The 55,946-nt window shown below is 61.0% G+C and carries 55 protein-coding genes and 1 pseudogene (1 of these 56 running past the window's edge); 31 read left to right on the top strand and 25 right to left on the bottom strand.

Annotated features, from left to right (window positions below; all coding sequences use genetic code 11):
• Positions 1-453, top strand: the 3' portion of a protein-coding gene (gene folD / locus CAF79_RS17445; protein WP_085698997.1) for a bifunctional methylenetetrahydrofolate dehydrogenase/methenyltetrahydrofolate cyclohydrolase FolD. The gene continues 402 nt to the left of window position 1, outside the view; only the last 453 of its 855 coding nucleotides appear in the window; the start codon falls outside the window, past its left edge; it ends in the stop codon at positions 451-453.
• Between the two features lie 229 nt (positions 454-682).
• The gene (gene pbpG / locus CAF79_RS17440; RefSeq protein WP_011335039.1) at positions 683-1,621 is read left to right on the top strand and encodes a D-alanyl-D-alanine endopeptidase; all 939 of its coding nucleotides are present in this window, start codon (positions 683-685) and stop codon (positions 1,619-1,621) included.
• A gap of 52 nt (positions 1,622-1,673) precedes the next feature.
• Here pbpG and CAF79_RS17435 read toward each other — a convergent pair whose 3' ends face one another.
• From CAF79_RS17435 to CAF79_RS17425, 3 genes are all read right to left on the bottom strand, one after another.
• Positions 1,674-1,880: a hypothetical protein gene (locus tag CAF79_RS17435; RefSeq protein WP_085698995.1), complete on the bottom strand. Its 207-nt coding sequence runs from the start codon at positions 1,878-1,880 to the stop codon at positions 1,674-1,676.
• 12 nt (positions 1,881-1,892) lie between these two features.
• Positions 1,893-2,099, bottom strand: coding sequence for a DUF6021 family protein (locus tag CAF79_RS17430; RefSeq protein ID WP_085698993.1), 207 nt, complete (start codon positions 2,097-2,099; stop codon positions 1,893-1,895).
• Positions 2,100-2,192: 93 nt separating this feature from the next.
• Positions 2,193-2,864: a peptidase C39 family protein gene (locus CAF79_RS17425; protein WP_085698991.1), complete on the bottom strand. Its 672-nt coding sequence runs from the start codon at positions 2,862-2,864 to the stop codon at positions 2,193-2,195.
• A 230-nt stretch (positions 2,865-3,094) separates the two neighbouring features.
• On the opposite strand from CAF79_RS17425, the gene CAF79_RS29180 reads away from it, so the two are divergent.
• The gene (locus CAF79_RS29180; RefSeq protein ID WP_169431021.1) at positions 3,095-3,262 is read left to right on the top strand and encodes a hypothetical protein; all 168 of its coding nucleotides are present in this window, start codon (positions 3,095-3,097) and stop codon (positions 3,260-3,262) included.
• A 74-nt stretch (positions 3,263-3,336) separates the two neighbouring features.
• On the opposite strand, the gene CAF79_RS17420 is transcribed toward CAF79_RS29180, so the two are convergent.
• Both CAF79_RS17420 and CAF79_RS17415 read right to left on the bottom strand, forming a co-directional pair.
• A complete protein-coding gene (locus CAF79_RS17420) occupies positions 3,337-4,086 on the bottom strand; it encodes a TerC family protein (RefSeq protein WP_085698989.1) in 750 nt (249 codons plus the stop codon).
• A 29-nt stretch (positions 4,087-4,115) separates the two neighbouring features.
• Positions 4,116-4,355 (bottom strand): hypothetical protein, encoded by a 240-nt coding sequence (locus CAF79_RS17415; RefSeq protein WP_085698988.1) that lies wholly within the window; start codon positions 4,353-4,355, stop codon positions 4,116-4,118.
• A gap of 146 nt (positions 4,356-4,501) precedes the next feature.
• On the opposite strand from CAF79_RS17415, the gene nhaR reads away from it, so the two are divergent.
• Positions 4,502-5,401, top strand: coding sequence for a transcriptional activator NhaR (gene nhaR / locus CAF79_RS17410; protein WP_007951569.1), 900 nt, complete (start codon positions 4,502-4,504; stop codon positions 5,399-5,401).
• Here the strand turns inward: nhaR and CAF79_RS17405 are convergent.
• Positions 5,398-6,558, bottom strand: a complete 1,161-nt coding sequence (locus tag CAF79_RS17405; protein WP_085686578.1) for an MFS transporter — start codon at positions 6,556-6,558, stop codon at positions 5,398-5,400. The two genes, nhaR and CAF79_RS17405, sit on opposite strands and share 4 nt — an antisense overlap.
• Positions 6,559-6,894: 336 nt before the next feature.
• Between CAF79_RS17405 and sstT the strand changes: the two genes are divergently transcribed.
• A complete protein-coding gene (gene sstT / locus CAF79_RS17400) occupies positions 6,895-8,127 on the top strand; it encodes a serine/threonine transporter SstT (protein WP_085699252.1) in 1,233 nt (410 codons plus the stop codon).
• Between the two features lie 65 nt (positions 8,128-8,192).
• Here the strand turns inward: sstT and CAF79_RS17395 are convergent, their stop codons facing one another.
• Positions 8,193-8,702 (bottom strand): DUF1993 family protein, encoded by a 510-nt coding sequence (locus tag CAF79_RS17395; protein ID WP_007951572.1) that lies wholly within the window; start codon positions 8,700-8,702, stop codon positions 8,193-8,195.
• Between the two features lie 125 nt (positions 8,703-8,827).
• Between CAF79_RS17395 and CAF79_RS17390 the strand changes: the two genes are divergently transcribed.
• Positions 8,828-9,478 carry a YceH family protein gene (locus CAF79_RS17390; RefSeq protein ID WP_085698986.1) on the top strand — a complete coding sequence of 217 codons (651 nt, stop codon included), beginning with the start codon at positions 8,828-8,830 and terminating at the stop codon, positions 9,476-9,478.
• 16 nt (positions 9,479-9,494) lie between these two features.
• Here the strand turns inward: CAF79_RS17390 and CAF79_RS17385 are convergent, their stop codons facing one another.
• Positions 9,495-10,013, bottom strand: a complete 519-nt coding sequence (locus tag CAF79_RS17385; protein WP_085698984.1) for a cupin domain-containing protein — start codon at positions 10,011-10,013, stop codon at positions 9,495-9,497.
• 98 nt (positions 10,014-10,111) lie between these two features.
• Complete coding sequence (locus tag CAF79_RS17380; protein WP_085698982.1) at positions 10,112-10,930, bottom strand: shikimate 5-dehydrogenase; 819 nt, start codon at positions 10,928-10,930, stop codon at positions 10,112-10,114.
• Positions 10,931-11,184: 254 nt separating this feature from the next.
• Here CAF79_RS17380 and CAF79_RS17375 point away from each other — a divergent pair, with 254 nt between their 5' ends.
• The 3 genes from CAF79_RS17375 (at position 11,185) to CAF79_RS17365 (ending at position 12,258) form a co-directional block, all read left to right on the top strand.
• Positions 11,185-11,535 carry a hypothetical protein gene (locus CAF79_RS17375; protein WP_007951578.1) on the top strand — a complete coding sequence of 117 codons (351 nt, stop codon included), beginning with the start codon at positions 11,185-11,187 and terminating at the stop codon, positions 11,533-11,535.
• Positions 11,536-11,778: 243 nt separating this feature from the next.
• Positions 11,779-11,973, top strand: coding sequence for a hypothetical protein (locus CAF79_RS17370; protein WP_085698980.1), 195 nt, complete (start codon positions 11,779-11,781; stop codon positions 11,971-11,973).
• Positions 11,974-12,075: 102 nt separating this feature from the next.
• Positions 12,076-12,258 (top strand): hypothetical protein, encoded by a 183-nt coding sequence (locus CAF79_RS17365; protein WP_085686588.1) that lies wholly within the window; start codon positions 12,076-12,078, stop codon positions 12,256-12,258.
• Here CAF79_RS17365 and CAF79_RS17360 read toward each other — a convergent pair.
• Positions 12,255-13,316, bottom strand: coding sequence for an AI-2E family transporter (locus CAF79_RS17360; protein ID WP_085698978.1), 1,062 nt, complete (start codon positions 13,314-13,316; stop codon positions 12,255-12,257). The two genes, CAF79_RS17365 and CAF79_RS17360, sit on opposite strands and share 4 nt — an antisense overlap.
• Before the next feature lie 156 nt (positions 13,317-13,472).
• Here CAF79_RS17360 and yegQ point away from each other — a divergent pair, with 156 nt between their 5' ends.
• Positions 13,473-14,801: a tRNA 5-hydroxyuridine modification protein YegQ gene (gene yegQ, locus CAF79_RS17355; RefSeq protein WP_085698976.1), complete on the top strand. Its 1,329-nt coding sequence runs from the start codon at positions 13,473-13,475 to the stop codon at positions 14,799-14,801.
• A 23-nt stretch (positions 14,802-14,824) separates the two neighbouring features.
• Here the strand turns inward: yegQ and CAF79_RS17350 are convergent, their stop codons facing one another.
• Positions 14,825-15,538, bottom strand: a complete 714-nt coding sequence (locus CAF79_RS17350; protein WP_085698974.1) for a FadR/GntR family transcriptional regulator — start codon at positions 15,536-15,538, stop codon at positions 14,825-14,827.
• 366 nt (positions 15,539-15,904) lie between these two features.
• Between CAF79_RS17350 and CAF79_RS17345 the strand changes: the two genes are divergently transcribed.
• Together CAF79_RS17345 and gudD are read left to right on the top strand one after the other, a co-directional pair.
• On the top strand, positions 15,905-17,251 hold the full coding sequence (locus CAF79_RS17345) for an MFS transporter (protein ID WP_085698972.1): 1,347 nt from the start codon (positions 15,905-15,907) through the stop codon (positions 17,249-17,251).
• Between the two features lie 14 nt (positions 17,252-17,265).
• Positions 17,266-18,609, top strand: coding sequence for a glucarate dehydratase (gene gudD / locus CAF79_RS17340; protein WP_085698970.1), 1,344 nt, complete (start codon positions 17,266-17,268; stop codon positions 18,607-18,609).
• A gap of 121 nt (positions 18,610-18,730) precedes the next feature.
• Here the strand turns inward: gudD and CAF79_RS17335 are convergent, their stop codons facing one another.
• Positions 18,731-19,603, bottom strand: a complete 873-nt coding sequence (locus CAF79_RS17335) for a LysR family transcriptional regulator (RefSeq protein WP_085698968.1) — start codon at positions 19,601-19,603, stop codon at positions 18,731-18,733.
• A gap of 158 nt (positions 19,604-19,761) precedes the next feature.
• Between CAF79_RS17335 and ampC the strand changes: the two genes are divergently transcribed.
• The gene (gene ampC / locus CAF79_RS17330) at positions 19,762-20,928 is read left to right on the top strand and encodes a class C beta-lactamase (protein ID WP_085698966.1); all 1,167 of its coding nucleotides are present in this window, start codon (positions 19,762-19,764) and stop codon (positions 20,926-20,928) included.
• Between the two features lie 72 nt (positions 20,929-21,000).
• On the opposite strand, the gene CAF79_RS17325 is transcribed toward ampC, so the two are convergent.
• The 4 genes from CAF79_RS17325 to CAF79_RS17310 all read right to left on the bottom strand — a co-directional run bounded on the left by CAF79_RS17325 (position 21,001) and on the right by CAF79_RS17310 (position 24,715).
• Positions 21,001-21,567, bottom strand: coding sequence for a DUF4174 domain-containing protein (locus tag CAF79_RS17325; RefSeq protein ID WP_085698964.1), 567 nt, complete (start codon positions 21,565-21,567; stop codon positions 21,001-21,003).
• Between the two features lie 212 nt (positions 21,568-21,779).
• The gene (locus tag CAF79_RS17320; RefSeq protein ID WP_011335062.1) at positions 21,780-22,565 is read right to left on the bottom strand and encodes a sulfite exporter TauE/SafE family protein; all 786 of its coding nucleotides are present in this window, start codon (positions 22,563-22,565) and stop codon (positions 21,780-21,782) included.
• A 104-nt stretch (positions 22,566-22,669) separates the two neighbouring features.
• A complete protein-coding gene (locus CAF79_RS17315; RefSeq protein ID WP_085698962.1) occupies positions 22,670-23,884 on the bottom strand; it encodes an MFS transporter in 1,215 nt (404 codons plus the stop codon).
• A gap of 81 nt (positions 23,885-23,965) precedes the next feature.
• Positions 23,966-24,715: a hypothetical protein gene (locus CAF79_RS17310; RefSeq protein ID WP_085686885.1), complete on the bottom strand. Its 750-nt coding sequence runs from the start codon at positions 24,713-24,715 to the stop codon at positions 23,966-23,968.
• A 246-nt stretch (positions 24,716-24,961) separates the two neighbouring features.
• Here CAF79_RS17310 and CAF79_RS17305 point away from each other — a divergent pair, with 246 nt between their 5' ends.
• The 3 genes from CAF79_RS17305 (at position 24,962) to CAF79_RS17295 (ending at position 27,523) form a co-directional block, all read left to right on the top strand.
• Positions 24,962-26,110 carry an aldose epimerase family protein gene (locus tag CAF79_RS17305; protein ID WP_085698960.1) on the top strand — a complete coding sequence of 383 codons (1,149 nt, stop codon included), beginning with the start codon at positions 24,962-24,964 and terminating at the stop codon, positions 26,108-26,110.
• Positions 26,111-26,201: 91 nt separating this feature from the next.
• Positions 26,202-27,023, top strand: coding sequence for an aldo/keto reductase (locus CAF79_RS17300; RefSeq protein WP_085698957.1), 822 nt, complete (start codon positions 26,202-26,204; stop codon positions 27,021-27,023).
• A gap of 29 nt (positions 27,024-27,052) precedes the next feature.
• Positions 27,053-27,523 (top strand): DUF1810 domain-containing protein, encoded by a 471-nt coding sequence (locus CAF79_RS17295; RefSeq protein ID WP_085698955.1) that lies wholly within the window; start codon positions 27,053-27,055, stop codon positions 27,521-27,523.
• On the opposite strand, the gene CAF79_RS17290 is transcribed toward CAF79_RS17295, so the two are convergent.
• Complete coding sequence (locus CAF79_RS17290) at positions 27,488-29,848, bottom strand: DNA polymerase II (RefSeq protein WP_170929745.1); 2,361 nt, start codon at positions 29,846-29,848, stop codon at positions 27,488-27,490. The two genes, CAF79_RS17295 and CAF79_RS17290, sit on opposite strands and share 36 nt — an antisense overlap.
• 189 nt (positions 29,849-30,037) lie before the next feature.
• On the opposite strand from CAF79_RS17290, the gene CAF79_RS17285 reads away from it, so the two are divergent.
• Positions 30,038-30,478 (top strand): CBS domain-containing protein, encoded by a 441-nt coding sequence (locus CAF79_RS17285; RefSeq protein ID WP_085698951.1) that lies wholly within the window; start codon positions 30,038-30,040, stop codon positions 30,476-30,478.
• Between the two features lie 158 nt (positions 30,479-30,636).
• On the opposite strand, the gene CAF79_RS17280 is transcribed toward CAF79_RS17285, so the two are convergent.
• A complete protein-coding gene (locus CAF79_RS17280; protein WP_085698949.1) occupies positions 30,637-31,260 on the bottom strand; it encodes a glutathione S-transferase in 624 nt (207 codons plus the stop codon).
• A gap of 1,079 nt (positions 31,261-32,339) precedes the next feature.
• On the opposite strand from CAF79_RS17280, the gene CAF79_RS17275 reads away from it, so the two are divergent.
• The 12 genes from CAF79_RS17275 (at position 32,340) to CAF79_RS17220 (ending at position 45,392) form a co-directional block, all read left to right on the top strand.
• Positions 32,340-33,158, top strand: a complete 819-nt coding sequence (locus CAF79_RS17275) for a TonB family protein (RefSeq protein WP_085698947.1) — start codon at positions 32,340-32,342, stop codon at positions 33,156-33,158.
• Positions 33,159-33,207: 49 nt separating this feature from the next.
• Positions 33,208-33,912: a MotA/TolQ/ExbB proton channel family protein gene (locus CAF79_RS17270; protein WP_007959058.1), complete on the top strand. Its 705-nt coding sequence runs from the start codon at positions 33,208-33,210 to the stop codon at positions 33,910-33,912.
• Positions 33,912-34,313 (top strand): biopolymer transporter ExbD, encoded by a 402-nt coding sequence (locus CAF79_RS17265; RefSeq protein ID WP_007959059.1) that lies wholly within the window; start codon positions 33,912-33,914, stop codon positions 34,311-34,313. The genes CAF79_RS17270 and CAF79_RS17265 overlap by 1 nt, the downstream gene beginning before the upstream one ends.
• 208 nt (positions 34,314-34,521) lie before the next feature.
• Complete coding sequence (locus CAF79_RS17260; RefSeq protein ID WP_085698945.1) at positions 34,522-37,227, top strand: TonB-dependent receptor; 2,706 nt, start codon at positions 34,522-34,524, stop codon at positions 37,225-37,227.
• Between the two features lie 88 nt (positions 37,228-37,315).
• Entirely contained in the window at positions 37,316-39,187 is a 1,872-nt protein-coding gene (locus tag CAF79_RS17255) for an extracellular solute-binding protein (protein ID WP_085698943.1), read from the top strand.
• 1 nt (position 39,188) lies between these two features.
• The gene (locus CAF79_RS17250) at positions 39,189-40,253 is read left to right on the top strand and encodes a microcin C ABC transporter permease YejB (protein WP_085698941.1); all 1,065 of its coding nucleotides are present in this window, start codon (positions 39,189-39,191) and stop codon (positions 40,251-40,253) included.
• Positions 40,253-41,275 carry an ABC transporter permease gene (locus CAF79_RS17245; RefSeq protein ID WP_085686625.1) on the top strand — a complete coding sequence of 341 codons (1,023 nt, stop codon included), beginning with the start codon at positions 40,253-40,255 and terminating at the stop codon, positions 41,273-41,275. The genes CAF79_RS17250 and CAF79_RS17245 overlap by 1 nt, the downstream gene beginning before the upstream one ends.
• Positions 41,276-41,289: 14 nt before the next feature.
• Positions 41,290-42,924, top strand: coding sequence for an ABC transporter ATP-binding protein (locus CAF79_RS17240; RefSeq protein ID WP_085698939.1), 1,635 nt, complete (start codon positions 41,290-41,292; stop codon positions 42,922-42,924).
• 163 nt (positions 42,925-43,087) lie between these two features.
• Positions 43,088-43,609, top strand: coding sequence for a DUF3455 domain-containing protein (locus CAF79_RS17235; protein WP_085698936.1), 522 nt, complete (start codon positions 43,088-43,090; stop codon positions 43,607-43,609).
• A gap of 42 nt (positions 43,610-43,651) precedes the next feature.
• Entirely contained in the window at positions 43,652-44,185 is a 534-nt protein-coding gene (locus CAF79_RS17230; RefSeq protein ID WP_170929744.1) for a sigma-70 family RNA polymerase sigma factor, read from the top strand.
• Positions 44,182-44,877, top strand: a complete 696-nt coding sequence (locus CAF79_RS17225; protein WP_085698931.1) for an anti-sigma factor domain-containing protein — start codon at positions 44,182-44,184, stop codon at positions 44,875-44,877. Before CAF79_RS17230 ends, CAF79_RS17225 begins: the two co-directional genes overlap by 4 nt.
• 113 nt (positions 44,878-44,990) lie before the next feature.
• Positions 44,991-45,392 carry a phage infection protein gene (locus CAF79_RS17220; protein WP_074689113.1) on the top strand — a complete coding sequence of 134 codons (402 nt, stop codon included), beginning with the start codon at positions 44,991-44,993 and terminating at the stop codon, positions 45,390-45,392.
• Positions 45,393-45,470: 78 nt separating this feature from the next.
• Here CAF79_RS17220 and CAF79_RS17215 read toward each other — a convergent pair whose 3' ends face one another.
• Positions 45,471-46,559: a DUF1615 domain-containing protein gene (locus CAF79_RS17215; RefSeq protein ID WP_085698929.1), complete on the bottom strand. Its 1,089-nt coding sequence runs from the start codon at positions 46,557-46,559 to the stop codon at positions 45,471-45,473.
• A gap of 194 nt (positions 46,560-46,753) precedes the next feature.
• Here CAF79_RS17215 and CAF79_RS17210 point away from each other — a divergent pair, with 194 nt between their 5' ends.
• The gene (locus CAF79_RS17210) at positions 46,754-48,283 is read left to right on the top strand and encodes an FAD-dependent oxidoreductase (RefSeq protein WP_085698927.1); all 1,530 of its coding nucleotides are present in this window, start codon (positions 46,754-46,756) and stop codon (positions 48,281-48,283) included.
• Between the two features lie 124 nt (positions 48,284-48,407).
• Here CAF79_RS17210 and hemB read toward each other — a convergent pair whose 3' ends face one another.
• Both hemB and CAF79_RS17200 read right to left on the bottom strand, forming a co-directional pair.
• Positions 48,408-49,382, bottom strand: a complete 975-nt coding sequence (gene hemB / locus CAF79_RS17205) for a porphobilinogen synthase (RefSeq protein WP_007958982.1) — start codon at positions 49,380-49,382, stop codon at positions 48,408-48,410.
• Between the two features lie 191 nt (positions 49,383-49,573).
• Positions 49,574-50,272, bottom strand: coding sequence for a glutathione S-transferase family protein (locus CAF79_RS17200; protein ID WP_085698925.1), 699 nt, complete (start codon positions 50,270-50,272; stop codon positions 49,574-49,576).
• A gap of 295 nt (positions 50,273-50,567) precedes the next feature.
• Here CAF79_RS17200 and CAF79_RS17195 point away from each other — a divergent pair, with 295 nt between their 5' ends.
• The gene (locus CAF79_RS17195) at positions 50,568-51,242 is read left to right on the top strand and encodes a histidine phosphatase family protein (protein ID WP_085698923.1); all 675 of its coding nucleotides are present in this window, start codon (positions 50,568-50,570) and stop codon (positions 51,240-51,242) included.
• Positions 51,243-51,268: 26 nt separating this feature from the next.
• Here the strand turns inward: CAF79_RS17195 and mnmH are convergent, their stop codons facing one another.
• The 4 genes and pseudogenes from mnmH to CAF79_RS29175 form a co-directional block, all read right to left on the bottom strand.
• Complete coding sequence (gene mnmH, locus CAF79_RS17190) at positions 51,269-52,372, bottom strand: tRNA 2-selenouridine(34) synthase MnmH (RefSeq protein ID WP_085698921.1); 1,104 nt, start codon at positions 52,370-52,372, stop codon at positions 51,269-51,271.
• Positions 52,372-53,406, bottom strand: coding sequence for a selenide, water dikinase SelD (selD, locus tag CAF79_RS17185; RefSeq protein WP_085698919.1), 1,035 nt, complete (start codon positions 53,404-53,406; stop codon positions 52,372-52,374). Before selD ends, mnmH begins: the two co-directional genes overlap by 1 nt.
• Before the next feature lie 87 nt (positions 53,407-53,493).
• Positions 53,494-54,597: a hypothetical protein gene (locus CAF79_RS17180; RefSeq protein ID WP_085698917.1), complete on the bottom strand. Its 1,104-nt coding sequence runs from the start codon at positions 54,595-54,597 to the stop codon at positions 53,494-53,496.
• Positions 54,587-55,946 (bottom strand): annotated as a pseudogene (locus tag CAF79_RS29175) (hypothetical protein); the annotation flags it as partial. The pseudogene CAF79_RS29175 and the gene CAF79_RS17180, both read right to left, overlap by 11 nt.

Genomic DNA, 55,946 nt, shown 5'->3' with positions numbered 1-55,946 from the left:
ATTCCGCTCCTGCGCCCGTGCACCCCGAAGGGCATCATGACCCTGCTGGAAAGCACCGGCGCCGATCTGTACGGGATGAACGCCGTTGTTGTTGGCGCGTCCAACATCGTCGGTCGCCCGATGGCGATGGAACTGTTGCTGGCCGGTTGCACCGTGACCGTCACCCACCGCTTCACCAAGGATCTGGCCGGCCACGTCGGCCGCGCCGATCTGGTGGTCGTGGCCGCCGGCAAGCCGGGTCTGGTCAAGGGCGAGTGGATCAAGGAAGGCGCGATCGTCATCGACGTCGGCATCAACCGTCAGGAAGACGGCAAACTGGTCGGTGATGTCGTGTACGAAACCGCCCTGCCGCGCGCAGGCTGGATCACCCCGGTACCGGGCGGCGTCGGTCCGATGACCCGCGCCTGCCTGCTGGAAAATACCCTCTACGCAGCAGAAACCCTGCACGCCTGAGTCGTGTTTTCAGCTTGCCTGTAACCCCGCCTCGTGCGGGGTTTTTCATGCCCTCGAAAAAACCTTTACCGTTCGCCGGAAACCCCTATTTTTACAGGGCTTTTCACGACTTTTTCATGCGCCTCAAACAACCATCGACAGTTCTTCAGCCATACTCCTAAAATGCGTCGTTTTTACGACACAGGCCGTTACAAATTACGGCATTTCCAACCTTCATGAGTTCGCCCGCGTGAATATTCGCCTGTCCATCCTGAGCCTGGTTTTTGCATTTTCAGGCACGCTCCTCACGCCAACGGTCAACGCCGCCGAAACCACCGCTGCCCCTCGAGACGCTTCACAGTTGAAGATTGCCTCCGGCAGCGCCCTGCTGATGGATCTGCAGACCAACAAAGTCATTTATTCCAGCAACCCGGACGTGGTGGTGCCCATCGCTTCCGTGAGCAAGTTGATGACTGGCCTGGTAGTGGTCGAAGCGCACCAGAACATGGACGAATGGATTGACGTTGACATCAGCCATACACCTGAAATGAAAGGTGTGTTTTCTCGCGTCAAACTGCGAAGCGAACTGCCCCGCCGAGAGATGTTACTGATTGCCCTGATGTCCTCGGAAAACCGCGCCGCCGCTAGCCTGGCTCACCACTATCCGGGCGGTTACGCGGCATTCATCGCAGCGATGAACGCCAAGGCCAAGGCGCTGGGCATGACCAGCACGCACTTTGTGGAACCCACCGGTCTGTCGGAGCGCAACGTCTCCACCGCCCGCGACCTGAGCAAGTTGCTGGTAGCCGCGCACAAACAGCCGCTTCTGATCGAGCTGACCACCACCAAGGAAAAGACCGTCTCGTTCCGCAAACCCAATTACACCCTGGGTTTCCGTAACACCGATCACTTGGTCAACAAGGCCGACTGGGATATCCGCATCACCAAGACCGGTTTCACCAACCCCGCCGGTCATTGCCTGGTGCTGGTGACCCGCATGGCCAACCGTCCCGTCGCGCTGGTGATTCTCGACGCGTTCGGCAAATACACTCACTTCGCCGATGCCAGCCGCATCCGCAGCTGGGTGGAAACCGGCAAGAGCGCCAACGTCCCGGCCGTGGCCCAGCAATACAAGGCTGACAAGAACCTCAAGAGTCGCCAGAGCGGCGTGATCGAAGCCTCAAAGTAATCCGCCCCCCATGAAAAAGCCCCGAATCGTCGGGGCTTTTTCATTCATGCACTCAGTCGTTGGGCAACGGCATCTTGTCGTCATCGGGAATGCCGTCACCGGCGCTCGGGTCGCGCGAATGCTCTGGCGTGACCACTGCCGGACGCGCCAACGGATCGCGTAGAGGGCTGTCCGGATCCAGCACCGGATCAACCTCCGGCTCAGGTGTGGCAGGCACACTGTCAGGTTTGTGGTCGTCGAAACTCGAATCGGTACTCATACGCACCTCGCTTCAAGGCTTGAGATCAGCCAAGGGATCGTAAGGCTTGGCCGGACGCTTGGGATCATCGCCCGGCTGCACATCCTTCGGCGCCTTTGCAGGGCCGACGGGATCGACTTGCGGATCGTCCAGATCCGGCGAGTCCGGATCGAAGCCCAGATCGTCGCCATTGCCATGCTCGGAAGAATGCGGACCGCTGGGTGAATTTGGAATTGCCATGCTCGCCTCCTGATACTGGCCCGCAAAACACGGGACGCTACAGTTCAGAAGCACATGCTCCGCCAGGGTGCCCGACAGGCGACGAACGGAGCCTCAATGCGCTGCCAGTGCCTTCCTTGCCTGCGCCGCTTCCCGTTCCTGCCCGGCCTGAGCCAGCGCGTCGGCGGCCTTGAGCCAGCGCTGCTGATCGACCGCCGCCGGAATCTGCGTCGGTTTCTGGATCAACACCGCCCAGCCACCGGACTTTTCGAGGGCCGACTCGAACGAACTGAAGCTCATCAATTCACGGCGATTCATCCCCGCGCGCAGCAGTACCTTCTGCTTCAGACGATCGTAACCGGACAGAATCGCGTAACGCGGCTCAGCCCAAAACACCGAACCCTCACTGAAACGCACCATTACCGGATACCCGGCCGCCACCTGAGTCAGCAGCGCCGGCAGATTGCTGTCCAGCGGATACACGACCATGCCGTACTCGCGCGCCAGACTCTGCAGATTCTGTTGCAACTTATCTTCGGCACCCGGTAAATGCAGCGGTTTTTCCAGCAGCCCCGGTGTGATCACGATGCCCTGCTGCGACAACAGGCTGGCCAGCACTTGCGGCCCGCTCTGATTGGCCTCACCGCGATAGAAGGTGCCGCTGAGTTCGACCCGCTCCGGCAGGCGCTTGACCTCCGGCGCCACACTGCCCGCACACCCCACCAAAGCTGTCACGCAACCGGCCACCAGCAGCGCCGCGCGAATCCGGGAAAATAGCTGCACCATCGTCACTCTCTTGATCAGTTACCGGTCATCGTGTTCCGGCTTGGTCGAGGATCATAGGACGGCGCCACGCTGCGGTATAGCCCAAAGCGACAGATCCATCGGCTGTATAGAGCGAACTGATTGGTCACCACCGACCTTTGGTCAATAGCTTGAAACACACCAGCGACTAGACTGTCATTCAGATAAGAGCCAAAGAGCGAGCGCCCGACGCAGGGCAAGAGGAGGCACAGATGAGCCTGACCATGACCATCGTAATGCTGATTGCCGGCTGGCTGGCCGTTGCGGCCGCCATGCTGTGGGGCGTGTTGCGGATTTCCCGGCGCCATCACCACCCGGTACAACCTGCACCGACCAGGAAGATCGAGAAACACAACGCCCGTCACGCCACCGCGCACTGATTCTCTGTAGCCGACACAAACAAAAAGGCCGCCTGGACTCTCGCGAGTTCAGGCGGCCTTTGGTTTTCCAGCGATTACGCTTCGGCAGTCAATTTCTTCTGCCGGGCGCGACGCGACATCATGTTCAGCACTTCAATCGCAGCCGAGAACGCCATGGCGGCATACACATAACCTTTCGGTACGTGGGCGCCGAAGCCTTCGGCGATCAGCGTCATACCGATCATGATCAGGAAGCCCAGAGCCAGCATCACCACCGTCGGGTTGTCGTTGATGAACTTGGCCAGCGGATCAGCTGCAAACAGCATCACCAGCACCGAAACCACCACCGCAATCACCATGATCGGCAAGTGTTCGGTCATGCCGACAGCGGTAATGATGCTGTCGATCGAGAACACCATGTCCAGCATCAGGATCTGCCCGATCGCGGCGGCGAAGCCCAGAGTCACCGTCGAGGTGGCGCTCTTCGGATCTTCCGGCGCAGGATCCATGCTGTGATGGATCTCGGTCGTCGCTTTCCACACCAGGAACAGACCACCGGCGATCAGGATCATGTCCTTCCAGGAGAACGCCTGGCCCAGGATCTCGATGACCGGCTCGGTCAACTGGACGATGAAGGCGATGGTGCTCAACAGCGCCAGTCGCATGATCAGCGCCATGCCGATGCCCAGGCGACGAGCCTTCTGCCGGTACTGCTCGGGCAGCTTGTTGGTCAGGATCGAGATAAAGATCAGGTTATCGATGCCGAGCACGATTTCCATCACCACCAGTGTGGCCAAGGCAATCCAGGCCGTCGGGCTGGAAGCGAGTTCTAACAGGTATTCCATGGGTCAGTCCTGACTCTGTGTAAGACGGTTTAGATTTCCTGGGAGGACGATTCGGATTTTTCTTCGTCGTCTTTCGGTTCTTTCTTGCTGATCAGATTGCCGGTGGCATCGCTGAGTGCCTCTTCGGCGGCTTTATGCGTGTCGTCGATGGCTTGTTTCGCCGCCTCGGCCGCCTGCCCCATCAGTTGCTGGGCGCTCTTTTCGGCCTGGTCGCAACCGGCCAGTACCAGTAAAGACGCGAACAGTAACGCTGTAGTTTTTAGTTTCATGATGCCTCCCTCGATAGAACAGACAGCGCCATACAGACCGGCCGTCGATGGCTGGGCATTCTAGGGAGACAAACACTTCAGGAAAATTCGTATTTTTAGCGGCTATACTTCGATTTATACGAACTGTATTTGACGGACCGAATCCCATGCTCAATTACCGACAACTGCATTACTTCTGGGTGGTGGCCAAGACCGGCAGCATCGTGCGCGCCTGCGAGCAACTGAACCTGACGCCGCAAACCATCAGCGGGCAGATTTCCCTGCTCGAACAGACCTACGGCATCGAGTTGTTTCAGCGGGTCGGCCGGCAGCTTGAGCTGACCGAAGCCGGGCGTCAGGCCCTGCCTTATGCCGAACAGATGTTCCAGCTCGGTGGCGAACTGGAACTGATGCTGCGCGCCCAGCCCAACGAACAGCAGATTCTGTTCCGGGTCGGCGTGGCGGACGTGGTGCCCAAATCCATCGTCTATCGCCTGATCGCGCCGACCATGGAATTGAGCGAACCGCTGCGCATCACCTGCCGCGAAGACAAACTCGAGCGCCTGCTGGCGGATCTGGCGATCCAGCGCCTGGACCTGGTGATCTCCGACAGCCCCATGCCCTCGCACCTGGACATCAAGGGCTACAGTCAGAAACTCGGGGAATGCGGGATCAGTTTTTTCGCCACCGCCGAACTGGCAGCGCAATACGGTCAGGATTTCCCGCGCAGTCTGCACGGCGCGCCGCTGTTGATCCCCGGCGCGGAAACAGTAGTGCGCAGCCGTTTGCAGCGCTGGTTCGCCGAGCAGCAGATTCAGCCAAGGATTGTCGGGGAATTCGATGACAGCGCCTTGATGCAGGCGTTTGGTCAGTCCGGCAGCGGGATTTTCATCGGCCCGAGCGTGATTGCCGATGAGGTGAAGCGCCAGTACGGCGTCGAGTTGATCGGCCAGACTGATGCGGTGAGCGAGTCGTTCTACGCGATCTCGGTGGAGCGCAAGGTCAAGCACCCCGGCATCAAAGCGATTACCGAAGGTGCCCGACGCGAACTGTTTACAGCGTTTTAAGCCGGCGCGCAGACCTCGCGCGGCTTGAGCACCATCAGCACCATGGCGAGGAAAATCGACAGCAGAATGAATCCGGCAGCGGCAAAGCCCACAAAACCCAGGCCAGCGCTGTCGATCACTCGACCGCCAATGATCGCGCCCAGACCGATCCCGAGGTTGGCCCCGGCAATGTTCAGCGACGCGGCGAAGGCCGGCGCTTCCGGTGCCGCTTTCATCAAACGCACGTGGCTGACCAGAAACAGGGCCGCCTGGGTCACGCCCCAGATGCCCATCGCCGCCGCCAGTCCCAGCGACGAATTGATGTTCGGCACCAGCGCCACCATCCCCGGGATCATGAACGCACAGAACATCACCGAAGCCATCAGCGGATGGCGATCCACCGCACGACCGCCCAGCGAGTTACCGATCAAGCCAACCGCACCAAAGCCCATCAGGCACCAGCCCACCACGGTGCCATTGAAGCCGGCCAGACGCTCAAGGATATCCGCCAGATAGGTGTAGGCGGTGAACATGCCGCTGAACACCAGAATCGACAACAGCACATGGCCCAGCATCAACGGGCTGCGCAGGATCTTGAACTGCGAAGCGAAGCTGACCTGATGCTGGTGCAGGCTGGTTTTCGGCAGATAGACAAACAGCAGCAACGCCTTGGCGAACGCGATCACCGCCAGAATGGCGAACGCACTGCGCCAGCCGAACGCATCGGAAATCAGCGTGCCGACCGGAATCCCGAACACGGTGGCGCAGACGATGCCGAAGCCGATCTTGGCGATCGCGCGACCGGCGAAGTCCGGGCCGACGATATCCACTGCCGTTTCACTGGCCAACGCCCAGAACACCGGCAGCCCCAGCGCCGGGATCAGCCGGGCAATGGCCATGACCCAGATGTTCGGCGCCAGCGCCGCAACGGTATTGGCCAGCCCAAACATGATCAGAATGGTGATGAACAGTTTGCGGCGCTCGAAGCGGGCGAAATATGCCGTCAAGAAAGGACCGAACATGGCCACGGTGAAAGCGAATAGAGTCACCAGCAACCCGGCCTGCGGGATGGTGACGGCCAGGTCGCGGGCAATCGCCGGCAGCAGGCCGACAATGACGAACTCCGTAGTCAGCACCGTGAATCCGGCGGCGGACAACAGAAGGATGGGCAACAGCATGAGGAACTCCAGCAAAACGACGACACCAGCGCTGACCCGAAGGCCCGCTGGCAGAATTTGAAAATAAGGATGCGCAATCTTAACAGAGTGTTTCCCGAGTGACTTGCACAAACCTGTCTAAGTTGCAGAGGGTTCCGGTGGCAGATCGTCACATGCCTGAAGGAATCGGACGACGCTGTGATAAAGTCCGCGCCCTGCAAAACGTACACCCTGTTCAACCACCCGTTTAACGGCGTGGCTGGCGCGTCAGTCCTTTTGGTTCGTGTCTGTGGCCTGCCCCGATTCAACGCCCGGATTGCGCAACCTTGCACCCTATAAAAAACAGAGATGCCGTTCATGACCGCTTCATCCCCTTCTCTATTGCAACGTCTTAAAAGCCTCAGCCTGGTGACACAGATCCTGATCGGCCTGATTGCCGGCATCGCGCTCGCGCTGTTCGCGCCGGAAGCGGCCAAAGCCACGGCCTTCATCGGCAAGGTGTTCGTCTCGGCGTTGAAGGCCGTGGCACCGATCCTGGTGTTCGTGCTGGTCATGGCCTCGATCGCCAACCACAAGCACGGCCAGGAAACCCACATCCGGCCGATTCTGTTCCTGTATCTACTGGGCACCTTCGCGGCCGCCGTGGTCGCGGTGATTGCCAGCATGATGTTCCCGTCGCATCTGGTGCTGTCCACCGACAACATCGCGGTGAGCGCGCCGGGCGGCATCAGTGAAGTGCTGCAAAGCCTTTTGCTGAGCGTGGTCGATAACCCGGTGAGCGCACTGATGAACGCCAACTTCATCGGCATTCTGGCCTGGGCCATCGGCATGGGCGTGGCGATTCGGCACGCCGGTGACACCACCCGCGAAGTGCTGGGGGATCTGTCCAACGGCGTGACGGTGATTGTTCGGGTGGTCATCCGTTTCGCACCGTTGGGTATTTTTGGTCTGGTGGCATCGACCCTGGCCACCTCCGGGTTTGGAGCATTGATCGGTTATGCGCATCTGCTGGCAGTGCTGCTCGGCTGCATGCTGTTCGTGGCGCTGGTGATGAATCCGCTGATCGTGTTCTGGAAGCTGCGTCGCAACCCTTACCCACTGACACTCCAGTGCCTGCGCGAAAGCGGCATCACCGCATTCTTCACCCGCAGCTCGGCGGCGAACATTCCGGTCAACCTGGAATTGAGCAAGCGCCTGGGCCTGCACGAAGACACCTACTCGGTATCGATCCCGCTCGGCGCCACCATCAACATGGCCGGCGCGGCGATCACCATCACCGTGCTGTCCCTCGCTGCCGTGCACACCCTGGGCATCGCCGTGGACATCCCGACCGCGATCCTGCTCAGCGTCGTCGCCGCAATCTGCGCCTGTGGCGCCTCGGGCGTGGCCGGGGGCTCGCTGCTGCTGATTCCGCTGGCGTGCAGCCTGTTTGGCATCCCGAGCGAAATCGCCATGCAGGTGGTGGCAGTCGGCTTCATCATCGGCGTGCTGCAGGATTCCGCCGAGACAGCACTGAACTCCTCCACCGACGTACTGTTCACCGCTGCCGCTTGCCTGGGCGAAGAACAGAAAGCCCAGCGCCCGGCGTAAAAACCCGGCGCAACAAAAAGCCCGCCAAGGCGTAAACCTTGGCGGGCTTTTTGTTGCAGAGCGTTTTAGAACGCGCCCATGTAATCGCGCTTGCCCACTTCCACACCGTTGTGACGCAGCAGCGCGTAGGTGGTGGTGACGTGGAAGAAGAACTGCGGCAGACCGTAGCTCAGCAGGTAAGCCTGGCCACTGAAGCGCTTCTCTTTCGGGGTGCCCGGACGGGTCACGATCTCGATGCCTTCCTTGCCATTGATCTGCTCTGGCTTGATCTCGCCGATGAAGGCCAGAACCTTGGCGATCAGCGCTTGCAGCTCGGCGAAGGTGGTTTCGGTGTCGTCATATTTCGGGATTTCGATTTCGGCCAGACGCGAGGACACGCCTTTGGCGAAGTCCACGGCGATCTGCACCTGACGTACCAGCGGAAACATGTCCGGGTACAGACGCGCTTGCAGGAAGGCGTTCGGATCGATGTTTTTCTCGGTGGCGTGGGCTTCAGCCTTTTTCAGCACATCGCTCACGGCGTTGAGCATTTGTTGGAAAACCGGAACGGATGCGGCGTACAGGGAAATGGTCATGGCAGTCTCACGTGGTGGCTGGGTGAATCGTGGGGCGATTATAGCCATGCTCGCATGGCGGCGCGGCTTGTCTTTTATCCAGCAAGGATTAGGCTAGGCGCCTTCGACTGCAGAGGGAACGCGCGATGACCACAGAATTTGAAACCCGCTCCGACGAACCACGGCTCAACGCCACGGAAATCCGCATTCTGGGCTCGTTGATCGAGAAACAGGCCACCAGCCCGGAAACCTACCCGTTGACCCTCAACGCGCTGGTACTGGCCTGCAACCAGAAAACCAGCCGGGAACCGGTGATGAACCTGACCCAGGGCCAGGTCGGCCAAAGCCTGCGCGCCCTCGAAAGCCGCGGTTTCGCCAAACTGGTGATGGGCAGCCGCGCCGATCGCTGGGAGCACAAGGTCGACAAGGCGCTGGAACTGGTGCCGGCGCAATTGATCCTGACCGGCTTGATGTTCCTGCGCGGCCCGCAGACGGTCAACGAACTGCTGACCCGCAGCGGTCGCATGCATGAATTCGAAGACGCCGAACAAGTTGTGCATCAGCTGGAACGCCTGATCGCCCGGGAGCTGGCGGTGCTGATTCCGCGCCAGGCCGGCCAACGAGAGGATCGCTACACCCACGCACTGGGCGATCCGGCGGACATCGAGGCGATTATCGCGGCCCGGCAGAATCCGAGCGAACGTGGGGCTGCCAGCGGTGTGTCGGTGGAGCGAATCGAAGAACTGGAAGCGCGGATTGCGGCGCTGGAAGAACGTCTGGCCCGCCTCGAAGAATAAACGCACCGGGGCGGCGTTATTCGCCGTCCCAGTAATCCACCCCGTCCGCTTGCCGCGCCACCGCCACGAAGCCCGAGGCATTGCCTTCGGCATCGACGTTGAAGTTATCCATTACCGCGTATTTGTTCGAATCCGGGTACTCGCAGATTTCCGGTTGCTGCTGGGTACTGACCGCCAGATAGCGCAGCTCCGCAGCACTGGTGTTAATGATCTGATGCGCGGCTTCCGGGCCGCCCGGCGGGCAGGCGATCACGTCCCCGGCGCGAATCGGGAAACGTTCGGCGCCCAGGCGCACTTCCCCCTCCCCGGCCACCACGTAAAACATTTCCTCATTCACACGATGACTGTGAAACGGGCTGCCGCGCATGCCCGGCGGCAGCGCATACAGTCGATAACCGAGTTTCTGCGCGCCCAATTGCTGACCGATCCGGGCCAGACGCTGCTGATAACGCCCGGCGGTTTCGCCTTCGGGAGACAGGGCTTCGGGCAGCGGTTCGAGTTCGACATCATTCAGGTTGAGAATCGGCGGATGCATGCAAACCTCGGCTTTTTGTGATGGGCAAGTCTGCGCCTGCTGATCCGGCAGTATAGGCAACGGCAAATCCGGGCGGATTTACCGTTGAACAGGCTCCATCAACTGCGCGCGAACGCCACCGCTGCATCGAACTGCTCGACCGTCGGCCGCACGCCGGTGTACAGCACGAACTGCTCCAGCGCCTGGATCGCGATCACTTCCAGCCCGGTGATCACCTTTTTACCTTCGGCACGGCCACGCACGATCAGCGGGGTTTCCGAGGGAATCGCCACTACATCGAACACAGTATCTGCAGACTTGATCACATCCACGTCAAAAGAAAGCTGACCCGCCTCCGGGCCGCCGTCCATGCCCACCGGGGTGACGTTGACCAGCATCTGCGGACGCTCGTCGCCCAGTTCTGCCTGCCAGCGATAGCCCAGGGAATCCGCCAGCGCCCGACCGGCGCGCTCGTTGCGGGCCACGATCAAACCGTTTTTGTAACCGCCATCGCGCAAGGCACTGGCCACAGCCTTGGCCATGCCGCCGCTACCGCGAAGGGCGAACGTCGTGTCCATCGGCACCGCGTGGGTTTCCAGCAATTGAGCAATGGCGATGTAATCGGTGTTGTAGGCCTTCAGATGGCCGTTGGTGTTGACGATGGTATTGATCGACTGGATCGCTGCCGCCGAGGCATCCAGTTCATCGACCAACGCAATGCTCGCTTCCTTGAACGGCATCGACACGCCGCAACCGCGAATCCCCAGCGCTCGAATTCCGCCGACCGCACCGGGCAGGTCCTGACTGCTGAACGCCTTGTAGTAGAAATTCAGCCCCAGTTGTTCATACAAATGGTTATGAAACCGCAGACCGAAATTCCCGGGACGCCCAGACAGGGACATGCACAGTTGGGTGTCTTTGTTGGGGTTCATCTGCATGGGAGGCTCCTTCGAATGCACTTTCGGATGGACGGGATTAGCCAGACCATCGGGTTCTGAACGATCATAAGGCGGTCTGTTCCGGGCATCACAGCCGATGCCGGAAATCCGGTAAACAAACCGGTACAGACCTTACACAAAATTTACCTAGCGGCCGTGCTGTTTTTCAAAATGTTGCTGTCTTAGAAGTATCCCCGCGCCATCCCGAGCCTGTTGCAGGCTCGGACGCCGGGTCGAAGAACCGAGGAATTATCATGATTCGTAAACTCCCCATCGTGGCCTTGTTGATTGGTGCATTCGCGATCACGGGTCAGGCAGAAGCCCACGGCGGTGGCTGGCAGGGCCCGGCGGTATTTGGTGCGATCGTCGGCTCGGCCATCATCGGCTCGGCGCTCATCAACCAGGATCGGCCGGTGTACGTCCAACAGCCTGTTTACGCTCAACCGGCACCGGTCTACGTGCAGCAACCGCCGCCACCGGTCTACTATCAGCCGGCCCCGGTTTATGTGCAGCAACCGGTCTACGTCCAACCGGCCCCGGTGTATTACGGTCCGCCGCGTGGTTACTACGGTCGGCCACACTACTACGGTGGTCCGCGTTGGTAACCGGTACACAAGGCCCCGCTTGATAGCGGGGCTTTTTATTGCCTCCGGAAAAGCTGACCGTCCGTCGGCCAAGGTCTGAAAAAATTTCGCCAAGGTCGTTGTGGGGACAGTTTGAACCGCTAAAGTCGGCATGATGGACTCGACCGTAAGGGGCAAAACACAACGGTCATCTATTTGTCATGACGGAACTGCACTCTGAATCCGTCCGCATACAACAGGTTGATAACAACAAGGACGACTTGAATGCCTACACAGAATCCTCACCGTATCGTCGGCTTATGCACTTCGAGCAAGGTCTACAACACCCTGACCGAACTCAAGCACCTGGAAGGCCACCGCACGGCGAAATTTCTCTCGCTGCTGGCGGAAAACCTGGTCCGCAAGGGCTTTCTCAATGAACACGAGATCATTCACATGCTCGATCAAGTGGTGGATTGAGCCAGCCCTCACTGGCATCAATGACCACTATCGAAAGCGTTGATTGTCCCTGAAACGGCCAATTCCCTAAGGTAGCTCCACAGATTGATGGAGGTACTTTTCATGGCTCAGGTTCAAATCATGTCCGTTATCGGTAGCGCCGTTCCCGCATCGCTCAGAGAGTTGGGCCTGCTCGCCTGCTGGTATCTGGTGCGCGACGGCGAGCCCGTCAGCGGCCCGCTCACGTCCTTGCCAGCGGCGCAGGCGCTGTCGCAACAACTGCTCAACGACCCGTTCAAGGCTTAAGGCAACTGCACTTTTGGTCTGGTTTCGATGAACAGCGCCCAACTCGACATGAACAATGCAGCGATCAGCGGCCCGATCACGAAACCATTGAGGCCAAACACCGCCATTCCGCCCAACGTCGAAATCAGGATCATGTAGTCCGGCATCCGGGTATCCTTGCCCACCAGGATCGGGCGCAGCAGGTTATCCACCAGACCGATCACGAACACCCCGAACAATCCCAGCACCACGCCCTGCCAGATCATCCCGCTGAGCAGGAAGTAAACGGCCACCGGCGCCCAGACGATCCCCGCACCCACTGCCGGCAACAGCGACAGAAATGCCATCAGCACCGCCCAGAGCAACGCACTGGGAATGTCGAGAAACCAGAATATCGCCCCGCCCAAAGCCCCTTGAGTAATCGCGACCACGAGGTTGCCCTTTACCGTCGCGCGCACCACGCGGTTGAACTTCAGCTGCAAACGACGCTTGTGATGTTCTTCCAGCGGTATCGCCGTGCGCACCTTGCGCGCCAGATCGGCACCATCGCGCAGAAAGAAAAACAACAGGTACAGCATGATGAAGAAACTCACCACGAACTCGAAAGTGCCCTGGCCGAAACTGAATGCCTGAGTTGCCAGTACCTGGCTGCCCTGCATCGAAGCCTTGACGATCTTCTCGCGCAAGGCATTGAGTTCGCCCAATCCGAAGCGGTCGAGAAGGTGCTGAAAGTACGGCGGCAGACTGTGCTTGAACTGCGCCAGATACGCGCCGATATCGAGCTTGCCGCTTTCGATGTTGTCGTAGAGCGTCGCGCCTTCCTGCACCAGCAGTACGCCGATGACGATCACCGGCAGGATCGCGATCACCAGGCAGATGCTCAAAGTACACAGCGACGTCAGGTTGCGTTGCCAGCCGAATTTCAATTGCAACCGGCGTTGCATCGGCGCAAACAGGATGCCAAGTATCACCGCCCAGAACACCGCGCCGTAGAACGGCAACAGGATCCAGATAAAGGCGACCGTCACCAGCAATAGCAGCACGGTGAGGGATTTGAATTGCAGACTCTTTTGGTTCATGTCCGGTCCAGGTCAGTCAGGCGCCACCCGCGCCCGTCCCGTTTAGTCAGCCAGCGTCGGCGCGAGTGCCCTGTTTCTTCATGGAGCATAGATCCAGATCAATAAACCCTCGGTGCAACTGCTCTACCCTGCCGCGCTTTTGCGACCGACGCCGCCATGACGACCTCTTTCACTCCCGAACTGCTCGCCCCCGCCGGCACCCTGAAAACCATGCGTTACGCCTTTGCCTATGGGGCTGATGCGGTGTATGCCGGCCAGCCGCGCTACAGCCTGCGGGTGCGCAACAACGAGTTCGATCACGCCAATCTGGCGCTCGGCATTCGCGAAGCCCAGACCCAGGGCAAACGCTTCTACGTGGTGGTCAATATCGCGCCGCACAACGCCAAACTGAAGACCTTCCTCAAGGATCTGGCGCCAGTGATCGAGATGGCGCCGGACGCGCTGATCATGTCCGACCCCGGCCTGATCATGCTGGTGCGCCGACACTTTCCGCAGATGCCGATCCACCTGTCGGTGCAGGCCAACACGGTGAACTGGGCGAGCGTCGAGTTCTGGCAGCAACAGGGGCTGAGCCGGATCATCCTGTCCCGTGAACTGTCGCTGGAAGAGATCGGCGAAATCCGCGAACAGGTGCCGGGCATGGAGCTGGAAGTGTTCGTGCACGGCGCACTGTGCATGGCCTATTCCGGCCGCTGCCTGCTCTCGGGCTACATGAACAAGCGTGACGCCAATCAGGGCACCTGCACCAACGCCTGCCGCTGGAAATATTCGGCGCAGGAAGCCACGGAAAACCAGCTCGGCGAAATCGTGCAGACCTTCGAACCGCAACCGACCCTCGGCCTCGGCGCCCCCACCGATCAGGTGTTCCTGTTGCAGGAAGCCAACCGCCCCGGCGAGCTGATGCCGGCATTCGAAGACGAGCACGGCACCTACATCATGAACGCCAAGGACCTGCGCGCGGTGCAGCACGTCGAGCGCCTGACCCGCATGGGCGTGCACTCACTGAAGATCGAAGGCCGGACCAAATCGCACTTCTATTGCGCACGCACCACCCAGGTCTATCGCCGGGCAATCGACGACGCGGTGGCCGGCCGCGAGTTCGACCGCAGCCTGATGACCGATCTTGAATCCCTCGCCAAGCGCGGCTACACCGAAGGTTTCCTGCGCCGCCATGTGCATGACGAATACCAGAACTACCAGAACGGCAGCTCAGTGTCGGAGCGTCAGCAGTTTGTCGGCGAACTGACCGGCGAGCGCCGGGATCGTCTGGCCGAGGTCAAAGTGAAGAACCGCTTTGCACTGGGTGATCACCTGGAACTGATGACACCCAAGGGCAATTTCCATTTTGATCTGCATGAGTTGCAGAACCTCAAAGGCGAAACCATCGACGTAGCCCCGGGGGATGGGCACACCGTTTATCTGCCGATTCCGGATGCGGTGGATCTGCGCTTCGGCTTGTTGATGCGCGATCTCGGCGCTGTTTAGACGCAGCTATCGAACCGGCGGCTTCAATTCGTGGCTGAAAACCGATCACGACTGTTGGTCAGGTGCAGCCACATCGCCGCGCGCGCCGCGTCGGGGTCCTGACGCTTGATCGCGTTGAGGATCGCTTCATGTTCGAGATTCGCCAGTTGCCCGAGCTTGCTCAAATCCACCGCCCCTCGCTCGGCCGCATTGACCCGAGTGCGCGGGATCATCGCGCTGCCCAGATGCTGCATGATTTCGGTGAAGCAGACATTGCCGGTGGCTTCGGCAATCAACAAGTGGAAGCGCCGATCGGCCTCGACGCAACTGTCGTTGTTGGCCAATAGACGCTGGTAGTCGTCCAGCGCCTGACGCATCTGCAACAGTTGCTGCTCGGAACGACGCTGCGCGGCCAGTGCTGCTGCTTGCGTCTCCAGCCCCATGCGCAATTCAAGAATACTGCGCCCCCCCAGCGCGGTGTCGACGTTCAGCCGCAACCCCTGCTCCGGCACGCGTTCGATCACGAAGGTGCCGATGCCGTGCCGCGTCTCCACCAACCCCGACGCCTGCAATTTGGAAATCGCCTCACGCACCACGGTGCGGCTGACGCCGTACTCCTGAACGATCGAGTTTTCCGACGGCAACTTGTCACCGGGCAGCATCTGGCCGAGCAGGATGCTCTGGGTCAGTTTCTCCACCAGGTCATGGGCCAGGTTGTGGGCGCGCTTGCGGGCGGGGGCGTCGAGGTCTTCTTGCATGGTCGGATCCGGTGAACGGGGCATTCCGATCGTAGCACTGCAGACGATGACTTGTATGAGCTCCTATGATTTCAAGCGCTCAACTTGTATGACAACAACCATTTTTCGTTTAAGAACTTTCAATACCTTCACGCCATCACTCCACATTTACTGGGCTGGCACTCCACAGTTCAACCCCGCAACCACCCTTTAAAGCCCAATAAATACGGCACTTCGAATCCAGAAAAGCATAAAAAACCTTCGCCGTAGATAAATTTGATTGAGCGCCCCCACTTGTAGGACAAAAAAACGCAGTTGTATGATGTCTATCAACAACGCAACATCCAGCCAAACCCCGCATAAAAATAACGAGTGGGAGAAAACCAAGTGAAATCATCCATTGCCGGGATGAACGAGGGCGCCAATTCCGCGCTGTCCTCCGCCATTGCCAAAGTCAAACGCCACGTCCTGCCGCTGTTCGTCATCATGTTCATCGTCAATTACATTGACCGGGTGAACATCGGCTTCGTCCGCACCCACATGGAACACGACCTCGGCATCGGTGCCGCGGCCTATGGTTTCGGTGCCGGTCTGTTCTTCATCGGTTACGCGCTGTTCGAAGTCCCTTCCAACATGCTGCTGCAAAAGGTCGGCGCACGAATCTGGCTGACCCGCATCATGCTCACCTGGGGCCTGGTGGCCGCCGGCATGGCGTTCATCCAGAACGAAACCCACTTCTACATCCTGCGATTTCTGCTCGGCGTGGCCGAGGCCGGATTCTTTCCCGGAGTGATCTACTACTTCACTCGTTGGTTGCCGGGAGCCGAGCGCGGCAAGGCAATTGCGATTTTCTTGAGCGGTTCGGCGGTGGCCTCGCTGATTTCCGGCCCGTTGTCCGGCTTGCTGTTACAGATCGAAGGTCTGGGCATGCACGGCTGGCAGTGGATGTACTTCATTGAAGGGATGTTCTCGGTCTGCCTGTGCGTATTCGTGTGGTTCTGGCTCGACGCCAAACCCCACGACGCCAAGTGGCTGACCCGCGCCGAACAGGACGCCCTGGTCAAGGCCATCGACGATGAACAGAAGGCCCGCGAAGCCGCGACGCCAATCCGGCCGTCGCTGGGCAAACTGCTCAAGGATCGCCAGATCATCCTGTTCTGCCTGATCTACTTCTTCATTCAATTGACCATCTACGCGGCGACCTTCTGGCTGCCGAGCATCATCAAGAAAATGGGCGAGATGAGTGACTTCCAGGTCGGCCTGTTCAACTCGATTCCGTGGTTGCTGTCGATCATCGGCATGTACGCGTTCGCCTCATTCTCGGCGAAGTGGAAACACCAGCAGGCGTGGGTCGCCACGGCGTTGCTGATCGCCGCTGCGGGGATGTTCATGTCCACCACCGGCGGGCCGATTTTTGCCTTCGTCGCGATCTGCTTTGCCGCGCTGGGTTTCAAATCCGCATCGTCGCTGTTCTGGCCGATTCCGCAGGCCTATCTCGATGCGCGGATTGCCGCGGCCGTGATCGCGCTGATCAACTCGGTGGGCAACCTCGGCGGCTTCGTCGCCCCCACCACTTTCGGCTTGCTGGAGCAACACACCGGCTCGATCCAGGGCGGCCTCTATGGCCTGGCAGCGACCTCGATCATCGCCGCCATCATCGTGTTCGCCGCCCGCATGACACCCAAATCCGCACCTGACGTCACCGTGGCCGATACCGCGCCGAAACACGCTTGAAAGGACAACCCGACATGACCGCACACGACATCGCCAAAGCTCCGATCATCACCGAGATGCAAGTCATTCCGGTGGCTGGCCACGACGGCATGCTGCTCAATCTGAGCGGTGCCCACGGGCCGTTTTTCACCCGCAATATCGTCATCCTCAAGGACAACGCCGGCCACACCGGCGTCGGTGAAGTGCCCGGCGGCGAACGCATTCGCCAGACTCTCGAAGACGCCCGCAGCCTGGTGGTCGGCAACCCGATCGGCACGTATCAGAAGATCCTCAACCAGGTGCGCCAGACCTTCGCCGACCGCGATGCCGGCGGCCGTGGCCTGCAAACCTTCGACCTGCGCATCACCATTCACGCGGTCACCGGGCTCGAAGCCGCCCTGCTCGACCTGCTCGGCCAGCACCTCGATGTGCCGGTCGCCGCACTGCTTGGCGAAGGCCAGCAGCGTGATGAAGTGAAGATGCTCGGCTATCTGTTCTACGTGGGCGATCGCCGGGCAACCGACCTCGCTTACCGCAGCGAACCGGATGCCGACAACGACTGGTTCCGCGTGCGTCACGAGCAAGCCATGACCGCTGACGCCGTGGTGCGCCTGGCCGAAGCTGCTCATGCGCGCTATGGCTTCAAGGACTTCAAGCTCAAGGGCGGTGTGCTCAGCGGCGATGCCGAAATTGAAGCGGTGACAGCACTGGCCGAGCGCTTCCCCGATGCGCGAATTACGCTTGATCCAAACGGCGCGTGGTCACTGAAAGAAGCGATTCGTCTGTGTCGCGACCAGCATCATGTGCTGGCGTATGCCGAAGATCCGTGTGGTGCGGAAAACGGCTATTCGGGCCGTGAAGTGATGGCCGAATTTCGCCGCGCCACCGGCCTGAAAACCGCCACCAACATGATCGCCACCGACTGGCGCGAGATGGGCCATGCGATTCAGTTGCAGTCGGTGGACATCCCGCTGGCCGACCCACACTTCTGGACCATGCAGGGTTCGGTGCGCGTGGCGCAGATGTGCCACGAGTGGGGCCTGACCTGGGGCTCGCACTCCAACAACCACTTCGACATTTCCCTGGCGATGTTCACCCACGTCGCGGCCGCCGCACCGGGTGACATCACCGCCATCGACACCCACTGGATCTGGCAGGACGGCCAGCGCCTGACCAAGGCGCCGCTGCAAATCGTTGACGGCTGCGTACAGGTGCCGAAGAAACCGGGGCTGGGCGTGGAACTGGACATGGATCAGGTGGCCAAGGCCCACGAGCTCTATAAAGGCATGGGGCTGGGTGCGCGGGATGACAGCGTGGCGATGCAGTTTCTGATTCCGGGCTGGACGTTCGATAACAAGAAGCCGTGTCTGGTGCGCTAAGCCGGATTCACCGCAATACCCTGTGGGGGCGAGCTTGCTCGCGATGGCGGAGCGTCAGTCGATAAATTTTTCGAATTTGAGGCCGTCTTCGCGAGCAAGCTCGCTCCCACAAGGACGTTCACTAGTCTGAAATTTCCAGCAACCAATGCTTGAACGCTGCCATCGCCGAAGTCTCCGGCCGTGACTGCAAGCGCGTCAGCCAATAGCTGCCGGTGGTGATTTCGATGGCAAAGGGTTGGCGGATCAAATCCGCCGCCAGTTGCCGGGCAAACATCAACGGCGGCGCCAACGCTACCCCGCCGCCCTGCAGCGCCGCTTCCATCATCGCCAGCGACGAGTCGAACACAATGCTCTGGGGCGGCGCGGCATGCGTCGCCAGACCCGCCGCGTGAAACCATTCCGGCCACTCATCGGTGCGATAAGAACGCAACAAACGTTGCTGCAAAAGGTCCCCCGGCGTGTGCAACTGTCGGGCAATTTCCGGCACGCAGAGCACCGACAATGGCGCCTCAAGCAAACGGGTCGCCTCGATGCCGTGCCACGCCCCGGCGCCGAACCGGATCGCGTAATCCAGGCCTTCGGCGGCGACGTCCACCCGATTGTTGTTGGTCGACAGCCGCAAATCTATGAGCGGATGTTTCGCCTGAAAGTCCGCCAGCCTCGGCAACAACCAGCCCACCGCGAAGGTGCCCACCGCACCGACCGTAAGCATTTCCCGATATTGCCCGCCCGCCAGACGCTCGAGCATTTGCGCAATATGATCGAACGATGTGGTCAGCACCGGCAGCAGGGTTTCGCCCTCACCGGTCAGCATCAGCCCACGGGGCAGGCGTTTGAACAGGATCACGCCGAGTTGCGCCTCCAGGCTTTTGACCTGATGGCTGACGGCCGCCTGAGTCACACACAACTCCACGGCGGCACGGGTGAAACTGAGGTGGCGCGCGGAAGCTTCAAAAGCGCGTAATGCATTTAATGGCAATTGAGGTCGAATCATGCCAAATCCCAAATTTTTCTAATGGCTCGTCCGAGATTTCATCGTTTGTCGAAAGACGCGGGACTGCCTAGATTTGCGGCGCTGATCAGCAACCCGATGAAAAACGCTCGCAGTGTAGCGGGATAACACCATCAACACTCATGGAGAGTGGTTCAAGCATGTCTTCGATCAACCTGAACAAACTCAAGTCCTTCAGCGCTTTTGGACTCCTCTTCGGCGCAGCCACTTGCCTGGCCGCCCCGCAAACCGACGACCAGTTGCAAGCGCTGGTCAAGGCCACTGTGACGCCAGTCATGCAGCAACAGGACATCGCGGGGCTGGCCGTGGCCGTGACCGTCGATGGCAAGGCGCATTACTTTAACTACGGGGTCGCCGACAAGAGCACCGGGCAAGCGGTGAATGAAAACACCCTGTTCGAAATCGGCTCGGTGAGCAAAACCTTCACCGCAACCCTCGCCGCCTACGCCCAGGCCAGCGGCAAACTGCAATTCTCCGACAAGGCCAGCCAGCACTGGCCCGAGCTGAAAGGCAGCGCCTTCGACCACATCAGCCTGCTGCAACTGGGCACCTACAGCGCCGGTGGCCTGCCACTGCAATTTCCGGATGCCGCGGATTCTGCCGACAAGATGCTCGGCTATTACCAACACTGGAAACCGACGTTTCCGGCCGGTAGCCAGCGTCTGTATTCCAACCCGAGCATTGGCTTGTTCGGTTACCTGGCGGCGAAAAGCCTGGGCCAGCCATTCAATCAAGTCATGACTGAAACCCTGCTGCCGAAACTCGGAATCAAGCACACCTACCTGTCGGTGCCCGCGTCTGAACAAAAGCTCTATGCCCAGGGCTATGACAAGACCAACCAACCGGTTCGCGTCAGCCCCGGCGCACTGGATTCCGAAGCCTACGGCGTAAAAACCAGTGCCGCCGACCTGCTGCAATACGTCGAGGCCAACCTCGACACCACCAGACTCGAAACACCGCTGCAAAAAGCCATCGCCCTCACCCACTCCGGCTACTACACCGTTGGTGACATGACCCAGGGCCTGGGCTGGGAACGCTACGCCTACCCGATCAGCCTCGAACGCCTGCTGGACGGCAACTCGACGCCAATGGCCATGGAACCGCACAAGGTCAAATGGCTGAATCCGCCACAGCCTGAACCGGCGAACGTGCTGCTGAACAAGACGGGTTCCACCGCTGGCTACGGCGCGTATGTCGCGTTCGTGCCATCGAAAAAAGTCGGGATCGTGATTCTGGCGAACCGCAATTATCCGAATGGAGAGCGGGTGAAGATTGCGCACAGGATTCTGGGTGAATTGACCCGGTAATCACGCCATAAAAAATGGGCGACCTGAGAAGGTCGCCCATTTTTCCTTTCTGTTCCCGCCTGAATCAAGCCTTCAATCATCCGGCATTTCCGGTGGCTTGGCCGGTTTGGTCGGCTTCGTCGGTTTTGTCCCTTTCGCGCCTTTGGCCGGGGCCGGTTCTGCAGCAGCCGGCGCCGTCACTACGGTGGAAGTGGTTTCTTTCTCGGCGGCAGGCAGCGCATCGATGGTGTCGAAAATTTTCTTCAGGTCGACCGTCGCGGCTTCCTCCCCCGAAGCCGACAGTTTGGTCTCACCATCCTTGCCCACCAGAAACACTTTCGGATACGCCCCGGCGCCCAGCTTCAGCGAGCGCAGCAACGCCATGGTCTGCTGCTGCTCCATGCTTTTGCCATCGACCTGACCGCTCATGCTCAGGATGGTGTAGACCTTGATCTTGCGGTCGGCGATGCCTTGTTTGTTGGCCGGGTCGTCCAGCGCTTTTTTCAGGCTGACCCAATAAGAATCGACCGTACTGGAAGCGATCACGATCACCGGGCGGTTAATGCCCTTGTCGACGTCCAGAGGGGAATCGCCGTCGGCGGCGAACAGGGGGCCGGCAATCGCCAGCAAGAGTGTCAGGGTCAGTGACCTGATGAGCATGCGCATCTCCTTTTGATATCCACGCTCTAATGATTGCGCATCGCGGCGATTGTTCCGGGTGGTGCCCGGCAAAAGTGTTTCGCCTTGCCCAAAGCTTAGGTCAGCACCGGTTTTGCGCAACCGGACGGGCGCGATCCTGTCGCCCGTTTGTTTACCTTTTATGACCGCGTCAGCCGGATGCTTGAGCCTTCGGGGTCATAGATGCTCGCCGATCAGAACGCCAGCTTGTAACCGATCAACACCAGCATCGTCGCCAGGCACGGGCGCAGCAGCTCATCGGAGACGCGGCCGGTCAGGTGGCTGCCGAGCCAGATGCCCGGCAACGAGCCCACCAGCAGGAAACCCAGCACGCCCCAGTCCATGTTGCCCATGCTCGCGTGGCCGAGGCCGGCGACCAGGGTCAGCGGTACGGCGTGGGCGATTTCGGTGCCGACCAGGCGGCGGGTCGGCAGCAGCGGATAAAGGATGAACAGCGCGACGGTGCCGAGGGCGCCGGCGCCGATGGAGGTCAGGGCGACCATGGTGCCCAGGATCAGACCGGTGATCACAGTCATGACATTCAAGCGCGCGCCGCTGGGGTTGTAGTTGCCGCCGGCACGTTTGTGGGCGAATTCCAGCAGGCGCTTCTTGAACAGAATCGCCAGCGCGGTGGCGAACAGCACGAAGCCGAGTGCCTGCTTGATGATGGCGTTCATCGCGTCCGGCGCGGTGTGCAGGGTGCTGAGGAACCACAAGGTCATCGCCACCGCCGGGACACTGCCCAGGGTCAGCCAGCCGGTAATGGCCCAGTCGATATTCTTGTTTTTCCTGTGCACCAGCACGCCGCTGGATTTGGTGATGGCCGCGTACAGCAGATCCGTGCCCACCGCCGTGGCCGGATTGATGCCGAACCAGAGCAGGATCGGCGTCATCAACGAACCGCCGCCAACACCGGTCATGCCAACGATGAACCCCACCACCAGCCCGGCAATCACCAGGCCGAAATTTGCCAATTCCATGAAGACATCCAGAAGACAACAGGAAAAATCTGGCCCGCAGCATAGCGATTTTTCTTATAACCACCTATATCGATCCGATCTATCGTTATGCCATTTCTTGAGTGTCAGTGCTGCCGCCGGCCCGGTTTGAAACTGTGGGTGCTGTTGAGCCAGACGGTAGCCAGTGCGATCAGCGACAGGATCAGCAACGCCCACGGAAACGACATCGCCCCTGCCCGGTCCAGCAGCAAGCCGCCAAACAAGCCGCCGCCGGCGATCGCCACGTTCCACGAGGTGGTGAGCATTGCCTGCACCACATCCACATGTTCCCCGGCAGAGTCCGCTGCGGCCGTCAGCAGCAACGTCGCCGAGCCGCCGAACGACAGGCCCCATACCGCCATGCACGCATACATCAGCCAGGGCGATGGGGCGACCAGTGCCAGCACCAGCGCGGTCACGGCAAACACCGCGAGACTGATCAGCGCCAGTCCGCGCAACCAGCGATCCACCAGCAGGCCGATGATCCAGATCCCCAGCAACGAACACAGGCCGAAGACCAGCAGTACCAGGTCAACCCGCTCGCCAAGACCGGCCTGCGTCAGAAACGGCGCGATGTAGGTGTAGAGAATGTTGTGGCCGAGCATCCAGGTCAGCACCACGAACAACACCGGGCGTACACCGGGCAAACGCAGCGACTGCATCAACGGCAACCGTTCGGCACGGGCCTGGCCGGGACGATCCGGCACGGCAATGACGATCCAGGCCGCCAGTACCAGCGCCAGTGCCGACATGATCCCGAACGAGGCGCGCCAGCCGATTGCATTGCCCAGCCAGGTGCCGGCCGGCGTACCCAGCGACAGGGCCACCGGGGTGCCGAGCATGGCAATCGCCAGCGCCCGGCCCTGCTGATGCACCGGCACGATCCCGCGCGCGTAACCGGCCATGATCCCCCACGACAGCCCCGCCGCCATCCCGGCCAGAAACCGCGAGGCCAGGGTCAAACCGTAATGGCTGGAAACGGTGGTGATGGTGTTGAACAGCAGAAACCCGCCGACTGTCATCAGCAGCACCCGCTTGCGCCCCCAGCCGCGGGTGGCGACCGTCAGCGGAATCGCCGCGACAATCGAGCCCAGCGCATACAGCGTCACCAGTTGCCCGGCCAGCACTTCGCTGACGCCCAGGCCGGCGCCGATCTGCGGCAACAGGCCGGCGGGCAGGGTTTCAGTGAGGATGGCAATGAAGCCGGTCATGGCAAACGCCAGCAGCGCGGCGTAAGGCAGTTTGTCCGTGCGGGCGGCACGTTCCAGGCTCGAGTATTCGGCGCTTGCGGGGTCGGTCATGACGGTTGCAGCTCCCTTTGAGTCAAATCGGACAGAAAATTGTATACAAACACAATCGTCCGCCACTCTACCCGACCAGGCTCACTGCACGGGCAAGAAATTCAAAAACAGCAGGCTCTGGGCGTAATTCAGGCCGATGCGCCGGTAGCGCTCGTCGAGCATCTGGGTCAGCAAATCAAGGCGCGCCACGATTTTTCCGAACTCCGTGGCGAAGCTCAGATTGCTGCCTTCCTCGGAAATCTCGTTGGAGAACAGCAGCGGCTGGCCTTCCTTGTTCTGCCGCTGGGCGAGGATCCACGTGGCTTTCTCGATGTTGCGCGCGGCGTTGTTGACGAAGGTCGGGTTGATCGCATCGGTCATGTAGAACTCGGTGCGGTTGCCGTGGGCGGTGACCAGCATGCTGCCGATCGCATAGATGAACGCGCCGACCCGGTCGCCGAGAAATTCAGGGCTCATGGCATAGCTCAGCGCGGCCAGGTCTTTTTTGCCGCCGAGGGTCGGCAACGGTTGTTGCTGTTCGACGGCCAGCCGCACCTGTTTGACCGCGGTACGAATGTCGAGAAAACCGGATTTGCGCAACTCGTCCGGGTTGCGCAGGTACAACTTGCCCATCAAGCGATAGAGGCTGTCGAGGTTGTCGCGCATCGCCAGCGTGGCCATGCGATCGACGCTGGTCTGAAGAAACTCCTGCGGCCTGCCCTCGCGCATCTGGGTGATGAAGTTGTTGCCGTCCTGATGGCTGCAACCGCCGAGCAACAGCGTCGACAGGCAGGCCAGCAGCAGGCACGGGCGATGAATGAATGCAGCGATGGGGTGCAAAACTCTCGGCATGAATTCTTTGACGGACACGTTCCTGTGCGGCGGAAGTCACCGCACCCTGGCCATGGATAGAGCCGGGGATTTCGCAAAAGTGCAGTGCCGGCGTGGATTCCCGATCTTCGGTTCACAATGCCCAAGGAATTTAGTCCGACTTTATTTTTGCATTAACCGTTTAATCCGCTATAAATCTTCACCTGAACATCAATTAGCATGACTATTTAGAGATTTTTAAAACAACAACAAAAAGGAAGGTCAACCATGCTTCAATCCCGACACTCACTTTGCGGCCTCGGACTGTCCCTGATGATCGCCACTCTCTCCGCCCAGGCCGCCGGCCTGTCCAGCGAACACAAAGCCTTCGGCAAGACCAATGACGGCACGCCCGTCGAGCAATACATTCTGCGCAACAGCCACGGCATGCAGGCCACGGTCATCACCTACGGCGCCACCTTGCAGGCGCTGCAAGTGCCGGACAAACACGGCAAGCTCGACGACATCGTCCTCGGCTTCGACGATGTGCAGGGTTACCAGAAAGGCACCGCGTACTTCGGCGCCACCATCGGCCGCTTCGGCAATCGTCTTGCCGATGGTGCCTTCGAACTCGACGGCAAACGCTATCAAGTGCCACAGAACGACAAGACCAACGCCTTGCACGGCGGCACTCAGGGTTTCGACAAAAAGGTCTGGAAGGCAACGCAAACCAAAGACAAGGATTCGGTGGGCGTGACCCTGACCTACCTGTCGGCGGATGGTGAAATGGGGTTCCCCGGCAATCTCACCACCGAAGTGACCTACCGCCTCACCGACTCCAACGAGCTGCGCATCGACTACAAGGCCAGCACCGACAAACCCACGGTGCTCAACCTGACCAACCACAGCTACTTCAACCTCGCCGGCGCCGGCAATGGCGACATCCTCAAGCAAGTCGCCACCCTGCACGCCAGCCATTACACCCCGGTCACCGCCAAACTGATCCCGACCGGCGAACTGGCCCCCGTGGCCGGCACGCCGATGGACTTCACCAAACCCACCGCCATCGGCCAGCACATCAAGGCCGATCATCCGCAACTGAAATTCGCCGAAGAGAAACAGGGTGGCTTCGATTTCAACTGGGCGCTGGACACCAAGGGTGACGTCAGCAAACTCGCCGCCGAAGTCAGCGACCCGCAATCGGGCCGCCACTTGCAACTGTTCACCACCGAACCTGGCGTGCAGTTCTACACCAGCAACTTCCTCGACGGCACGGTCAAGGGCAAGGGTGGCAAGGTCTATCCGCACTGGGGTGCGTTCACCCTGGAAACCCAGCACTACCCGGATTCGCCGAACCAGCCGAACTTCCCGAGTACCCGCCTCGATCCCGGCCAGACCTATACCCAAAGCGTGGTGTTGAAGTTCTCCACCAGGTAACCACTCCCGCCTCCTTTCTGGAACCGGACGGAACCCGTGGGCTATCCTGCTGCCCACTCAAGGTATCGACCGTTTCAGAAAGGAGGTTTGAATGCGTACCCTCGAATTGGCTGGCGTGCAGGTTCCGGTGATTGGCCAGGGCACCTGGCGCATGGGCGAAGACCGCTCGGCGCACAAGCGTGAAGTGGCCGCCCTGCGCAGCGGTATCGAACTGGGCATGACCCTGATCGACACCGCCGAAATGTACGCCGAGGGCGGTGCCGAAAGCGTGGTCGGCGAGGCCATTGCCGGCCTGCGCGATCAAGTGTTCCTGGTGAGCAAGGTCTACCCGCACAACGCCAGCCGCAAAGGCATTCCCCAGGCCTGCGAGCGCAGTCTGCGCCGGCTCGACACCGATTACATCGATCTCTATCTGCTGCATTGGCGCGGCCAGTATCCGCTGGACGAAACCGTCGAGGCCTTCGAGCGTTTGCGCGAAGACGGCAAGATCGGCCGTTGGGGCGTCTCGAACTTCGATGTCGACGATCTTGAGGAGCTGTCGAGTTCGGTCTGTGCCACCAATCAGGTGCTGTACAACCTGGAGGAACGCGGCATCGAATTCGACCTGCTGCCGTGGTGCCAGCAAGCGCGCATGCCGTTGATGGCGTACTGCCCGATCGGCCAGGGCGGTGCGATGCTGGCCGAGCCGGTGCTGAAACAGATTGCCACTCGTCACGGCGTGACCCCGGCACAGGTTTCGCTGGCGTGGATTCTGCGTCAGGATGGCGTGATTGCGATTCCCAAGGCCGTGCGCCCGGAACACGTGCAGCTCAATGCACAGGCGGCGCAGCTGCAACTTGATGCCGGGGATCTGGCGGCGCTGGACCAGGCGTTTCACGCGCCACAACGCAAGCAGCGGCTGGCCATGGTCTGAGCCACCGCCGACTGACAGAGGGCTTCGCCATGAGAAGCACTGATCAGGACGATCCATTCAACCTGCAACGCTTCGTGCTCGCCCAGGACCCGGTGTTCGAACGGGTCCAGCGCGAGCTCGACGAGGGCCGCAAACGCAGCCACTGGATGTGGTTCGTGTTCCCGCAGTTCGCCGGGCTCGGGGGCAGCGAGATGTCGCGGCGGTTCGCCATCAGCTCCGCCGGGGAAGCTCGAGCCTATCTGGCCCATGAACTGCTCGGCGCCCGGCTGCGGACCTGCACGCAGCTTGTACTGAATGTGCAGCAACGCTCGATTGCCGACATCTTCGGCCACCCGGACGATCTGAAATTCCACTCATCGATGACGTTGTTCGCCCAGTTCGCGGACGACGACAGTCTCTGGCATCAGGCGCTCGAGCGTTATTTCCACGGCATCCAGGACGAATGGACCCTGCAACTGCTGGACTCAAAACAGGCCCAGTTGCCCCCCGATCAGGGTTGAGAAATCGTCGTCGACAAACGGCAGGATCGCATCCGCCACCGGTTGCAGCTGGCGGGTGATGTAGTGGTCGTAGTCGATGGCCGCGCGGCGCACTTCCAGCGGCTCGGGGCCGGCCAGGGTGATGACGTAGCTGATCCAGCCACCGTTCTGGTATTGCCGTGGGCGACCGTGTTGCGCGTTGTAATCGTCGGCCAGCCGCGCGGCACGAACATGCGGCGGTACGTTGCGTTCGTAGTCGTCGAGGGTGCGGCGCAGGCGCTTGCGGTAAACCAGTCGCTCGTCGAACTCACCGGCCAGGGTCTTGCGCACGTACTCGCGCACGTAATCCTGATACGGCCTGCGCTGGAAAATCCGCTCGTAAAGCTCCTGCTGAAACTGCCGGGCCAGCAGCGACCAGTCGGTGCGCACGGTCTCCAGGCCTTTGTAGACCATTTCCTCACTGCCGTCGGCGCGGGTCACCAGGCCGGCATAACGCTTTTTGCTGCCCTCTTCCGCGCCACGAATGGTCGGCATCAGGAACCGTTTGTAATGGGTTTCGAACTGCAATTCGAGGGCGCTTTCCAGCCCGTACTGCTCACGCACATGCTCGCGCCACCAGTCGTTGACGTGCTGCACCAGCGCCCGGCCAATGTTCGCCGCCTCTTCCTGACCGTGGGGGCGACGCAGCCAGACGAAGGTCGAATCGGTATCGCCATAAATCACCGCGTGGCCCTGAGCCTCGATCAACTGCCGGGTACGCAGCATGATTTCGTGGCCGCGCAGGGTGATCGAGGACGCCAGTCGCGTATCGAAAAACCGGCAACCGCTGGAGCCGAGCACGCCGTAGAAGGCGTTCATGATGATCTTCAGCGCCTGGGACAACGGCGCGTTGTGCTCGCGTTTGGCGGTCTCGCGGCCCTCGGCGACCCGGGCGACGATGGACGGCAGGCAATGCCGGGTGCGAGAGAACCGCGCACCGCGAAAACCCGGCACCGAATCGGCGTCATCCGGATGCTGCAAGCCTTCGATCAAGCCCACCGGGTCAATCAGAAAGGTGCGGATGATCGACGGATAAAGGCTCTTGTAGTCGAGCACCAGCACCGATTCGTACAGCCCCGGTTGCGAGTCCATGACAAATCCGCCGGGGCTGGCCTGCGGCGGATTGGTACCAAGGTTCGGCGCCACAAAACCCTGACGGTGCATCAACGGCATATACAAGTGCGTGAACGCTGCCACCGAGCCGCCGCTGCGATCCGCCGGCAAACCGGTGACGCTCGCGCGCTCGAGCAAAAACTTCAGCAGCTCGGTCCTGGCAAATATCCGCGTGACCAGTTCACAGTCCTTGAGGTTGTACTTGGCCAGCGCCGGTTTGTCCTCGGCGAACATGCGGTTGATCTCGTCCATGCGCTGGTACGGGTTGTCGATCGACTTGCCCTCGCCGAGCAGAGTCTGGGCGACGTTTTCCAGGCTGAACGAGGGGAAACTCCAGGTCGCCGAACGCAGGGATTCGATACCATCGATGATCAACCGCCCCGCCGCCGCTGCGAAGTAATGATTGCGGCTGCCGTGTTCGCGCCACTGCATTTCCTCACCGTCGCGCCCGAGCTTGAGCGGCACACCGAGGCGTCGGGCGTGTTCATGGAGAATGCGCAAGTCGAACTGCACGAGGTTCCAGCCGATGATCGCGTCGGGGTCGTGACGGGCGAACCAGTCGTTGAGTTTCTTGAGGATCAGGGTGCGCGATTCGCAATACTCAAGGTCGAAATCGACGATGCTGTCATCGCCGTTCGGTGCGCCGAGCATGTACACCTGGCGTTCACCGCAGCCCTCCAGCGCGATGGAATACAACTCGCCCTGCTCGGTGGTTTCGATGTCCAGCGAGACCAGGCGCAATTGCGGACGATAGTCGGGCGCAGGCTTGAGGTGGGCGTCGAGCAACATACCGTCGGCATCGGGCGTGCCGCCGAACCACACCGGCGCGGTGATGAAGCGCTCCATCAGGTAACGCTCGGGCGGTCGCACATCGGCTTCGTAGACGTCGATACCGTGGCGGTTAAGCGTGGTCTCCAGGCGCATCAACTGACCGTGCTGCTGGCAATACAGCCCAAGCACCGGGCGATGCTCGAAATCCTGCAAAGCGAGGGGGCGCAGTTCGACGTTCTTTTCGTCCGCCAGCACCCGCTCGGCCTGCTCACGCTGCGCCGCCGGGATGAACGCCACCGACGACTGATGCGCAAGACGCACACGGCGCGGGCCGGCGTCAGTCGCCAGCCAGAACTCGACTTCAGTGCCGGCCGGGGTGTCGCGCCAATGCCGGGTCAGGACAAAACCCTGCTGTAAATCCACCACTGCGACCTCAAGAATTGATTCAGACGGGCATTCTACGCGGCATTGCCGTAACCGGTGACAAAGGCCTCGCCATGAAAAACCCGGTCAAATGACGTTTTTTGCGTGTTATCTGCCGTTTTGCGACCTTGCTCTGTGCGCCACGGTCTACGATGCTTGAAGAACAACGACAACACCTGAGTAACCGCCATGAAAACCGTCGCCCAACTGCTCAAGCTCAAAGATCAGAAAAATCAGGAAGTGCACCAGATCAAGCCCGATCACATGGTGCTCGAAGCGCTGATGAAAATGGCCGAGAAGAACGTCGGCGCCTTGCTCGTGGTGGAAGACGAAAAAGTGGTGGGTATCATCAGCGAGCGCGACTACGCGCGCAAACTGGTGCTGCACGGGCGCTCGTCGGTGGGCACGCCGGTGCGCGACATCATGGTGGCGAACGTGATCACGGTGGACACTCACCAGACCGTCGACACCTGCCTGGGCATCATGTCCGACAAACGCCTGCGTCACTTGCCCGTGGTGGAGGACGGCAAACTGATCGGCCTGCTGTCGATCGGCGACCTGGTCAAGGAAGCGATCGCCGAACAGGCCGAGCTGATCAAACAGCTGGAGCAGTACATTCGCGGCGAGTGATGCCGCCACCCTGATCGTTCCCACGCTCCTGATGTTCGTTCCCACGCTCCGCGTGGGAATGCCTCTTGTGACGCTCTGCGTCACGCTTTGGGACGCGGAGCGTCCCGGGCTGCATTCCCACGCAGAGCGTGGGAACGATCACCATCTGATTCGATTTCTTAACCGGGCCAATGCCGCGCAAAGACCGGCGCCAGTACCGGGTGCCGGTCGATGCGCTGCAGCCACGCATGGAAACCGGGTCGAGCCTGGCGCAGGTGTTCGCGGGCACCGGCCCAGCGCGTGACCACCGCTGCCAGCACATCCAGCGCCCCTGGCGTTTCATCGTCCAGGTACAGCTCGGCGGAGAACTGGTCGGCAAACACCTCCCAGGTCCAGTGCAGTCGCTCCCGCGCACCCGCCATCAGATTCTGCCGCGAGGCCTCGTCCGGCATCACCAGCCAGCGCTCGGGGTAATCAATGACGCCGATGGCCGCGTAACAATTGCTGACGATGTACACCAAACCGCGAATCGCCTGATCCCGATCAGCGCCTGTGGCGGGCAGCAGACCGGATTGCGGGAAGCTCAACCCCAGATGAATCAGGATTGCCGCACTTTCGGTGATGACACTGCCGTCCGGCAGTTGCAGGGTCGGGATCTGTTTGAGCGGGTTGAGCCGCGCCAGCTCCTGCGCCGCTTCCGCGCTGGCCTCGATATCGATGAAGCGGTAAGCCACCTGGCACAGCTCGAGCGCAGCCTCGATGGCCGCCGCCCCTGAATTGCGATGTCCGTAGAGCTGATACATAACCCCTCCTCCACTGCGAAAGGCATCCTGCCTGGGCCTATTTATAGCTGTTGTATCGAATTTGGCACGGATTGCGCATTGATCGGCAGCTTGCGAATCCCTGATCTCGCAAAACAGCGCTGGCGGTGCCCATCCCGCACCAAGAGCAATCAGCGAACGCTATCCGCGTTCTTGTAAGGTGCGATACCGAACCAAAAGTTCGCGTATCCGAGCTGGCAACAAGGAGTTCACCGCGTGAATCTTCATCTGCTGCGCCACACTCTTCTCTGCGTCCCCGTGTACCTGCGCCGTGTTCGTCCTGCGAACAGTCCGTGCATTCCTTTTATTACCTGAACGCCTGCACTATTTATTTTTTAAATAGTACGCAAGAAGTCATTGCGTGCGCGCTGCATTAATGAATGCAACAACACATTGTTCGACAATAACTTCCAGACAGCACATCGATACAACTTTCATCGTTCGGCTTTAATGTTCAAAGCGCACCAAAACTGCACTTTCAATCATTACCCCGAGCCTTACTTTATTTAGACAAGAACAAGGAATACCGCCTGTGACCCGCTAAAACACTGACCCGCACCAAATCAGTCCGCCACGCACCATCAAGCGTCCTGGCCGACACGAGAACAGCCGCTCTATCTCGCTGAACAGCGCGATACCGCGCCAAGCCTGTCTCGCCCCGAAAAAAGCCCTGCAAACCGGGCCGTCGGGAGGTTATGCGCCCATGAAAACCGGTGTACTCAATGAAACTTATATAAATGCGACACAGGTATCATCCGTAAAATAACCGCTACACAATTGGTCACTCTTTGGCACAGCGGTTGCTATTGCATCAACCATGAGGGCAAGAATGATGTTCGCCACTCAATTGCACACTCACTTATAAAAGAACAGCCACGGACCGGATCAATGAACCATCGAAGTCGGCATTACTGAAGCAACAAGCTGCACAAGCCCTGTTCAATAGATAGTTCAACTATCGGCTTCTGCACACCTGTATGAAAGTTGCGACCACTCACTCGAACAACCCTGTGTTGTTCGAACGGCACCTTATTGCCCTTCATCCACCCGAGGGAGCTTTAATGAACGATGCGGTAAAGCACAGAACGCCGCCGGGGCCATTACCGAACGCAGCGCTTGCGTCGGTGGCGGATCGGCCCGTCTATCAGGCCAACACTTCACAGCCCGGCGGCCTGAACAAACAGCAGATGCTGTTGCTGGTGGCGGTGTCGGCGTTGATACACGGCGGCGCCTGGTGGTTTTTCCAGCAGGCCCGGGCCGAGCCGCTGCCCACGCCACCGGAAATTCCGGAAATGACCGTCGAGCTGACCAGCCCGACACCTCCGGCCCCGCCGACACCGGAGCCGCCGCCCCCACCACCGCCCCCGCCCGAGCCGGAACAACCGGTGGAAGACGAGGACGCGGTCAAGCCGCCGCCCAAACCGGTGGAGAAACCCAAGCCGATCGAAAAACCGAAACCGGTCGAGAAACCCAAACCGGTGAAAAAGGTCGAGCCGCCGAAAGCGCCGCCCGCCCCTGCGCAACCGGCTGCGCCTGCCGCCCCGGCCACTCCGAGCGCGCCACCGGCACCTGCGGCGGCACCGGGCCCGGTGAAAGAGACGGCGGCGATATCCGGCCTCGCCAGCCTCGGCAACCCGCCGCCGGAATACCCGTCGCTGGCCCTGCGGCGCAACTGGGAAGGCAGCGTGGTGCTGCGGATTCAGGTGCTGGCCAACGGTCGCGCAGGCTCGGTGACGGTGACCAAGTCCAGCGGCAAGCCGCAACTGGATGACGCGGCGGTCGCGGCGGTGAAGGCCTGGAAGTTCATTCCGGCCAAACGCGGTGACACACCGATCGACGGCTTCGCCACCCAGACCATCGATTTCAAATTGCCGCAATGACGGCGCGACAACCGAACTCACAACCGATTAACGCAAGCGAGGTGTAGCCATGAACGATTCTTTGTCTTCGATGATTGTCCCCGGCGTGCTCTGGGGGCTGGTGCTGTTTTCCGTGGTCAGCTGGGCGATCCTGCTGGTCAAGTCGGCGCAATACCTGCGCCAGAAAACCCAGAACCGGCAGTTCAGCAAAGCCTTCTGGGGCGCGCCGGATTTGCTCACCGCCGCCGAACACGCCAGCCAATATCCGGGCTCGCTTGCGCGGATCGCCAGCAGCGGTTTCGAAGCCCTGCTGGTGGAAGAATCCCCGCGCACCACCCAGCAACTGGCGCACACCATCAACCGTTCCGACCGACTGGAACGCAATCTGCGCCAACAGATCCAGAAGGAACGCCGATCGCTGGAAAACGGCCAGGCGATCCTCGCCAGTATCGGCAGCACCGCGCCGTTCATTGGCCTGTTCGGCACCGTGTGGGGAATCATGGAAGCCCTGCAAAGCATCGGCGCCAGTGGTTCGGCCAGCCTGGAAACCGTGGCCGGGCCCATCGGCCACGCGCTGATCGCCACCGGTGTGGGGATTGCCGTCGCGGTGCCGGCGGTGCTGATTTACAACTTTTTCCTGCGACGCCTGAAGCTGGCCTCGGCAGACATGGATGACTTCGCCCACGACTTCGACGCCCTCGCCTCGCGCAGCGCGTTTTCCATCAGCCGCCAGGCTATCGCCAAATCCACGGCCGCCGTGCGGGAGGCCAGCTGATGTCCTTTTCCACTCAAGACAGCGATGAAGTGCTCAGCGAAATGAACGTCACGCCGCTGGTGGACGTGATGCTCGTGCTGCTGGTGGTGTTCATCGTCACCGCGCCGCTGATGACTAACGCGATCAAGGTCAACCTGCCGAAAACCGACGCCGTCGCCCCCGCCGAAAAGAAAGATCCGGTGGTGGTCAGCGTGGATCAGGACGGCAAGTTCTTCCTGGCCAAGACCGAGCTGGCGCCAGAATCACTGGAGGCCAGCCTCAAGGAGGTCAAGGCCAAGGACGCCGAAGTACGCGTGCAGCTGCAGGCCGACTCCGCCGTGAATTACGGCCAGGTGGCCAAAGCCATGGCGTCCATCGAGCGCTCGGGCATCACCAAGATATCGGTGATGACCACCCGCTGACGGCGGTGCCGGGCGCGCAGTGAGGGACGCGCCCGGCACCGCTCGTTGAATCCCGTCGCAATCGGCCGACCGAAAAAACGCAGCGCGTCTTCGGAGGGGATCGGCTTGCTTGAAGAAAGTGGTTTTCGCGGCGCGGCACCACCGTGCTCCGTGCAAAGAGGGCTCACAAGGCCATTTCGATAAACGTCTAACAAAGTCGGAAACAACCATGCTGATGAACACTCCACGCTTCACGCTCAAACCTCTGGTGGCGACGATTTCCCGCCACCGTTTCGTTCCGTTGTACCTGGTGGCCATGGGGATGGGCGCCGGGGTTCAGGCGGCCGAGGACGACAACAACGTCCCGGCCGCCGCTGCTGTGGTCGCACCGACCACGCAACTGCAACGGGTCGAAGTCACCGGTTCGGCGATCCGTCGGGTCGACGCGGAAACGGCGGTGCCGATCACCGTGCTCAAGGCCGATGAGCTGCGCAAACAGGGCGTGACCACCACCGCCGAACTGGTGCAGCGCATCACCGGCAGCCAGTCGATCAACAACAGCGCTGGCTCGGTCGGCTCGGCCACCGGCGGCGCCTCGTTCGCCGACATGCGCGGCATCGGCGCGAACAAGACACTGGTGCTGCTCAACGGTCGCCGGCTGGCCAACAACGCCCTGTCGGGCACCAACTCGGCCGGCGGCGCGGTGGATCTGAACATGATCCCGTTTGCCGCGATCGAGCGCGTAGAAGTGCTGCGCGACGGCGCCTCGGCCCTGTACGGCACCGACGCCATCGGTGGCGTGATCAACTTCATCACCAAAAAATCCATGACCGACGGCCAGCTCACCCTCGGCGGCGAAACCCCGACCCACAGCGGCGGCGGTGCGACCAAGGACATGAGCGCCAGCTGGGGCTACGGCGACCTGGAGCAGGACCGCTTCAACGTGCTCGGCGTGTTCAACTACAACAAGCAGCAGAACCTCGACGCCAACGACCGTTCGTTCGCCCGCGACTACGTGCCCGGCCGTGGCCTGGACCAGACCTCCGGCACCGCGTTCCCCGGCAACTACAGCCAGAACGGCAACGCCACCAACCCGCTGGCCAACAGCAATTGCAACGGCCCCAACCTGGTGGCCCGCGATGGCCTCTGCCGCTTCAGCACCCGCGAGTACATCGACCTGGTGCCACAGACCGAGAAGACTTCGTTCTTCGGCAAGACCACCGGCAAACTGGCCGACGACCACAACGTCAACCTCGAATACTTCTGGTCGCGCAACAACAACGCCACCGCCGTGGGACCTGCACCATTGACCGGCCTGAGCCTGGATTCGTCCTCGCCCTACTACCCTGGCAACGGCATCACCCCGGCACCCACCGGTTTCGCCCTCGACCCGACGCAACCGGTGGACGTGAACTGGCGCGAAACCGCCGCCGGCCCGCGCGAATCGAAAGACCAGAACACCAGCCAGCGCTTTTTGCTGAGCTTCGACGGCCTGGTCGGCGGCTGGGACTACAACGTCGGCGCCTCGTACAACCAGAACAAGATCGTCTCCAGCGTCACCAGCGGCTACGTCAGCGATCAGGCGATGATCGACGGTCTGGCCAGCGGCCTGCTCAACCCGTTCGGCCCGCAGACCAGCGCCGGTCAGCAATACATCGATCAGGCCGCTTACCACGGCGCCTATTCCACGGCGGTCGGCCGGGTCGCCGGTTTCGACGGGCGGATCAGCCGCGAGATCGGTGACTGGTTCGGTGCCGGCCCGTCGGGTCTGGCGCTGGGCGGCGAGTACCGCAAAGAGAAATTCCACCAGGACTTCGAAGCCTTTGCCGGCGACATCCAGAGCCTGGGCATCGATCCGGCCGGCAGTGTCGAGGGCGACCGCAGCGTAAAAGCCGCCTACGCGGAAATCAACGTGCCGGTGCTCGACAGCCTGGAATTGTCCGCCGCGGTGCGTCACGACAAATACAGCGACTTCGGCAGCACCACCAACCCGAAATATTCGTTCCGTTATCAGCCGCTCAAGGAACTGGTGGTGCGCGGCGCCTACAGCGAAGGCTTCCGCGCGCCGTCGCTGTATGAGTTGTATTCGCCGCGCAGCATCACCTACACCCAGGGCTACTACAACGACCCGGTGCTGTGTACCGGCGGCGTGGTGCAACCGGGCGGCAACGGCGGGCGCGATTGCGGTCAGCAGTTCCTCAACCAGATCGGCGGCAACGAAGACCTGGCACCGGAGAAAGCTCGCAACGTGACCTTGGGCTTCGTTTATCAGCCGGTCAACAATCTGTCCGTGGGCCTGGATTTCTGGTGGATTCACATCTCCAACCAGATCCAGCCGTTCCCGGAATCCACCGTGTTCGATCAGGCCGGCAGCTACCCTGACCGCTTCGTGCGCAACGCCGACGGCACGCTCAACTACATCGTCACCGGCAACGCCAACCTCGGCATCGTCGAAACCAATGGCGTCGATGTGTCGCTGGACTATCGCTTCCCGAACACGCCGTACGGTCAGTTCGGTCTGGGCCTGCAAGGCACTTACGTCGACGAGTACGACTTCCAGAGCACCATCAAGGGCCCGTTCACCGACAAGGTCGGCGACTTCAGGGGTGACGGGGTGATTGCCCGCTGGAAACACAACCTGACCGGCTCCTGGACCTTCGGCGCCGCCCGCGCGGCGCTGACCAACCGCTTCACCACCGGCTACAACGACTACGACCGCGAGACCAACGCGCGGGTCGCGTCGTACTCGGTGTGGGACCTGTCGGCCGGCTACACCTTCGACAAAGTGCTGGACGTCGATGCCGGGGTGAAGAACCTGTTCGACCGCGATCCACCGTTCTCCAACCAGGCCTACAACTTCCAGAGCGGTTATGACCCGCGCTACACCGATCCGCTGGGTCGCACGCTGTTTGCGCGCATGACGTACCACTTCTAAGGATCGAGCACTGCATAACCCTGTGGGAGCCGACTTGCCAGCTCCCACATGGGTTCCTTGTTCTTTCAGAGGTTTGAGGAGTGATCTCATGAACTTTTTGCGCAACATGGCCGGCCTGCTGCTCGGCAGTGCGCTGCTGTGCAACGCGACATCTGCGCTGGCCGGCGACAGTTACGCGATGACGGTGTACGGCGAGGCGCCGAAATACCCCGCCGGTTTCCAGCACTTCGACTTCGTCAATCCCGACGCACCGAAGGGCGGCTCGCTCAGCCGCGCTTCAATGGAGATCGGTCAGTACAACTACATCACCCCGTATGCCGATCAGGGCATTTCCGTGGTGCAGGTCAACGACTGGGTGTACTCGCCGCTGGCGTTCCGTTCGCTGGACGAGCCCTACACCGTCTACGGCCTGGTGGCGCAATCCATGGAGCGCGATCCCGGCGGTCTGTGGGTGCGCTTCAACCTGAATCCCGAGGCGCGTTTCGCCGACGGCACGCCGATCACCGCCAAGGACGTGCGCTACACCTTCGAGCTGTTGATGACCAAGGGCAGCCTGAGTTATCGCCAGCAATACGCCGATGTGCAGGACGTACTGGTCGAAGGCCCGCGACAGATTCGCTTCACCTTCAAGAACAACCTCAACCGCACCCTTGCGCTGGATCTGGCATCGCTGCGGCCAGTGCCCGAGCACTGGTGGAAAACCCGTGATTTCGCCAACGGCGGCGGCTTCGAACCACCACTGGGCAGTGGCCCGTACCGGGTGAGCAAGGTCGATGCGGGGCGCAGCATCGGTTTCCAGCGCGATCCGGATTGGTGGGGCAAGGACTTGCCGGTCAGTCGCGGGATGTACAACTTCGACAGCCTGACCGTGAACTTCTACGGCGACACCGACGTCGCCCGGCAACTGCTGCAGGCCGGGGCGTTCGACTACAACCGCGAGTTTTCCTCGTCCGGCTACGTGGTCGGCTACGACAGCCCGGCCCTGCGTGACGGACGCCTGCAACAGGCGATTCTCGCCCCGGACAAACCGACCAGTGCCCAGGGGTTTGTGTTCAACCTGCAGAACCCGTTGTTCAAGGATCGCCGGGTGCGCAAGGCGCTGAGCCTGCTGTGGGATTTCGAGTGGACCAATAAGCAAATGATGCGCGGCTTCTACGTGCGCCAGAACAGCTACTGGCCGAAGAGTGAAATGGCCGCCACCGCCCTGCCCGACGCTAGCGAACTGGCGATCCTCGAACCGCTGCGCGGACAGATTCCGGACGAGGTTTTCAACCGGGTCTATCAGGCGCCGAAAACCGATGGCAGCGGCTACATCCGCGACAAGCAGTTGCAGGCCCTGAAACTGCTGGCGGAGGCCGGATGGACGCCGAAAAACAACCGCCTGGTAAACGCCTCCGGCGAGCCCTTCGAATTCACCTTCCTCGACGGCCAGGGCGGCTTCGACCGCATGCTGCTGCCCTACAAACGCAACCTGGCGCAGATCGGCATCACCCTGAATCTGCGGCGCATCGATTCGGCGCAGTACATCAACCGGCTCAACGCCCGGGATTACGACATGATCGTCACCAGTTTCCCCCGCAGCGGCGATCCGATCGTCTCGCCGGGCCGCGAGCTGTACAGCCTGTATGCCTCGCAGAGCGCCACACAAGTCGGCAGCTCCAATTCGATGGTGCTGGCGGACCCGGCGGTAGACCGGCTGATCGACGGCCTGGTCCAGGCCAATACCCGCGACGCCATGGTGCGTTACGCCCGCGCCCTCGACCGAGTGCTGCAATGGGGTGACTACATGATTCCCAACTACTACTCCAAAGGCACGCCGACGGTGTATCAGAACCGCTTCGGCAGGCCGTCGGTGCAACCGATTTACAGCGAAGGCCTCGACACCTGGTGGGAGGTCTCGGCCAAGCCGCTGACCAACCAGCAGATGAGTGCCCTGCACCACCTCGCGGGGGGCCAGTGACATGTGGCGTTATCTGAGTCGACGTCTGTTGCTGATCATTCCGACGCTGCTGTGCATTCTGGTGGTCAACTTCGTCATCGTGCAGGCGGCGCCCGGCGGCCCGGTGGAGCAGGCCATCGCTCGCCTGCAAGGCTTCGGCGGACACAGCATGGGCGGCGCCAGCGAAGTGACCGCGATCGGCGGGGCCGGACGCAGCAGCCGCGGCCTGGACCCGGCGCTGATCGAAGAGATCAAGCAGCACTACGGTTTCGACAAACCGATGCACGAACGCCTGTGGCTGATGCTCAAGAACTACGCGCAACTGGAGCTGGGCAGCAGTTTCTTTCGCGGTGCGAAGGTGACCGATCTGATCGTGCAGAAGCTGCCGGTGTCGCTGTCCCTCGGCCTGTGGGCGACCTTGATCACCTACCTGATTTCGATCCCGCTGGGGATCCGTAAAGCGATCAAAAACGGCAGCGCGTTCGATGTCTGGAGCAGCACGGCGATCATCGTCGGTTACGCGATGCCGGCGTTTCTGTTCGCGATCCTGTTGATCGTGGTGTTCGCCGGGGGCAGCTACGTCAACTGGTTTCCGGTGCAGGGGCTGATCTCGGACAATTTCGACAGCCTGAGCCTGTGGGGCAAGGTCGGCGACTACCTGTGGCACCTGGTGTTACCGGTGACGGCGCTGGTGATCGGCGGTTTTGCGACGCTGACGATCCTGACCAAAAACAGCTTCCTCAACGAGATCAGCCTTCAGTACGTGATCACCGCACGCGCCAAGGGCCTGACCGAACGACGCGTGCTCTACGGCCATGTGTTTCGCAACGCGATGCTGCTGGTGGTGGCCGGTGTGCCGTCGGCATTGATCGAGGTGTTTTTCGCCGGCTCCCTGCTGATCGAAACCATCTTCAACCTCGATGGCCTCGGGCGCATGAGCTACGAAGCGGCGGTGTCACGGGACTACCCGGTGGTGTTCGGCACGCTGTTCCTGTTCACCCTTTTCGGCCTGTTGATCAAGCTGATCGGCGACCTCTGCTACACCCTGCTTGACCCGCGCATCGACTTCTCGGCGAGGACTGCCTGATGTTCACACTTTCCCCTCTGGGCCGGCGGCGCATCGCGCAATTCAAGGCCAACCGTCGCGGGCGCTGGTCGCTGTGGCTGTTCGTCGGGCTGTGCCTGATCTGCCTCGGCGGCGAACTGATCGCCAATGACAAACCGCTGGTGATCCGCTACCACGACGCTTTTTACTTCCCGATCCTCAGCGATTATCAGGAAACCGATTTCGGCGGCGAACTGCCCTTCCAGCCGGATTACGCCAGCAATTACGTGCACAAACTGATCGAGGATCAGGGCGGCTGGATGCTGTTCCCGCCGATTCCGTTCAGCTACGACACGGTCAATTACGACCTCACGGAACCGGCGCCGAGCCCGCCGTCCTCCAGCAACTGGCTGGGCACCGACGATCAGGCGCGGGACGTGTTGGCGCGGGTGATTTTCGGCACGCGGATTTCGATTCTGTTTGCACTGATCCTCACCGCCGTCAGTGCGCTGGTCGGCATCGTGGCCGGGGCGTTGCAGGGTTACTACGGCGGCTGGGTCGACTTGCTCGGGCAGCGGGTGCTGGAGATCTGGTCGGGGCTGCCGGTGCTGTACCTGCTGATTATTTTGTCGGGGTTCGTCTCGCCGAGTTTCTGGTGGCTGCTGGGGATCATGGCGCTGTTTTCCTGGCTGGCACTGGTGGACGTGGTGCGCGCCGAGTTTCTGCGCGGGCGCAGCCTGGAATACGTCAAGGCCGCGCGGGCCCTGGGCCTGACGGACAGCGAGTTGATGCGCCGGCACATTCTGCCCAACGCCATGACCTCAACCCTCACCTACCTGCCGTTCATTCTGACCGGCGCCATCGCCACCCTCACCGCGCTGGACTTTCTCGGTTTCGGCATGCCCGCCGGCACCGCGTCGCTGGGTGAACTGATCGGCCAGGCCAAGCGCAATCTGCAAGCGCCGTGGCTGGGGCTGACGGCGTTTTTTGCCCTGGCGCTGATTCTGTCCCTGCTGGTGTTTATCGGCGAAGCCTGCCGTGACGCGTTCGATCCGCGATCCTGATCCCCGGAGCTGAAATGACCGACAACCTGATTGAAATCCGCGACCTGCGCGTCGCCTTCGCCGGGCACGAAGTGGTGCACGGCGTGAACCTCGACATCCGCCGTGGCGAATGCCTGGCACTGGTCGGTGAATCCGGCTCGGGCAAGTCGGTGACGGCGCACTCGATCCTGCGTTTGCTGCCAGGCAAAACCGTCAGCAGCACGGGCAGCATCCGCTACAACGGCTTGGACTTGCTGCACGCCAGCGAACAGCAGCTGCGCGGCTTGCGTGGCAACCGCATCGCGATGATTTTCCAGGAGCCGATGACTTCGCTGAACCCGTTGCACACGGTGGAAAAACAGATCAGCGAAGTGCTGGAGATCCACAAGGGGCTCAAGGGCCGCGCCGCGCGCCAGCGCACGCTGGAGCTGCTGGAACTGGTCGGCATTCGCCAGCCGTTGCAGCGCTTGAAGGCTTACCCGCACCAGCTCTCCGGCGGCCAGCGGCAACGGGTGATGATCGCCATGGCGCTGGCTAACGAACCGCAATTGCTGATCGCCGACGAACCGACCACGGCACTGGACGTAACCGTGCAGCAGAAGATTCTCGAGCTGCTGATCGAGTTGCAGCAACGCCTCGGCATGTCGCTGCTGCTGATCAGTCACGACCTCAATCTGGTGCGGCGCATCGCCCAGCGGGTGTGCGTGATGCGCCACGGGGAAATCGTCGAACAGGCCGACTGCGCAACGCTGTTCCGCACCCCGCAGCATCCCTACAGCCGCCTGCTGATCGAGGCGGAACCGTCGGGGGCACCGGTGCCGAGTCGCTACGATCACAACCTGCTGGAAGTGGACGATCTGAAAGTCTGGTTCCCGCTGCCCAAGACGTTGTTCAGCCGCACCCAGGAATACATCAAGGCCGTGGACGGCGTGAGTTTCCGGCTGCAACGGGGCAAGACCCTGGGCATTGTCGGCGAGTCCGGCTCGGGCAAGTCGACGCTGGGCCAGGCGATTCTGCGGCTGGTGGAATCCGAGGGCGACATTCGGTTCGGCAACAAGCAATTGAGCCTGTTCAATCAGCGCTTGATGCGCCCGTTGCGGCGACAGATCCAGGTGGTGTTCCAGGACCCGTTCGGCAGCCTCAGCCCACGGATGTCGGTGCAGCAGATCATCGCCGAAGGCCTGCTGACCCACGGCATCGGCACGGCGGAGGAACGTGAGGCGGCGGTGATCCGCGTGCTGGAGGAAGTCGGCCTCGACCCGCAGAGCCGCCATCGCTATCCCCACGAATTCTCCGGCGGCCAGCGCCAGCGCATTTCCATCGCTCGGGCACTGGTGCTGGAACCGGCGCTGATTCTGCTCGACGAACCGACCTCGGCGCTGGATCGCACGGTGCAGAAACAGGTGGTGGAATTGTTGCGGCAATTGCAGATCCGTCACGGCTTGACGTACCTGTTCATCAGCCATGACCTGGCGGTGGTGCATGCGCTGGCGCACGACTTGATGGTGATCAAGGACGGCAAAGTGGTGGAACAGGGAGCGTCGCGCCAGATTTTTGCGGCGCCGCAGCATGCGTATACCCAGGCGTTGCTGAAAGCCTCCGGCCTGAAGCCTGACAAAGATCCCTGTGGGAGCGAGCTTGCTCGCGAATACGGTGTGTCAGCCACATAAATGCTGACTGATCCGACGCCTTCGCGAGCAAGCTCCACAGGGGTAATCGATGGGGTTTGAAGTTTATTTTCCGGCCACTGCATCCAAACCGCTCCGTCACGGGTAGTCCCTGTAACAGCCCTCTTTCGGCTGTCAGCCGTTTACCCTTTTCGGAGAAACACTGATGAACATCACCCAACTGATTGGCCTCACCGGTTTGCTCGCCGTTGCCTCGACAAGCTTTGCCCAAAGCAGTTACCCCGATGCGATCAAGGTGCCGGACGGCCACAAGATCGCGATGGAAACCACCGGGGTCGGCGAGATCACCTACGAATGCCGGGACAAGGCCAATGTCGCCGGCCAGACCGAGTGGGTGTTCGTCGGCCCGAAAGCGGTGCTCAACGATCGCAGCGGCAAACAGGTCGGCACCTACTTCGGCCCGCCCGCCACCTGGCAGGCGCAGGACGGCTCGAAAGTCACCGGCACGCAACTGGCCGTTGCACCATCGACCCCGGGCAACCTGCCCTATCAACTGGTCAAGGCCAACCCCGCCGAAGGCAAAGGCGCCATGAGCGGCGTGAGCTACATCCAGCGCGTCGCGCTCAAGGGTGGCGTGGCGCCGGGCAGTGAATGCACGGCGGCGAACAAGGGTCAGAAGGAAGTGGTGAAGTACCAGGCCGATTACATTTTCTGGGCGGCGAACTGAGCCTGACTGGACGTTTGCTCGATGCTTGCTAGATTGCAGGACATGCCATTGCCCGAAACCGCGTTCGATTACGAAGCCCGCCTCGCCGCCTGTGCCCGCGGCGAGCGCGGGGCCCTGCGCGAATTGTATGTGCAGGAAAGTCCGCGCCTGCTCGGTGTGGCCCGGCGTCTGGTGCGTGATACGGCGCTGGCCGAAGACATCGTTCACGACGCCTTCATCAAGATCTGGGCCGGCGCGGCGGGTTTCGATCCGGCGCGCGGTTCGGCCCGGGGCTGGATGTTCAGCGTGACCCGCCATCTGGCGCTGAATGTGTTGCGCAATCACGACCGGGAAACACCGCTGAACGACAACAACGAATCTCCGGCGATTGATGACGGCTTCGATGCGCTGGCGCAATCGACCCGCGTCCATCGCTGCCTGCATCAACTGGAACCGCAACGTCGCCGCTGCATCCTTCACGCCTACGTCGACGGTTACAGCCACGCGCAGATCGCCCAGCGCCTCGACACGCCGCTGGGCACCGTCAAAGCCTGGATCAAACGCAGCCTCAATGCGTTGCGGGAGTGCATGGGATGACCACCGAATCGGCGCAGGAACGCGATGAACTGGCCAGCGAATACGTGCTCGGCACCCTCTCGGCCGAAGCGCGCGCCGAAGTGCAACGACGCTTGCCCAACGAGCCCGAGCTGCAAGCGGCCGTGGACGCGTGGGAGCGGCGTCTGCTGGAACTGACCGACCTCGTCCCGGCGCATCAGCCCTCGTCGCAACTGTGGCAACGCATTGAACGCACTGTCGGGCAACTCACCCATAAACCGGCACCAGAGATTTCCTGGTGGAACCGCCTGTCACTGTGGCGCGGCTTGAGCGCTGCGGGGCTGGCCGCGAGCTTGCTGCTGGGGTCGATCCTGTTGACCCAGACCACGCCGAAACCGAGCTTTCTGGTGGTGCTGGTCGCCCCGCAGGACAAGGCACCGGGCTGGGTGATCCAGGCCAGCAGTCCACGGGAGATTCAGTTGATTCCGCTGGGCGTGGTCGAGGTGCCGACCGACAAGGCCCTGGAGTTCTGGACCAAGGCCGACGGCTGGCAGGGGCCGGTGTCGCTGGGGCTGGTCAAGCCGGGGCAGGCGCTGTCGATCCCGCTGGACAAGCTGCCGCCGCTGCAACCGAACCAGCTGTTCGAGCTGACGCTTGAAGGCGCCAACGGCTCGCCGATCGGCAAACCCACCGGGCCGATCCAGGCGATTGGCCGTGCCGTGAAGGTGTTGTGACGAACCATCATCGGCGTCGATGTTCACCATCACGTCAATGAAGTTCTCTTAAAAAATCCCGGGCGTAACATCCGCTCCATACCAAACAAACAACACCCCCGGAGCACACCATCATGAAACGCCAAGTCATCCTCAGCATTGCCCTTTCGGTTCTGGCCTTCAACGCATTTGCCGCCAAACCGGCCCACACCATGATCGCCGAAGGCGGTTCGGATCGTCTGATTGAACGCCGCGTTGCCGAAGGTGGCTCGGATCGTCTGATCGAACGTCGCGTCGCTGAAGGTGGTTCGGATCGTCTGATTGAACGCCGCGTCGCTGAAGGTGGCTCGGATCGTCTGATCGAACGCCGTGTCGCTGAAGGTGGCTCGGATCGTCTGATCGAACGCCGCGTCGCTGAAGGTGGTTCGGATCGTCTGATCGAACGCCGTGTCGCTGAAGGTGGTTCGGATCGTCTGATCGAACGCCGCGTCGCTGAAGGTGGCTCGGATCGTCTGATTGAACGTCGCGTCGCCTGAATGAATGGCTTGACCGCAACAACCCAGAAAAAACCCGGCTCCCGTCAGCCGGGTTTTTTTATACCTTTTTGATCGTCCTCAGCCCTTGGCCATGCAGCGCCGATAGCGCTCGTCGACCCGTTTGGCAAACCACGCCGTGGTCAGTTTGCGGGTGATCTTCGGGCTTTGCAGCACGATGCCCGGCAGCACCGCACGAGGCAATGTCTTGCCTTCCGCACGCTCCGCCAGCTCGAACACCTGCTGATACAGTCTGGTTTCCTCGAAGGCCAGGCTATCGCCCTTCTCCAGTTGATCGCGGATCACCGGATTACGCATGCCCAGCGATTTGCCGAGGGTGCGCACCGCCAGTTCCGTGCTGCCCGGCATGATCGCGCCCGGGCGGATCAGGTCGCCATCCAGCGCCAGCGCAATGCCCGAAGCGCGGCTGACCGCGTTTTGAAACGCCGCGTTGCGACTGGCGTACCAGCCGGCGTTGAAGTCGGCAAAGCGGTACAGCGGCTCGCGGTAACTCACCGGATACCCCAGCAAATGCGCGATACCGAAATACATCCCGCCACGACGGGTGAACACCTCGTGACGAATCGTCCCGTCCACCGGGTACGGATAGTCCTTGGCGTGCTGCTCGGCGAATTCAATGCTGACCTGCATCGGCCCGCCGGTGTGCACCGGGTTGAAACCGCTGAACAGCGTACGGCCCATCGGCACCGAGCCGATGAAGTCATCGAAAATCGCGCTCAATTCCTTTTCACTGCGGGCGGCGCTCAGGCGTTCGCTGTAGGTTTTGCCGTTGGGCGAGCGCACCTGCAAGGCACCACTGACCAACAGGCTCGGGATATGCACCTTGGCGGCGCGGCGGTCGATTTCGTCACGTGCGATCTTGCCCAGGCCGGGCACCGGCGGATCGACCTGAAAGGTCGATTCCTGCTCGGCAACGGCCAGCACCGAACACAGGTTTTGCGTGGTCGGGCTGATGCCCTGGGCGGCGAACGCGGCGTAGATGTCGGTGGCCCAGCCCTGGCGGTCGACGGTTTTTGCCGGCAGCAGGCGCACGATCTGCGCCTTGACCTCGGCGGGCGGGCGCGGCGCCGGTTCGATGCTGCGTTGACCGGCGCAACCGGCCAGCACCAGCAGCGCGGCGAGGCTGACGAATAATCGAGGGGTGTGCATAACGCTTCATCCAGTCCGTTGAGCCGGGTTAACCCTACGCTCAATCGCAGGGTGCAGGATAGGACTGCGGGCCGGCGGCGCTGTTCCATCGTCCCGTTTGGCAGGCCGACTGGCCGCCCTCGCCGACTGATCCATACTTGCTGCTGCACACGTAGCGGCATGCCGCAGGTCAGGACACGCGAGGAGGACAGACCATGAACCGCAGTGATGTTCTGATCATCGGCGCAGGTCCCACCGGACTGGTGCTGGCCTTGTGGCTGAGCAAACTGGGCGTGCGCGTGCGCATCATCGACAAGACCTCCGCGCCTGGCACCACATCGCGGGCGCTGGCGGTGCAGGCGCGCACCCTTGAGCTGTACCGGCAACTGGATCTGGCCGACACAGTGGTGCGCAACGGCCATCGGGTGGCCGCGGCGAATTTCTGGGTCAAGGGCAAACCCGTGGCGCAACTGCCGCTGAACCGGATCGGCGAAGGCCTGACACCCTATGCCTTTCTGGAAATGTACCCGCAGGACGAACACGAACGGCTGTTGATCGACCGCCTCGAAGACTACGACGTAACCATCGAGCGCAACACGACGCTGGAAAGCTTCACGGAAAACGGCGACGGCCTCACCGCGCATTTGCGCCTGCCGGATGGCGAGCAGGAAATCTGTCAGGCCTGCTATCTCGCCGGCTGTGACGGCGCCCGCTCGGTCGTGCGCAAAACCCTCGACACCGGTTTTCCCGGCGGCACTTATCAGCAGATTTTCTATGTCGCGGATGTGCGGGCCAGCGGCCCGGCGCTCAACGGCGAGTTGCATCTGGATCTGGACGAAGCGGATTTTCTGGCGGTGTTCCCGCTGGCCGGCGAAGGCCGTGCGCGGCTGATCGGCACCGTGCGCGACGAACGTGCTGATCGCGCCGAAACCCTGGAGTTTTCTGATGTCAGCAATCGCGCCATCGAGCACCTGAACGTGCACATCGAGGACGTCAACTGGTTCTCCACCTACCGCGTGCATCACCGCGTGGCGGATCACTTTCGCCAGGGCCGGGCGTTTCTGCTTGGCGACGCGGCCCACGTACACAGCCCCGCCGGCGGTCAGGGCATGAACACCGGCATCGGCGATGCGATCAATCTGGCATGGAAACTCGCGGCAGTGCTCGGCGGCGCTGCCACACCCCAACTGCTCGACAGCTACGAGACCGAACGCATCGCCTTCGCCCGACGGCTGGTGTCGACCACCGACAAGGTCTTCAGCTTCGTCACCGCCGAAGGGCGCATGGCCGACCTGCTGCGCACGCGGCTGGCGCCGTTCCTGATTCCGAAAATGGCCTCATTCGAGTCCAGCCGCGAATTCCTGTTTCGCACGGTGTCGCAAATCACCGTCAACTATCGGGGCATGGCGCTGAGCGAAGGCGTGGCCGGGCACGTCCACGGCGGCGACCGCTTGCCGTGGGCCCATGATGGAGAGGGGGATAATTACGAGCCGTTGCGCCATCCGTGCTGGCAGGTGCATGTGTACGGTGACACCAGCGACGAGATGATCGCCTGGTGCAATGAACATCACTTGCCGCTGCACGTGTTCGACTGGCGTCCGGCGTTTGAAACGGCAGGACTGGGGCGCAATGGCTTTTACCTGTTGCGCCCGGATACCTACGTGGCGATTGCCGACAACAGCGCGGATCCGAAGGTGATCGAGCGGTACTTCCGTGATCACGGGATCCGTCCGTTTTTCACCTGATTCAGAACACCACAAACCACTGTGGGAGCTTGCTCGCGATAGCGGTCTGTCAGTCAATGCAGGGTTGTCTGATACGCCGATATCGCGAGCAAGCTCGCTCCCACATTGGGTTTTGTGGTGTTGCTTAAATCCCGGCCAATGCCAGGTCCATCGCAAAGTAGGTGAAGATCAGGTCCGCACCCGCGCGCTTGATCGCGCCGAGGCTTTCGCGCACCACGCGGTCTTCGTCGATGGCCCCGGCCTGGGCGCCGAACTTGATCATCGCGTACTCGCCACTGACCTGATACGCCGCCAGCGGCAGGGTCGAGGCTTCGCGGATGTCGCGGATGATGTCCAGGTACGCGCCGGCCGGTTTGACCATCAGTGCGTCGGCGCCTTCCTGCTCGTCGAGCAACGATTCGCGCAGGGCCTCGCGGCGGTTCATCGGGTTCATCTGATAGCTTTTGCGATCGCCTTTCAGCGCGCTGCCGCCGGCCTCGCGGAACGGGCCGTAGAGCGCCGAGGCGAATTTGGTCGAGTAGGCCATGATCGGAATCTGCGTGAAGCCGGCATCGTCCAGCGCCCGGCGGATCGCCCGCACCTGGCCGTCCATCGCCGCCGACGGCGCGATCACGTCGGCACCGGCACGCGCCGCCGCCACCGCTTGTTTGCCGAGGTTGATCAGGGTCTGGTCGTTGTCGACTTCATGGTTGTGCATCACGCCGCAATGGCCGTGGTCGGTGTATTCGCAAAAGCAGGTGTCGGACATCACGATCATCTCCGGCACGGCGTCCTTGGCGATCCGCGACATGCGCGACACCAGCCCGTTTTCGCGCCAGGTGTCGCTGCCGTTGGCGTCCAGATGGTGGGACACGCCGAAGGTCATCACCGACTTGATCCCGGCCCGGGCGTAACGCTCGATTTCACCGGCCAGTTTGCGCTCCGGAATGCGCATCACGCCGGGCATGCTCTTGATCGGCACGAAGTCGTCGATCTCTTCTTCGACGAAGATCGGCAGCACCAGATCGTTGAGGGAAAACTCGGTTTCCTGGAACAGGCTGCGCAGGCTCGCATTGCGGCGCAGACGGCGTGGACGTGCTTCGGGGAACTGACTGGACATGGGGCCTTTCCTGAAAACAGCGGATGAGACGAAAGTCGTAGGGGGCGAAGCTTATGCCTTGCGAGGATCGAGGTACAAACCTGGATCAATCAACAGTGCATTACCCAGGACGCAATAATCATCAGAACAACCCAATGACCTGTGGGAGCTGGCTTGCCAGCTCCCACAGGATCAGATGTACAACCCTGAAATCAGGAAGGGATGGTCAGGCCGCGCACGACGGCCGGCCGCGCCAGGAAGCGCTCCAGCACCCGGGTGACGTTCGGGAAGTTATTGATGCCCACCAGATCGCCCGCCTCGTAGAAACCGATCAGGTTGCGCACCCACGGAAACGTGGCGATGTCGGCGATGGTGTAGCGCTCGCCCATGATCCAGTCGCGCCCTTCCAGACGGGTGTTCAGTACGCTGAGCAGGCGCCGGCTTTCTTCGACGTAACGGTCACGGGGACGTTTGTCTTCGTAGTCCTTGCCGGCAAATTTGTTGAAGAAACCGAGCTGGCCGAACATCGGGCCGATGCCGCCCATCTGGAACATCAGCCACTGAATGGTTTCGTAGCGCAGCGCGCCTTCCTGGGCGAGCAACTGGCCGCTCTTGTCGGCGAGATAGATCAGGATCGCGCCGGACTCGAACAACGGCAGCGGTTTGTCCTCGGGGCCGTGGGGGTCGAGGATCGCCGGGATCTTGTTGTTCGGATTCAGCGACAGGAATTCCGGGGACATCTGGTCATGGGTGTCGAAGCCCACGCGGTGCGGCTCGTAGGGCAGGCCGATCTCTTCGAGCATGATCGAGACCTTGACGCCGTTAGGTGTCGGCAACGAATAGAGCTGAATCCAGTCAGGGTACTGCGCCGGCCATTTCTGGGTGATCGGGAACGCGGACAGATCGGTCATGTGTAGCATCCAGTCACAAAATGAAAGGCCTGAGCATAATCCACGATCAGCCCTATGGCTCGGGTTCTTTACACCCTCGCCCGCCCGCTTACTTAAATCCGCAACATCCTGTGATTAACCTTCCCTTCAATCGCAGGGGCCGAAAGGTAAAGTGCGGCGCACGCAGCCGGATCGAACCAAACAGGCCTCAGAGGGCTCCAAGCAAGCCATTGATGACAGGGAAAACTTCCGGCGTGCGAGCCCGGTGCAGAGGTTTGTCAGCCTTAACCGAACAGACTGAAGAACCCTATATCCCATGACGAACTTGATGAAATTCGCCAAACGCTTCAAACACCGCGCCTATGTGGCCCTGCCCACTCTGCTGGCGGTCAGCGCGCTGTTCCTGTCGCTGGAATCCAGCGAAAGCCGCGCGCAAACGGTGGACGGCACCCAGACCCTGGTGTTCCTGCGCCACGCGGAGAAACCCGCCGGTGGTCTCGGCCAGCTCAACTGCCAGGGCCTGAACCGGGCCATCGACCTGTCGACCCTGCTGCCGGAAAAATTCGGCAAGGCCGACTATGTGTTCGCCGCCAACCCGACGCGCAATGTCGAGGAAGGCGAACTGGACAACTCCTACAGCTACATCCGCCCGCTGATGACCATCAGCCCCGCCGCGATCAAACTCGGCCTGCCGGTGAACATCGAATTTTCGGCCAACGATACCAGTGACCTCGCCCGCGAGTTGACCAACGACAAGTACCACAACTCGACCATCTATACCGCGTGGTCACACGGCTACCTTCCTGAATTGATCAACAAGGTTGCCGGCAACGCGGTAGGCGGAAAACAGAAAATCACCGATGACTGGGAATCCAGCGATTACGACTCGCTGTATGTGCTGACGCTGACCTGGCACAACGGCAAGGCCAGCCTGCAGAGCCACAGCTACAAACAGGGGCTGGATAACGGCCAGGAAAGCTGTCCGACGTGAGCAGTGGGCAGCCGGGTCGGAGCCCTTCAGGGGTTCCGGCTCATCCGCTGACTCAGATATTCGACGACCGCTCCGCGCTCCCCCACAAACTCGATCCGGCCGCCCTTCTTCTCACGCTGAAATACATACATCGGATCGTAATACTCGCGCAGCAACCCCTCGATCCAGCCCCGATGCAAATCCACCGCACCACTGCGGCCCTGCTCTGCCAGCGCTTCTTCCATCAGGAGCAACATCCGCCGATGCCGCTCGCCGCCCAGGCGCTTCTGCACATTGTCCAGGCTGGCCAGCAATCGCTCGGAAAACAGCGCAAAGCCTTCGTCCCCATGCACAGCGCAGAACTCGGCGGACAAATCCACCACATAGTCACGCAGGATCCGCTCGACACGGTTTTCAAAACTGTCCTCCAGCCAGACCATCGGGTATTGCTGCATGCCCTGATACAGCGGCAACGGCAACGCGCAGCTGCCGACCACCCGGCTTTCATCCTCAAGTACAAACTGATCAATGCCGGCGGCACGTTTTTTCAGAAAGTCGATGGCCAGCCGGTTCTCGAAATCGATGTTTGACGGCTGGCCGGTGGCGCGTTTGCCAAAGCTGGAGCCACGATGATTGGCATGCCCTTCAAGATCGATGCCGTTGCGCAGTTGCACCAGCACTTCGGTCTTGCCCGTGCCGGTCATGCCGCCCAGCAACACGAAATCACACTGGGCCGTTGCCTGTTCAAGGGTGTCGATCAGGAAGCCGCGCATCGCCTTGTAACCACCACCGACTCGCGGGTAGTCAATGCCGGCCTCGTCCTTGAGCCAACGCTGCACGATCTGCGAACGCAGACCGCCACGAAAGCAATACAGATAACCCTCGGGATGCGCCCGGGCAAAATCCACCCATGCCTGAATACGTTCGGCCTTGACCGACCCGGACACCAATTGATGGCCCAGCTCGATGGCGGCTTGCTGACCGTGATGCTTGTAGCAAGTGCCGATTCTCTGCCGCTCGATGTCGTTCATCAGCGGCAGATTGACCGCACCGGGGAACGCGCCCTTGTGAAACTCGACCGGCGCACGGGCATCCATCAGTGGCCGGTCGTTGAGGAAGATGTCGCGGTAGTCGGTGAAGTCGGCGGCCATCAATTCACCTCGACCGCGTGGCTCTGTCGCCCGATCAATTCACCGATCGGCTCAAGCGCGAGGCCGAGTTCGGCAGCGACGGCGAGAAATTCTGCATTGCCTTCGGGGGTGACGGCCACCAGCAGACCGCCGCTGGTCTGCGGATCGCACAGCACCCGTTTGTGCAATTCCTGCACCCGTCCGACCCGGCTCGAATAACTGTCGAAATTGCGCAGAGTGCCGCCGGGCACGCAGCCCTGTTCGAGGTAGTACTCGATGCTCGAAAGACGCGGCACCCGATCATAAAAAACCCGCGCTGTCAGGTGACTGCCGTCGGCCATCTCCACCAGATGCCCGAGCAGCCCGAACCCGGTGACGTCAGTCATGGCGGTGACCCCGGCCAGTTTGCCGAAACGGCTGCCGGGCTTGTTCAGCGTACACATCCAGTCCCGGGCCACGCCGATGTCGTCGGGGCGCAGCTTGCCCTTCTTTTCGGCGGTGGTGAGGATGCCGATGCCTAATGGTTTGGTCAGGTACAGCAGGCAACCGGCGGTGGCGGTGTCGTTGCGTTTCATGAAGCGCTTTTCCACCAGCCCCGTGACGGCCAGCCCGAAAATCGGCTCCGGCGCATCGATCGAATGCCCGCCGGCCAACGCAATCCCCGCCGCATCGCACACCGCGCGTCCGCCGCGAATCACGTCTCGCGCGACTTCCGGCGCCAGCACATTGACCGGCCAGCCGAGGATCGCAATCGCCATCAGCGGATCGCCGCCCATGGCGTAGATGTCACTGATCGCATTGGTGGCAGCGATGCGGCCGAAATCAAACGGGTCATCGACGATCGGCATGAAAAAATCCGTGGTCGAGACAACCCCGCGCTCGGCATCGATTTCATACACCGCCGCATCATCGCGCGACGCGTTGCCGACCCACAGTTTCGGATCAAGGTTCTGCGCCCCGCTGCCGGCCAGAATCACCTCCAGCACCTTGGGCGAAATCTTGCAGCCACAACCGGCGCCGTGGCTGTATTGGGTCAGACGGATGGGTTCTGTCATGGGGAGTCTCCGTAAGGCAGTGGGGCGAATACTAGCAGAGAGGGTGGGAAGCACGTCTCGCCAAACTGTCCCTCACTGCTTCCGAGGCTATCGCTGCACCTCAGCAAAGATCTCGGTGATCGGCCGATGCGGCTGGCGCTTTTGCAGTTGACGTACCTGCTCGCTCAGCCGCAGCAACTCTTCACTCGGTTTGGCCCACTGCTCTTTCGGCAGCGGCTCCGACCATTGGCGCATGGCCTCGGGCAGTGCTTGCTTGCCGATCCGTTCGAGACGGCGCACTTCCCATTCGACGAGGCGGTTGGGAATCGTCCACAAGGTCATGACGTGATAGAGGTACCAGAAAAACCCGGACAGCCGAGTGCGTGAACCTTCACGGATCTGCTGGTGCATGCGTGCGCGGGCATTGCGGAAGGTGTGCAGGCCTTCGTGGGGTGGGTCGTCTGGGCCTTGCAGGTCTTGCAGGTCCTGGATCGATTTGAGGTCGTGGATTTCGTATTCCATGTAGCCACGAATGGCTTCCCAATGGCTGATGGCGAGCGGCAGGCCGGCGCATTGGAATTCGAGGCTGGTGAGGGTTTCGCCTTCGTAGAAGCCGATTCCCATGCCGTATTGGCGGTGAATCCCGTATTGGGTAGCGCCCTGGGCTTCGATGATCCAGGCGGAGAGGGATTCCCAGGGGACGAAGACCGGATCAGTGGCGCCTTCGGGCATGAAGCAGACTTCGCGGCGTTGGCGGTTGAAGCGGGTCGGGATGATTGAGGCGCGTTTTTTGTGGTTGTGGTGCCAGACGGCCAGTCCTATGGACAGCATTGCAAATGCGGTCAGCAATCCCAGTTTTGATGACGGAAAAAATAATTCCTCCGCAAACTCCCAGGAATACAGCCAGTCGTAACCCAACACGAGACCAAAACAAAAACTAAAAACAGGCAGCAAGACGGACCACATAAAGGTCATTGTTAATGGGCCGCCTAAAGTCATCTGACACATAAAAACTTGTGGCCCACCCGAGCCGAAGTCCAAAAAAACGCCATTCAACTCGCCGATATATGGGCTGTAGGGCGGCATGGATGTTGGCATCGGTAAGGGGGCGAGATAGGTGATGTTTCCGCTCGGAAACGGTTCGATATCTCCAGCTTTTTTAGATTGCTTAGTTTGTAGTGGGTATGCAGGCAGATAGGAGTTATTCGGCATGTTCTGGTCGCTCCAAAAATTGGGTTTCAACCAGCAACATTGGCGGGTTCTCCTTGACGAGTTGAGGCGCAACTACAGCGAAATGCCCTTCATCTCTTGGGTCTAGATGTATGACGCGTGTACGCGCGGCCCACTCGCCTTTGTCGTTCTGTTTTTGAATGCAAACCGCCAGTTCCAGCGTTTCCTTCGCAGGGCTGAATTCAGAATCGGGATCCACCGGGTACTGAAGACAGAGAATCAACCACTCGGGCGATGACTGGACGATGCGCAGGCTGCTTAAAATCTCGTCGCTGATCACTTCCTTGCGCTCTCGCGGCGTTCCTCGGCTATGCAAGGGAATGGAAATACGGTGCGCGCCGATACCTAATCGATATTTCGACTGGCCTCCCAAAGGAGGCAGGAGATCACTCAACGTCAGTCTTGGCAGCACCAGGTGGATATCGCTGGGTTTGGCTTTGAACAACACGTTTTTCAGCCAGGAGTCGTACGGATTTGGGCCAAGTTGCGCATAAGGTGCGTGGATCAGAAAGGCCAGATAGCTTTGATAGTCATCCAGTGAGTGATCACCGCGCATTTCCGTGTCCCGGCTCCAAGGCGTGATTTTCAGCCACTTGTCGTGGGCGCTAAGGTTGTAGCGGTTGAACAGCCAGGTGCCATTGAGCTCAAAAACGGTGAACAAGGCACCGGCAAGATTGAACCGAAAAAATACGGTAGAAAGGCGTGTGCCGGCGGCGGCCCATGCAACCGTTCGTGCAGCCTTATTTGGTGCGGAAAAAACAGTGTAGCCAGCGTGTAAGGTGTTGCTTAAACCGTAAGCATTTACAGCCGTCATTCCACCAGCACCTAATGTCGCCAACGTGGCTGCACGTTGCGCCGAATAGTTGCCAGTGCGAATTGCCTGCTGCCAGCTTTCAATTTGATTTTTGAGACTAATTGCTGAGGACACTAGGCCAAGGCCGTAAGTGAACATGCCTAACCCAACATGCAACTTGCCCATCTGCACATGTACATGCTGCATGGCATGGGGTTGAAGCGCAGCAATAAGCGCAGCGCTACGAGCTTTCAAAGCCGTATCAGCGAGACTTTGCGCCGCAGTGAATCCAGCCGCCCCAGTCGCCGCAACGGCAGACAAAATCGGCCCGATCGTTCGTTTGTTTTTTGACTGTCGGAACGTTTCCTTGATAACCCCCACCAAATTCACCACCTGCACCAAAACCACCACCAATCCCATCCCTTCCGTCTTCACCAGACTCCCCGCCGACACCCCGCCCAGTCCCGCCCGGATATTCCCCAACAACCCGCGCAGTTCCTGCTGCTGCGCCGGCGGAAACACCACCGTCACCCCTGCC

The organism is Pseudomonas sp. B26(2017) (genome assembly GCF_002113045.1).
Lineage (GTDB): Bacteria > Pseudomonadota > Gammaproteobacteria > Pseudomonadales > Pseudomonadaceae > Aquipseudomonas.
This window is presented reverse-complemented; position numbering and strand designations above follow the sequence as displayed.

Bases quoted from the DNA above. Each gene is read 5' to 3' on its own strand.
- CAF79_RS17435 (WP_085698995.1), bottom strand. From the start codon at position 1,880: ATGAGTACCGATTCGAGTTTCGACGACCACAAACCTGACAGTGTGCCT.
- CAF79_RS17430 (WP_085698993.1), bottom strand. From the start codon at position 2,099: ATGGCAATTCCAAATTCACCCAGCGGTCCGCATTCTTCCGAGCATGGC.
- CAF79_RS17425 (WP_085698991.1), bottom strand. From the start codon at position 2,864: ATGGTGCAGCTATTTTCCCGGATTCGCGCGGCGCTGCTGGTGGCCGGT.
- CAF79_RS29180 (WP_169431021.1), top strand. From the start codon at position 3,095: ATGAGCCTGACCATGACCATCGTAATGCTGATTGCCGGCTGGCTGGCC.
- CAF79_RS17420 (WP_085698989.1), bottom strand. From the start codon at position 4,086: ATGGAATACCTGTTAGAACTCGCTTCCAGCCCGACGGCCTGGATTGCC.
- CAF79_RS17415 (WP_085698988.1), bottom strand. From the start codon at position 4,355: ATGAAACTAAAAACTACAGCGTTACTGTTCGCGTCTTTACTGGTACTG.
- nhaR (WP_007951569.1), top strand. From the start codon at position 4,502: ATGCTCAATTACCGACAACTGCATTACTTCTGGGTGGTGGCCAAGACC.
- CAF79_RS17405 (WP_085686578.1), bottom strand. From the start codon at position 6,558: ATGCTGTTGCCCATCCTTCTGTTGTCCGCCGCCGGATTCACGGTGCTG.
- sstT (WP_085699252.1), top strand. From the start codon at position 6,895: ATGACCGCTTCATCCCCTTCTCTATTGCAACGTCTTAAAAGCCTCAGC.
- CAF79_RS17395 (WP_007951572.1), bottom strand. From the start codon at position 8,702: ATGACCATTTCCCTGTACGCCGCATCCGTTCCGGTTTTCCAACAAATG.
- CAF79_RS17390 (WP_085698986.1), top strand. From the start codon at position 8,828: ATGACCACAGAATTTGAAACCCGCTCCGACGAACCACGGCTCAACGCC.
- CAF79_RS17385 (WP_085698984.1), bottom strand. From the start codon at position 10,013: ATGCATCCGCCGATTCTCAACCTGAATGATGTCGAACTCGAACCGCTG.
- CAF79_RS17380 (WP_085698982.1), bottom strand. From the start codon at position 10,930: ATGCAGATGAACCCCAACAAAGACACCCAACTGTGCATGTCCCTGTCT.
- CAF79_RS17375 (WP_007951578.1), top strand. From the start codon at position 11,185: ATGATTCGTAAACTCCCCATCGTGGCCTTGTTGATTGGTGCATTCGCG.
- CAF79_RS17370 (WP_085698980.1), top strand. From the start codon at position 11,779: ATGCCTACACAGAATCCTCACCGTATCGTCGGCTTATGCACTTCGAGC.
- CAF79_RS17365 (WP_085686588.1), top strand. From the start codon at position 12,076: ATGGCTCAGGTTCAAATCATGTCCGTTATCGGTAGCGCCGTTCCCGCA.
- CAF79_RS17360 (WP_085698978.1), bottom strand. From the start codon at position 13,316: ATGAACCAAAAGAGTCTGCAATTCAAATCCCTCACCGTGCTGCTATTG.
- yegQ (WP_085698976.1), top strand. From the start codon at position 13,473: ATGACGACCTCTTTCACTCCCGAACTGCTCGCCCCCGCCGGCACCCTG.
- CAF79_RS17350 (WP_085698974.1), bottom strand. From the start codon at position 15,538: ATGCAAGAAGACCTCGACGCCCCCGCCCGCAAGCGCGCCCACAACCTG.
- gudD (WP_085698970.1), top strand. From the start codon at position 17,266: ATGACCGCACACGACATCGCCAAAGCTCCGATCATCACCGAGATGCAA.
- CAF79_RS17335 (WP_085698968.1), bottom strand. From the start codon at position 19,603: ATGATTCGACCTCAATTGCCATTAAATGCATTACGCGCTTTTGAAGCT.
- ampC (WP_085698966.1), top strand. From the start codon at position 19,762: ATGTCTTCGATCAACCTGAACAAACTCAAGTCCTTCAGCGCTTTTGGA.
- CAF79_RS17325 (WP_085698964.1), bottom strand. From the start codon at position 21,567: ATGCTCATCAGGTCACTGACCCTGACACTCTTGCTGGCGATTGCCGGC.
- CAF79_RS17320 (WP_011335062.1), bottom strand. From the start codon at position 22,565: ATGGAATTGGCAAATTTCGGCCTGGTGATTGCCGGGCTGGTGGTGGGG.
- CAF79_RS17315 (WP_085698962.1), bottom strand. From the start codon at position 23,884: ATGACCGACCCCGCAAGCGCCGAATACTCGAGCCTGGAACGTGCCGCC.
- CAF79_RS17310 (WP_085686885.1), bottom strand. From the start codon at position 24,715: ATGCCGAGAGTTTTGCACCCCATCGCTGCATTCATTCATCGCCCGTGC.
- CAF79_RS17305 (WP_085698960.1), top strand. From the start codon at position 24,962: ATGCTTCAATCCCGACACTCACTTTGCGGCCTCGGACTGTCCCTGATG.
- CAF79_RS17300 (WP_085698957.1), top strand. From the start codon at position 26,202: ATGCGTACCCTCGAATTGGCTGGCGTGCAGGTTCCGGTGATTGGCCAG.
- CAF79_RS17295 (WP_085698955.1), top strand. From the start codon at position 27,053: ATGAGAAGCACTGATCAGGACGATCCATTCAACCTGCAACGCTTCGTG.
- CAF79_RS17285 (WP_085698951.1), top strand. From the start codon at position 30,038: ATGAAAACCGTCGCCCAACTGCTCAAGCTCAAAGATCAGAAAAATCAG.
- CAF79_RS17280 (WP_085698949.1), bottom strand. From the start codon at position 31,260: ATGTATCAGCTCTACGGACATCGCAATTCAGGGGCGGCGGCCATCGAG.
- CAF79_RS17275 (WP_085698947.1), top strand. From the start codon at position 32,340: ATGAACGATGCGGTAAAGCACAGAACGCCGCCGGGGCCATTACCGAAC.
- CAF79_RS17270 (WP_007959058.1), top strand. From the start codon at position 33,208: ATGAACGATTCTTTGTCTTCGATGATTGTCCCCGGCGTGCTCTGGGGG.
- CAF79_RS17265 (WP_007959059.1), top strand. From the start codon at position 33,912: ATGTCCTTTTCCACTCAAGACAGCGATGAAGTGCTCAGCGAAATGAAC.
- CAF79_RS17260 (WP_085698945.1), top strand. From the start codon at position 34,522: ATGCTGATGAACACTCCACGCTTCACGCTCAAACCTCTGGTGGCGACG.
- CAF79_RS17255 (WP_085698943.1), top strand. From the start codon at position 37,316: ATGAACTTTTTGCGCAACATGGCCGGCCTGCTGCTCGGCAGTGCGCTG.
- CAF79_RS17250 (WP_085698941.1), top strand. From the start codon at position 39,189: ATGTGGCGTTATCTGAGTCGACGTCTGTTGCTGATCATTCCGACGCTG.
- CAF79_RS17245 (WP_085686625.1), top strand. From the start codon at position 40,253: ATGTTCACACTTTCCCCTCTGGGCCGGCGGCGCATCGCGCAATTCAAG.
- CAF79_RS17240 (WP_085698939.1), top strand. From the start codon at position 41,290: ATGACCGACAACCTGATTGAAATCCGCGACCTGCGCGTCGCCTTCGCC.
- CAF79_RS17235 (WP_085698936.1), top strand. From the start codon at position 43,088: ATGAACATCACCCAACTGATTGGCCTCACCGGTTTGCTCGCCGTTGCC.
- CAF79_RS17230 (WP_170929744.1), top strand. From the start codon at position 43,652: ATGCCATTGCCCGAAACCGCGTTCGATTACGAAGCCCGCCTCGCCGCC.
- CAF79_RS17225 (WP_085698931.1), top strand. From the start codon at position 44,182: ATGACCACCGAATCGGCGCAGGAACGCGATGAACTGGCCAGCGAATAC.
- CAF79_RS17220 (WP_074689113.1), top strand. From the start codon at position 44,991: ATGAAACGCCAAGTCATCCTCAGCATTGCCCTTTCGGTTCTGGCCTTC.
- CAF79_RS17215 (WP_085698929.1), bottom strand. From the start codon at position 46,559: ATGCACACCCCTCGATTATTCGTCAGCCTCGCCGCGCTGCTGGTGCTG.
- CAF79_RS17210 (WP_085698927.1), top strand. From the start codon at position 46,754: ATGAACCGCAGTGATGTTCTGATCATCGGCGCAGGTCCCACCGGACTG.
- hemB (WP_007958982.1), bottom strand. From the start codon at position 49,382: ATGTCCAGTCAGTTCCCCGAAGCACGTCCACGCCGTCTGCGCCGCAAT.
- CAF79_RS17200 (WP_085698925.1), bottom strand. From the start codon at position 50,272: ATGACCGATCTGTCCGCGTTCCCGATCACCCAGAAATGGCCGGCGCAG.
- CAF79_RS17195 (WP_085698923.1), top strand. From the start codon at position 50,568: ATGACGAACTTGATGAAATTCGCCAAACGCTTCAAACACCGCGCCTAT.
- mnmH (WP_085698921.1), bottom strand. From the start codon at position 52,372: ATGGCCGCCGACTTCACCGACTACCGCGACATCTTCCTCAACGACCGG.
- selD (WP_085698919.1), bottom strand. From the start codon at position 53,406: ATGACAGAACCCATCCGTCTGACCCAATACAGCCACGGCGCCGGTTGT.
- CAF79_RS17180 (WP_085698917.1), bottom strand. From the start codon at position 54,597: ATGCCGAATAACTCCTATCTGCCTGCATACCCACTACAAACTAAGCAA.